This is a genomic window from Priestia sp. 10L35 (assembly GCF_056395685.1).
Genome location: NZ_JBFTKA010000001.1, coordinates 748251 through 805921 on the forward strand (window position 1 = coordinate 748251; position 57671 = coordinate 805921).

Annotated in this window: 52 protein-coding genes and 1 riboswitch (2 of these 53 cut by a window edge); of the genes, 46 read left to right on the forward strand and 6 right to left on the reverse strand. The window is 38.6% G+C overall.

From position 1 onward, the window contains the following. The 34 genes from AC1DEF_RS03845 to spoVK form a co-directional block, all read left to right on the forward strand. Window positions 1-1493, forward strand: the 3' portion of a protein-coding gene (locus tag AC1DEF_RS03845) for a ribonuclease J (protein ID WP_025750285.1). The gene continues 175 nt to the left of window position 1, outside the view; 1493 of the gene's 1668 nt are visible here — the last part of the coding sequence; its start codon lies off the left edge, out of view; it ends in the stop codon at window positions 1491-1493. Window positions 1494-1598: 105 nt separating this feature from the next. Beyond that, window positions 1599-2351 carry a ClpP family protease gene (locus AC1DEF_RS03850; RefSeq protein ID WP_013058820.1) on the forward strand — a complete coding sequence of 251 codons (753 nt, stop codon included), beginning with the start codon at window positions 1599-1601 and terminating at the stop codon, window positions 2349-2351. Continuing rightward, window positions 2348-2557, forward strand: coding sequence for a YlzJ-like family protein (locus AC1DEF_RS03855; protein WP_043976531.1), 210 nt, complete (start codon window positions 2348-2350; stop codon window positions 2555-2557). The genes AC1DEF_RS03850 and AC1DEF_RS03855 overlap by 4 nt, the downstream gene beginning before the upstream one ends. 138 nt (window positions 2558-2695) lie before the next feature. Continuing rightward, window positions 2696-5053 (forward strand): FtsK/SpoIIIE family DNA translocase, encoded by a 2358-nt coding sequence (locus tag AC1DEF_RS03860; protein WP_043976532.1) that lies wholly within the window; start codon window positions 2696-2698, stop codon window positions 5051-5053. A 357-nt stretch (window positions 5054-5410) separates the two neighbouring features. Continuing rightward, window positions 5411-6136: a GntR family transcriptional regulator gene (locus tag AC1DEF_RS03865; protein ID WP_013058817.1), complete on the forward strand. Its 726-nt coding sequence runs from the start codon at window positions 5411-5413 to the stop codon at window positions 6134-6136. Between the two features lie 133 nt (window positions 6137-6269). After that, window positions 6270-7358 carry a BMP family lipoprotein gene (locus AC1DEF_RS03870; protein WP_013058816.1) on the forward strand — a complete coding sequence of 363 codons (1089 nt, stop codon included), beginning with the start codon at window positions 6270-6272 and terminating at the stop codon, window positions 7356-7358. Window positions 7359-7477: 119 nt separating this feature from the next. Next, entirely contained in the window at window positions 7478-9007 is a 1530-nt protein-coding gene (locus AC1DEF_RS03875; RefSeq protein WP_043976534.1) for an ABC transporter ATP-binding protein, read from the forward strand. Continuing rightward, on the forward strand, window positions 9004-10065 hold the full coding sequence (locus AC1DEF_RS03880) for an ABC transporter permease (RefSeq protein ID WP_014458483.1): 1062 nt from the start codon (window positions 9004-9006) through the stop codon (window positions 10063-10065). The genes AC1DEF_RS03875 and AC1DEF_RS03880 overlap by 4 nt, the downstream gene beginning before the upstream one ends. Further along, window positions 10062-11021 carry an ABC transporter permease gene (locus AC1DEF_RS03885; protein ID WP_013084750.1) on the forward strand — a complete coding sequence of 320 codons (960 nt, stop codon included), beginning with the start codon at window positions 10062-10064 and terminating at the stop codon, window positions 11019-11021. Before AC1DEF_RS03880 ends, AC1DEF_RS03885 begins: the two co-directional genes overlap by 4 nt. 258 nt (window positions 11022-11279) lie before the next feature. Next, window positions 11280-12575 (forward strand): EF-P 5-aminopentanol modification-associated protein YfmF, encoded by a 1296-nt coding sequence (gene yfmF, locus AC1DEF_RS03890; RefSeq protein ID WP_013058812.1) that lies wholly within the window; start codon window positions 11280-11282, stop codon window positions 12573-12575. After that, complete coding sequence (yfmH, locus tag AC1DEF_RS03895; RefSeq protein WP_176521308.1) at window positions 12562-13845, forward strand: EF-P 5-aminopentanol modification-associated protein YfmH; 1284 nt, start codon at window positions 12562-12564, stop codon at window positions 13843-13845. The genes yfmF and yfmH overlap by 14 nt, the downstream gene beginning before the upstream one ends. 63 nt (window positions 13846-13908) lie before the next feature. Next, window positions 13909-14634: an elongation factor P 5-aminopentanone reductase gene (gene ymfI, locus AC1DEF_RS03900; protein ID WP_097824489.1), complete on the forward strand. Its 726-nt coding sequence runs from the start codon at window positions 13909-13911 to the stop codon at window positions 14632-14634. 65 nt (window positions 14635-14699) lie between these two features. Next, on the forward strand, window positions 14700-14960 hold the full coding sequence (locus tag AC1DEF_RS03905) for a DUF3243 domain-containing protein (protein ID WP_013058809.1): 261 nt from the start codon (window positions 14700-14702) through the stop codon (window positions 14958-14960). 213 nt (window positions 14961-15173) lie between these two features. Continuing rightward, entirely contained in the window at window positions 15174-15965 is a 792-nt protein-coding gene (locus AC1DEF_RS03910) for a DUF3388 domain-containing protein (RefSeq protein WP_013058808.1), read from the forward strand. Window positions 15966-15977: 12 nt separating this feature from the next. Then, window positions 15978-16961: a helix-turn-helix domain-containing protein gene (locus AC1DEF_RS03915; RefSeq protein WP_230183194.1), complete on the forward strand. Its 984-nt coding sequence runs from the start codon at window positions 15978-15980 to the stop codon at window positions 16959-16961. Window positions 16962-17105: 144 nt separating this feature from the next. Then, window positions 17106-17690, forward strand: coding sequence for a CDP-diacylglycerol--glycerol-3-phosphate 3-phosphatidyltransferase (gene pgsA, locus AC1DEF_RS03920; RefSeq protein WP_013058806.1), 585 nt, complete (start codon window positions 17106-17108; stop codon window positions 17688-17690). A 16-nt stretch (window positions 17691-17706) separates the two neighbouring features. Next, window positions 17707-18948 carry a competence/damage-inducible protein A gene (locus AC1DEF_RS03925; protein ID WP_097824487.1) on the forward strand — a complete coding sequence of 414 codons (1242 nt, stop codon included), beginning with the start codon at window positions 17707-17709 and terminating at the stop codon, window positions 18946-18948. Between the two features lie 199 nt (window positions 18949-19147). Then, window positions 19148-20185 carry a recombinase RecA gene (gene recA / locus AC1DEF_RS03930; protein WP_013058804.1) on the forward strand — a complete coding sequence of 346 codons (1038 nt, stop codon included), beginning with the start codon at window positions 19148-19150 and terminating at the stop codon, window positions 20183-20185. 277 nt (window positions 20186-20462) lie between these two features. Further along, window positions 20463-22025 carry a ribonuclease Y gene (rny, locus tag AC1DEF_RS03935; protein ID WP_176521306.1) on the forward strand — a complete coding sequence of 521 codons (1563 nt, stop codon included), beginning with the start codon at window positions 20463-20465 and terminating at the stop codon, window positions 22023-22025. 81 nt (window positions 22026-22106) lie between these two features. Further along, window positions 22107-22904, forward strand: coding sequence for a TIGR00282 family metallophosphoesterase (locus AC1DEF_RS03940; protein WP_043976551.1), 798 nt, complete (start codon window positions 22107-22109; stop codon window positions 22902-22904). 223 nt (window positions 22905-23127) lie between these two features. Then, the gene (spoVS, locus tag AC1DEF_RS03945) at window positions 23128-23388 is read left to right on the forward strand and encodes a stage V sporulation protein SpoVS (RefSeq protein WP_003181955.1); all 261 of its coding nucleotides are present in this window, start codon (window positions 23128-23130) and stop codon (window positions 23386-23388) included. 75 nt (window positions 23389-23463) lie between these two features. Continuing rightward, the gene (locus tag AC1DEF_RS03950; RefSeq protein WP_097824486.1) at window positions 23464-24381 is read left to right on the forward strand and encodes a dipeptidase; all 918 of its coding nucleotides are present in this window, start codon (window positions 23464-23466) and stop codon (window positions 24379-24381) included. A gap of 186 nt (window positions 24382-24567) precedes the next feature. Then, window positions 24568-24744, forward strand: coding sequence for a hypothetical protein (locus AC1DEF_RS03955; RefSeq protein WP_157842229.1), 177 nt, complete (start codon window positions 24568-24570; stop codon window positions 24742-24744). Window positions 24745-24761: 17 nt separating this feature from the next. After that, on the forward strand, window positions 24762-26519 hold the full coding sequence (locus AC1DEF_RS03960; protein ID WP_097824485.1) for a 2-oxoacid:acceptor oxidoreductase subunit alpha: 1758 nt from the start codon (window positions 24762-24764) through the stop codon (window positions 26517-26519). After that, a complete protein-coding gene (locus tag AC1DEF_RS03965) occupies window positions 26506-27372 on the forward strand; it encodes a 2-oxoacid:ferredoxin oxidoreductase subunit beta (protein WP_013058799.1) in 867 nt (288 codons plus the stop codon). Before AC1DEF_RS03960 ends, AC1DEF_RS03965 begins: the two co-directional genes overlap by 14 nt. Window positions 27373-27870: 498 nt before the next feature. Next, entirely contained in the window at window positions 27871-29400 is a 1530-nt protein-coding gene (gene miaB / locus AC1DEF_RS03970; protein ID WP_013084741.1) for a tRNA (N6-isopentenyl adenosine(37)-C2)-methylthiotransferase MiaB, read from the forward strand. A 1-nt stretch (window position 29401) separates the two neighbouring features. Beyond that, the gene (locus AC1DEF_RS03975; RefSeq protein WP_013058797.1) at window positions 29402-29833 is read left to right on the forward strand and encodes a YlbF/YmcA family competence regulator; all 432 of its coding nucleotides are present in this window, start codon (window positions 29402-29404) and stop codon (window positions 29831-29833) included. A gap of 223 nt (window positions 29834-30056) precedes the next feature. Continuing rightward, window positions 30057-30602, forward strand: a complete 546-nt coding sequence (locus AC1DEF_RS03980; protein ID WP_013058796.1) for an outer spore coat protein CotE — start codon at window positions 30057-30059, stop codon at window positions 30600-30602. A 177-nt stretch (window positions 30603-30779) separates the two neighbouring features. Continuing rightward, window positions 30780-32177, forward strand: coding sequence for an amino acid permease (locus AC1DEF_RS03985; RefSeq protein ID WP_013084740.1), 1398 nt, complete (start codon window positions 30780-30782; stop codon window positions 32175-32177). Window positions 32178-32341: 164 nt separating this feature from the next. Beyond that, the gene (gene mutS, locus AC1DEF_RS03990; protein ID WP_097824484.1) at window positions 32342-34999 is read left to right on the forward strand and encodes a DNA mismatch repair protein MutS; all 2658 of its coding nucleotides are present in this window, start codon (window positions 32342-32344) and stop codon (window positions 34997-34999) included. An 18-nt stretch (window positions 35000-35017) separates the two neighbouring features. Next, window positions 35018-36895 carry a DNA mismatch repair endonuclease MutL gene (gene mutL / locus AC1DEF_RS03995; protein WP_097824483.1) on the forward strand — a complete coding sequence of 626 codons (1878 nt, stop codon included), beginning with the start codon at window positions 35018-35020 and terminating at the stop codon, window positions 36893-36895. A 103-nt stretch (window positions 36896-36998) separates the two neighbouring features. Continuing rightward, window positions 36999-37946 carry a tRNA (adenosine(37)-N6)-dimethylallyltransferase MiaA gene (miaA, locus tag AC1DEF_RS04000; RefSeq protein ID WP_097824725.1) on the forward strand — a complete coding sequence of 316 codons (948 nt, stop codon included), beginning with the start codon at window positions 36999-37001 and terminating at the stop codon, window positions 37944-37946. A gap of 32 nt (window positions 37947-37978) precedes the next feature. Further along, window positions 37979-38203 (forward strand): RNA chaperone Hfq, encoded by a 225-nt coding sequence (gene hfq, locus AC1DEF_RS04005; RefSeq protein WP_013058791.1) that lies wholly within the window; start codon window positions 37979-37981, stop codon window positions 38201-38203. A 187-nt stretch (window positions 38204-38390) separates the two neighbouring features. After that, window positions 38391-39347, forward strand: a complete 957-nt coding sequence (gene spoVK, locus AC1DEF_RS04010; protein WP_016765353.1) for a stage V sporulation protein K — start codon at window positions 38391-38393, stop codon at window positions 39345-39347. A 32-nt stretch (window positions 39348-39379) separates the two neighbouring features. Here spoVK and AC1DEF_RS04015 read toward each other — a convergent pair whose 3' ends face one another. Further along, complete coding sequence (locus tag AC1DEF_RS04015; protein ID WP_097824482.1) at window positions 39380-39991, reverse strand: trimeric intracellular cation channel family protein; 612 nt, start codon at window positions 39989-39991, stop codon at window positions 39380-39382. 277 nt (window positions 39992-40268) lie between these two features. On the opposite strand from AC1DEF_RS04015, the gene hflX reads away from it, so the two are divergent. The 7 genes from hflX to AC1DEF_RS04050 all read left to right on the forward strand — a co-directional run bounded on the left by hflX (window position 40269) and on the right by AC1DEF_RS04050 (window position 50008). Next, window positions 40269-41531: a GTPase HflX gene (gene hflX, locus AC1DEF_RS04020; RefSeq protein ID WP_016765352.1), complete on the forward strand. Its 1263-nt coding sequence runs from the start codon at window positions 40269-40271 to the stop codon at window positions 41529-41531. Window positions 41532-41545: 14 nt separating this feature from the next. Then, window positions 41546-42808 carry a methionine gamma-lyase family protein gene (locus AC1DEF_RS04025; RefSeq protein WP_025750257.1) on the forward strand — a complete coding sequence of 421 codons (1263 nt, stop codon included), beginning with the start codon at window positions 41546-41548 and terminating at the stop codon, window positions 42806-42808. Window positions 42809-42998: 190 nt separating this feature from the next. Further along, window positions 42999-43406 carry a MerR family transcriptional regulator gene (locus AC1DEF_RS04030; protein ID WP_013058786.1) on the forward strand — a complete coding sequence of 136 codons (408 nt, stop codon included), beginning with the start codon at window positions 42999-43001 and terminating at the stop codon, window positions 43404-43406. An 83-nt stretch (window positions 43407-43489) separates the two neighbouring features. Beyond that, window positions 43490-44824 (forward strand): type I glutamate--ammonia ligase, encoded by a 1335-nt coding sequence (glnA, locus tag AC1DEF_RS04035; protein ID WP_013058785.1) that lies wholly within the window; start codon window positions 43490-43492, stop codon window positions 44822-44824. A 729-nt stretch (window positions 44825-45553) separates the two neighbouring features. Then, window positions 45554-46600 (forward strand): N-acetylmuramoyl-L-alanine amidase, encoded by a 1047-nt coding sequence (locus tag AC1DEF_RS04040; RefSeq protein WP_043976565.1) that lies wholly within the window; start codon window positions 45554-45556, stop codon window positions 46598-46600. A 191-nt stretch (window positions 46601-46791) separates the two neighbouring features. Then, window positions 46792-46932: riboswitch (cyclic di-AMP (ydaO/yuaA leader) on the forward strand. 162 nt (window positions 46933-47094) lie between these two features. Then, window positions 47095-48921, forward strand: a complete 1827-nt coding sequence (locus tag AC1DEF_RS04045; RefSeq protein ID WP_013084729.1) for an APC family permease — start codon at window positions 47095-47097, stop codon at window positions 48919-48921. A gap of 109 nt (window positions 48922-49030) precedes the next feature. After that, on the forward strand, window positions 49031-50008 hold the full coding sequence (locus AC1DEF_RS04050) for a cation diffusion facilitator family transporter (protein WP_043976567.1): 978 nt from the start codon (window positions 49031-49033) through the stop codon (window positions 50006-50008). Window positions 50009-50046: 38 nt separating this feature from the next. Here the strand turns inward: AC1DEF_RS04050 and AC1DEF_RS04055 are convergent, their stop codons facing one another. The 3 genes from AC1DEF_RS04055 to AC1DEF_RS04065 are packed head-to-tail and all read right to left on the reverse strand — an operon-like array spanning window position 50047 to window position 52939. Next, window positions 50047-51024 carry a glycosyltransferase family 2 protein gene (locus tag AC1DEF_RS04055; protein ID WP_013084727.1) on the reverse strand — a complete coding sequence of 326 codons (978 nt, stop codon included), beginning with the start codon at window positions 51022-51024 and terminating at the stop codon, window positions 50047-50049. Further along, the gene (locus AC1DEF_RS04060) at window positions 51021-51413 is read right to left on the reverse strand and encodes a GtrA family protein (protein ID WP_097824481.1); all 393 of its coding nucleotides are present in this window, start codon (window positions 51411-51413) and stop codon (window positions 51021-51023) included. Before AC1DEF_RS04060 ends, AC1DEF_RS04055 begins: the two co-directional genes overlap by 4 nt. Window positions 51414-51433: 20 nt before the next feature. After that, the gene (locus AC1DEF_RS04065; protein ID WP_097824480.1) at window positions 51434-52939 is read right to left on the reverse strand and encodes an ArnT family glycosyltransferase; all 1506 of its coding nucleotides are present in this window, start codon (window positions 52937-52939) and stop codon (window positions 51434-51436) included. Between the two features lie 304 nt (window positions 52940-53243). Here AC1DEF_RS04065 and AC1DEF_RS04070 point away from each other — a divergent pair, with 304 nt between their 5' ends. Continuing rightward, window positions 53244-53378: a hypothetical protein gene (locus AC1DEF_RS04070; protein ID WP_477727301.1), complete on the forward strand. Its 135-nt coding sequence runs from the start codon at window positions 53244-53246 to the stop codon at window positions 53376-53378. A 112-nt stretch (window positions 53379-53490) separates the two neighbouring features. Here AC1DEF_RS04070 and AC1DEF_RS04075 read toward each other — a convergent pair whose 3' ends face one another. After that, window positions 53491-54936, reverse strand: a complete 1446-nt coding sequence (locus AC1DEF_RS04075) for a magnesium transporter CorA family protein (protein ID WP_097824479.1) — start codon at window positions 54934-54936, stop codon at window positions 53491-53493. Window positions 54937-55147: 211 nt separating this feature from the next. After that, window positions 55148-55765, reverse strand: a complete 618-nt coding sequence (lexA, locus tag AC1DEF_RS04080; RefSeq protein WP_013058778.1) for a transcriptional repressor LexA — start codon at window positions 55763-55765, stop codon at window positions 55148-55150. Window positions 55766-55911: 146 nt separating this feature from the next. Here lexA and yneA point away from each other — a divergent pair, with 146 nt between their 5' ends. The 4 genes from yneA to tkt form a co-directional block, all read left to right on the forward strand. Continuing rightward, window positions 55912-56241, forward strand: a complete 330-nt coding sequence (gene yneA / locus AC1DEF_RS04085; protein WP_013084723.1) for a cell division suppressor protein YneA — start codon at window positions 55912-55914, stop codon at window positions 56239-56241. 53 nt (window positions 56242-56294) lie between these two features. Then, a complete protein-coding gene (locus AC1DEF_RS04090) occupies window positions 56295-56963 on the forward strand; it encodes a YneB family resolvase-like protein (protein ID WP_043976570.1) in 669 nt (222 codons plus the stop codon). A gap of 69 nt (window positions 56964-57032) precedes the next feature. Further along, the gene (locus tag AC1DEF_RS04095) at window positions 57033-57263 is read left to right on the forward strand and encodes a DUF896 domain-containing protein (protein WP_013058775.1); all 231 of its coding nucleotides are present in this window, start codon (window positions 57033-57035) and stop codon (window positions 57261-57263) included. Window positions 57264-57430: 167 nt separating this feature from the next. Continuing rightward, a protein-coding gene (tkt, locus tag AC1DEF_RS04100) for a transketolase (RefSeq protein ID WP_013058774.1) crosses the window boundary here: on the forward strand, window positions 57431-57671 show its beginning. Its footprint extends 1766 nt past the window's final position; only the first 241 of its 2007 coding nucleotides appear in the window; it begins with the start codon at window positions 57431-57433; the stop codon falls past the right edge of the window.

A 57671-nucleotide genomic window follows, 5' to 3' on the forward strand; every position in this document is an offset into this window, starting at 1 on the left:
ATTTAGTAGAAAATCAGCAGAACGTAAAAGGCATATTTGTTACTCATGGACACGAAGAACAAATTGGCGCTATTCCCTTTATACTTCAAAAATTGGATGTGCCTGTATATGGTACAGAATTAACGCTAGCACTTATCAAAGAAAAGTTAAAAGAATATGGAATTAAAAAATATGAAGCTTTACATCCTATCACTTCGTCAACGGTTTTATCGTTTGAAGGAGTAGATATTTCATTTTTCAGAACGCAGCACAGCATCCAAGATTCAGTCGGTATTTGTTTACAAACAAATCAAGGTGCGATTGTATATACAGGTGATTTTAAATTTGATCAAAATTCAGTCAGCATTCAAAGCGCTGATATTGGAAAAATGGCTGCCATTGGGGAACAAGGCGTCCTGTGTTTGCTTTCAGACAGTACAAATGCGGATAAGCCAGGCTATACAGTTTCCGAAGCCGTCATTGGACAAAATATTACCGACGCTTTTTATAAAAGCAAAGGTCGAATCATTGTTGCTGCATACAGTTCCAATCTGCACCGTATTCAGCAAATCATTCATGCCGCATATCAGCACGGCCGCAATCTGATCGTTATGGAAAAAAATATGCTGAAAATCATTGATATTGCAGCAAAACTTGGACATTTGCAGCTGCCTGAGGATTTAATTGTTCCTGTGCAAAAGCTAAAAGATCTTCCAGAACATGAAACGGTTATTTTAACAACAGGTCATCACGGAGAGCCGATTTTAGGTCTTACTCGAATGGCTAAACAGTCCCATAAATTTATTCAAATCAAACAAGATGACACGGTCCTGCTGGCTGCTACACCTGTGGCGGGGCACGAAACGACCTTTTCAAAAACAATTGACGTCATCTTTCGTTTAGGAGCAAGCGTAGTGTTTGCTCAGAAGAAAGTGCAGGCTTCCGGACACGGCAGTCAAGAAGAATTAAAATTTATGATTAACTTAACAAAGCCGAAATATGTCATGCCTGTGAATGGAGAGTATCGAAAACAAAAAGCTTATGCAAAGCTGGCCGGTCAATTAGGAATATCAGAAGATCATATTTGTTTGCTTGAAAAAGGTGAGCGAGTTGAGTTTAAAGATGCTCGCATGTACCCTAGCGGTTCTATTCAAGCAGGAAATACGCTCATTGATGGACTAGGCGTCGGTGATATTGGAAATATCGTTCTGAGAGACCGCAGGCTGCTGTCACAGGACGGAATCTTAACGGTAGTAGTTACGATTAATAAACGCCAAAAAACGGTAGTAGCGGGGCCAGAAATCATCTCGCGCGGATTCGTCTATGTAAGAGAATCAGAAAAGCTTTTAGAAGAAGCAACGAAGATTGTTCAGCAAATTTTAGAAAAGTGTATGGAAGACAAAGTGATCGAGTGGTCTTCATTAAAATTAAAAATGAGAGAAAGTTTAAATCAATTTTTATATGAAAAAACCCGTCGTAAACCGATGATTTTACCGATTATCATGGAAATCTAATGTGAAGCCTTCCCGCTGGGAAGGCTTTTTATTTGCAGCTGATGCGGATGTAATAACTATGAGAAGTTCATACTACTACTATCAATAAGTGAAAGGAGCTAGAATATGTTTGAAAATAACGAAAGATTACATTCTGATGAAGCGCCTCAGCAGCCTAATAAAAATGAAGAAAGCAAGGGCGGAATATTAGATAAAATTCAACAACTAGGACAGACCAACGTGGCTCAGCTTCCTCAGGATTCTAATATTCACTGTTTAACGATTGTAGGACAAATCGAAGGGCACATGCAGCTGCCTCCTCAAAACAAAACGACAAAATATGAGCATGTCATCCCGCAAATTGTGGCGATCGAACAAAATCCAAAAATTGAAGGATTGCTTATTATTTTGAATACAGTAGGTGGAGATGTAGAAGCGGGGCTTGCAATTGCTGAAATGATTGCTTCGTTATCCAAGCCTTCTGTGTCGATTGTGTTAGGAGGCGGACATTCAATCGGTGTTCCAATTGCGGTTTCAACTGATTATTCGTATATTGCCGGTACAGCGACCATGACCATTCACCCTATTCGCTTAACAGGTCTTGTTATTGGTGTACCGCAAACATTTGAATACTTAGATAAAATGCAAGAGCGCGTGATTAACTTTGTGAGAGAACACTCTCATATTTCAGAAGAAAAGTTTAAAGAACTTATGTTTTCAAAAGGGAATTTAACGCGTGATATCGGGACAAATGTAGTTGGCGGAGATGCTGTTTCATACGGGTTAATTAACGAAGTAGGCGGAGTTGCTCAAGCGATCAAAAAGTTGAATGAACTGATTGAGCAAGGACGTCAGAATGAGGAGCAGCTGCTGCAATGATTTTGTATACAATGATGCCGCAAGAACTAATCTTTCAGCAGTCTTATCAACAAGAACAATCTCAGCCAAAGCTTATTAACCATAATGGAATCCCGGTTATTGTTGAAGAAAATGAACAAAAGCAACAGCAAATTGTGAGGATTTTAAGCACGAATCCTCAAGATTATTTGAATGAAAATTATTATCCTGGTCAAATTTTGTCGTAAGGATTTCAGTATAATTATGGTGAATATGGTATAATGAATATGACGAAGAAGGCAGCCGCTGTATTGGCTGCTTTTTTATTCAACTGATAAAAGAAACAAAATCAACATAGAGTGTTGGACGTTGATTGGAGTGGAAAAATGGCAAAGAAAAAACGAAGAGGTCAAATAAAAAAGGATGAATGGAAACGCATATTGCGCTTTGAGCTTATTGGCTTACTTTTATTAGCATTAACGTTAATTGCCATGGCAGGACTTGGTGCTGTAGGACAGGCCCTTGTACTAGTGGTCCGCTTATTTATTGGCGAATGGTATATGCTGTGTTTAATCGGAATGGCTATTCTATCTGTTTATATTATTTGGAAAAGGGAAATGCCTCCTTTAGTGACGCGGCAGCTTATCGGTACATATCTCATTATTTTATCTATTTTACTGTTTAGTCATGTTACGTTATTTGAAAATTTATCAAAAAATGGAACGTTTACAGATCCGTCTGTCATTATGAACACGTGGGATTTGTATATGCTCGAAGCAACGGGTCAATCAAATCACAGCGATTTAGGCGGAGGGATGATAGGAGCTATTATGTTTGCCATGTTCTACTATCTATTTGATAGCTTAGGAACAGAACTTATCGCTGCCTTGCTTATTGTGATTGGGGTACTGCTTATTACCGGACGTTCGCTTCACGAAACGGTATTAAAACTTTTGTCACCTCTAGTGAATTTTTTAACAACGGAGTTAAAAGAAGGCTGGCAAGATATTCAGACGTGGAAACATAAAAAGAAAAAAGCCCCTAAAACAACAAAAAAGAGACGCCAAGAAAAAGCTGTTCAAGAACCTGAAGAAAGCATGGACATAGAAGTAGAAGCACCTTCGCCTCCAATTATTGAACACTTTGACTACGGAGAGGAAGAGTCTAGTCAACCTCCTGCTGCTCCTATAGCTCCGGTGCCGCCGGTTATGGAATCGAAGCCTGTAGCTGCTGCACCGCAACAGCCAAGGCCACAAAAGGAAAAGGAAGAAGAAAAAGCTCCTATGATTACATTTACTGAAACGGAAAATAAAGAGTATGAGCTTCCTCCTATCAAGCTATTAACGATGCCAAAGAAAAGCAACCAGGCAAAAGAGCATAAAAACATTTATAAAAATGCCGAAAAACTTGAAAAAACGTTTCAAAGTTTCGGCGTAAAAGCAAAAGTGGCAAAAGTTCACCTTGGACCAGCTGTTACAAAATATGAAGTATATCCTGATGTAGGAGTAAAAGTAAGTAAGATTGTCAATTTAAGTGATGATCTAGCACTTGCATTAGCTGCCAAAGATATTCGGATTGAAGCTCCAATTCCCGGGAAATCAGCGGTAGGAATTGAAGTGCCGAACGAAGAAGTAGCGATGGTTTCACTTAGAGAAGTACTTGAAGCAACTGAAAATAACCGACCGGATAAAAAGCTATTAGTTGGTTTAGGAAGAGATATTTCAGGCGAAGCTGTGCTAGCAGAGCTTAATAAAATGCCTCATATGCTTGTAGCAGGGGCAACAGGAAGCGGAAAAAGTGTGTGTATCAACGGTATTATTATTAGTATTTTAATGAGGACAAAGCCTCATGAAGTAAAATTAATGATGATTGACCCTAAAATGGTTGAGCTCAATATGTACAATGGTATTCCACATTTATTGGCTCCTGTTGTAACGGATCCGAAAAAAGCTTCTCAAGCCTTAAAGAAAGTGGTAAATGAAATGGAGCGACGTTATGAGCTGTTTTCACACAGCGGAACGAGAAACATTGAAGGATATAACGATTTAGTAAAACGTATGAATGACGATGGAGACGCCGATGCAAAACAGCCGACTCTTCCTTATATTGTGGTGATTGTCGATGAGTTGGCTGACTTGATGATGGTTGCTTCGTCTGACGTCGAAGATTCGATCACACGTCTTGCTCAAATGGCTCGTGCTGCCGGCATTCATTTAATTATTGCTACACAGCGACCATCAGTAGATGTTATTACGGGAGTTATTAAAGCTAACATTCCTTCCCGAATCGCTTTTAGTGTATCTTCACAAACTGACTCTCGTACGATCTTAGATATGGGAGGAGCTGAAAAGCTTCTAGGAAGAGGAGATATGCTGTTCATGCCTGTTGGAGCTTCAAAACCTGTGCGTGTGCAAGGTGCCTTTTTATCAGATGAAGAAGTAGAAGAAATTGTTGATTTTGTAATTGCACAGCAAAAAGCGCAGTATCAAGAAGAAATGATTCCAACCGATGCTCCTGAACAAGTTGATGATTTTGCAGATGAGTTATATGATGAAGCGGTACAGCTTGTAGCAGAAATGCAAACAGCTTCTGTTTCTATGCTGCAGCGACGCTTTCGAATTGGCTATAACCGGGCTGCACGCTTGATCGATGCAATGGAAGAGCGTGGAGTGGTGGGGCCTTATGAAGGAAGTAAGCCGCGTTCCGTGCTGATTTCTCAGCAAAATGAGGATGTTGGATCTTAATAAGTTTCATAAAAAAGATGACTTGCATATGTGCAAGTCATCTTTTTTATGAAACGAAAGAGAGGAAGAATAGTATCATACAAAAATGTGTCATGCTAAATAAATGAAATAAAAACGAATATTAAAAAATTTAATGACTAAATTGTTTGGTTTTTATCTAATATTAGAAGAAAAGCAGGTTGTTAGGTATGCTGACATTAAAAAATAACAAAAATTCATTTTTTTAAAAAAATAATAAAAATTTTAATAAAAAATTAATATAACCTATTTATTTATCTGTCGAAAAATGATATATTATTTTCGATTAAGTAGTCGAACATCAGAGGTCTGATGACTTTTTAATATGGAGGAAGAGTGATGTCTATACGTGCGGATAATCGGCACTTGTATTTACAAGTGATTGATAAAATTAAACAAAATATAGAAAAAGGAATTTTTAAAGAAAAGGAAAGACTCCCTTCAGAGTTTGATTTATCAAAGCAGCTAGGGGTTAGCCGCGCAACGCTACGTGAGGCACTTCGCATATTAGAAGAAGAGAATATTATTGTTCGCAGACACGGCGTGGGAACATTTGTCAACACGAAGCCTACTTTTTTGTCAGGGATTGAGCAATTAAATAGTATAACACATATGATTGAACAAGCCGGTATGAAGGCTGGAACAATCTTCTTATCTTCTCAAATACAAGAGTTGTCTGAAAATGATTTAACACGTTTTGCTTGCGGGGAAGATGAACAGATTTTATTTGTTGAACGGGTGAGAACGGCAAACGGAGAGCCGGTGGTATATTGCATGGACAAGGTTCCTCAAAAAATATTGCCTGAAAATTTTGAATATAAACAAGAGTCATTGCTAGAAATTCTTGAAAAACAAGCAGGAAAACACATTTCATACGCCGTGGCAAACATTGAGCCTCTAGGCTATCATGAAAAAGTTTCTCCTATTTTACAATGCGAACCAGAAACCGCTTTGCTTGTACTGAAACAAATGCATTATGACCAGCATGATGAACCCATTTTATATTCCATCAATTATTTTAAAGCAGATCAATTCAGTTTCCAAGTACTGCGTAAACGCGTCTAGTTTTTTTGTGTTTAAATGTCAGAAAATTTACAACTGTTTAACATTGTCCTTTTAAGGAGGTGTCAAATGTAGGTCACAAGGACGAAATAGAAAATTGGCTTTATACTTTTAAAACTATTCAGGGGGTTAAAACATGTTAAAACGTAAAACGGGCCTTGCATTATCACTAGTATTAGCGGCAGGAACACTTTTAAGCGCGTGTGGCTCAGACGACGCAGGTAAAAGCGGCGGAGATAAAAAAGCGGCGGATTTTAAAGTGGGAATGGTAACAGATACGGGCGGGGTAGATGATAAATCGTTTAACCAATCTGCTTGGGAAGGTCTGACAAAGTTCGGGAAAGATAACGGACTTGATGAAGGAACTGGATATAAGTATTTGCAGTCTACAAAAGCATCTGAATACGAGAGCAATCTTTCTAAATTTGCTGAGAGTGGCTATAACTTGACGTATGGAATTGGCTTTTTATTAAAAGAAGATATTAAAAAAGCAGCAAAGCAGTATCCTGATGCTAACTTTGCATTAGTAGACGATACGCTAAAGTCAGAGAACTTAGATAACGTGGCAAGCATTCTATTTAAAGAAGAGCAAGGCTCCTTCTTAGTAGGGGTAGTGGCAGCTAAACAAACAAAAACGAACAAAATCGGCTTTATCGGAGGCGTTGAATCTCCATTAATCAAGAAGTTTGAAAACGGATTTAAAGCAGGTGTTAAATCTGTAAACCCAGATGCTGAAGTTATCTCTCAATACGCAGAAAGTTTTAACTCTCCAGAAAAAGGTTCGGCTATTGCTTCTACGATTTACAGCAAAGGCGCTGATATTATTTATCAAGCGGCTGGCGGTACTGGAAACGGCGTATTTACAGAAGCTAAAAACCGTTCAAAAGGCGGGAAAGACAAAAAAGTTTGGGTAATTGGAGTTGACCGCGATCAGCATGAAGAAGGTATGCCTGAAAACGTAACGTTAACTTCGATGGTTAAACGCGTTGACTTGGCTGTAGAAGATGTTGCTAAAAAAGCAATGGACGACAAATTCCCAGGTGGTAAAGAAGTTGTGTTTGGCTTAAAAGAAGACGGAGTAGGAATCGCTCCATCACAAGATAATGTAAGCAAAGATGCGTTAAAAGCAGTTGATGAGTATAAGCAAAAAATTCTAGACGGTGACATTACAGTGCCTCAAACGGATAAAGAATTTAAAGAGTTTGAAAAAACGCTTAAAAAATAAGCTGACGTCTGTTAAGCAATGATTATATGAGTATAAAAGGCTAGTGAAAACTAGCCTTTTTTATAGCCAAAAAACGGAAGACAGAATCCTGTAGCAGGCAGGAATAGGGAGTGAAAGCAGTGGAATATGTTATTGAAATGCTAGATATTCGCAAAGAGTTTCCTGGTATTGTCGCTAATGACAATATTACACTCCAAGTGAAAAAGGGAGAAATTCATGCTCTGTTAGGAGAAAATGGTGCGGGTAAGTCAACGCTGATGAACGTTTTATTTGGACTTTATCAGCCTGAAAAAGGGCAGATTCGTGTAAACGGCCAAGAAGTCAAAATCACGGATCCTAACGTAGCGAATGACTTAGGAATTGGGATGGTTCATCAGCATTTTATGCTCGTTCAAAACTTTACAGTAACAGAAAATATTATTCTTGGAAACGAACCGACGCGAACGGGCAAAATTAATATTAAAAAAGCAGCTCAAGATATTCAAGAGCTTTCAAATCAATATGGATTATCGGTAGATCCATATGCGAAGATTCAAGATATCTCAGTTGGCATGCAGCAGCGAGTGGAAATTTTAAAGACGCTTTACAGAGGAGCTGACATTCTTATTTTTGATGAACCTACTGCCGCCTTAACACCTCAGGAAATTACGGAATTAATTCAAATTATGAAAAAGTTAATTCAAGAAGGAAAGTCGATTATTTTAATTACGCATAAATTAAAAGAAATTATGTCAGTGTGTGACCGCTGTACAATTATCCGAAAAGGCGTCGGGGTTGGCACGGTAAATGTGCAAGAGACCAACCCTGATGAACTTGCTGCTTTAATGGTAGGAAGAGAAGTGCATTTTAAAACTGAAAAGAAAACAGCGACTCCAAAAGAAGCTGTGTTAACAATAAAAGAATTAGTAGTAGAAGACAGCCGAGGAGTAGAGGCTGTAAGTTCACTTAATCTAAGCGTTCGGGCAGGCGAAATTGTAGGCATCGCGGGTGTAGATGGTAATGGTCAAACAGAGCTGATTGAGGCAATTACGGGTCTGAGAAAAATAAAGTCGGGCTCGATCACATTAAAAAATCAAGAATTGTCTACGTTATCCACTCGTAAAATTACGGAGTCAGGAATAGGACATATTCCGCAGGATCGTCATAAGCACGGACTGGTATTAGATTATACAATAGGTGAAAATATTGGTCTTCAAACGTATTATCAAAAGCCGATGTCTAAATCAGGTATTTTAAATTATAAAGAGATGTATAAAAAGGCAAAAGAACTAATTGCAGAATATGATGTGCGAACGCCTAGTGAATATACACAAGCGCGATCGCTATCGGGGGGGAATCAGCAAAAAGCCATTATTGCCCGTGAAGTAGACCGCAGTCCGGAACTATTAATTGCAGCTCAGCCAACGAGGGGGCTCGACGTAGGAGCCATTGAATTTATTCATAAAAAGCTGATTGAAGAACGAGATAAAGGACGAGCAGTGTTGCTCGTTTCGCTAGAGCTCGATGAAGTAATAAATTTAAGCGATCGCATTGCGGTTATTTATGAAGGAAAAATAGTCGACATTGTAGATCCAAAAGAAACGAATGAACAAGAGTTAGGCTTATTAATGGCAGGCGGTACGCGTGAGAAAGCGGGTGGAACAGCATGAATAAACTTGTGAAAAATGAACGTGTAATGATGATTTTGATCCCTGTTGTATCGGCCATATTAGGACTCATTGCCGGAGCGGTTATTATGTTGCTAGGCGGCTATGATCCAATGCTTGGCTATCAATCTCTTTTTGACGGGATGTTTGGAACGCCAAAAGCCATTGGAGAAACGATTCGTGCTATGACTCCTCTTGCTCTGGCTGGTATCGCGGTTGCGTTTGCTTATAAAACCGGTCTCTTTAACATTGGAGTAGAAGGACAGCTTTTAGTTGGCTGGTTGGCTTCAGTATGGGTTGGGTATGCGTTTGATTTACCAGCGGTTATTCATATTCCTTTAGCTGTATTAGCAGCAGCTGCAGCTGGAGCAGTTTGGGCGTTTATTCCAGGATTTTTAAAGGCAAAATTTCATGTTCATGAAGTAATTGTTTCCATAATGATGAATTATATTGCCCTTTATACAACGAGCAGCTTAATCCGTACGTATTTATATGCGGGTAATGAAAAATCGTATGATATTAAAGAATCGGCATCTTTAGCATCAAGCTTTTTAGCGCAGTTAACCAATAACTCCCGCCTTCATTACGGCATTCTTATTACCATCGCTGCAGCCGTCGTAATGTGGTTTATTTTGAATAAAACAGCTAAGGGCTTCGAGCTAAGAGCTGTTGGTTTTAATCAACATGCTTCACAGTATGCAGGAATGAATGTAGGCCGAAACATTGTGTTATCCATGGCGATTTCAGGGGCTTTTGCCGGGCTTGCCGGGGCAATGGAAGGGCTTGGAACATTTCAGTATATGGGCACATTCACTGCATTTACGGGTACGGGGTTTGACGGTATCGCCGTAGCCCTGTTAGGAGCTAACAGCGCAATTGGAATTTTATTAGCTTCATTCTTTTTCGGAGGATTGCAAACCGCGGCTCCTCAAATGAACTTTATGACAGGGGTACCGTCTGAATTAATTCAAATTGTCATTGCGCTTATTATCTTTTTTGTTGCATCTAGTTATTTAATTCGCTGGGTGCTTGGCCGTGCAGGCAAGGGGGGAGCAAAATGAACTTCTTAGAGGTGTTAGCCATTATTATTCCAGCGGCGCTTTATTCAGCTGCACCGCTTATCTTTACCGCGCTCGGAGGGATATTTAGTGAACGTTCCGGGGTCGTGAACATCGGGTTAGAAGGGCTGATGATGTTTGGCGCGTTCACAGGTATTGTTTCAACCCTTTTACTTCAGGATTCATTAGGTGCTTGGGCCCCGTGGGTAGCGATAGTAATTGCGGCTGTTGTTTGCGCTGTGTTTTCGCTGATTCATGCTGTTGCAAGTATTACATTAAAAGCAGATCAAACTGTAAGTGGGGTAGCGCTGAATTTTCTAGCTGCGGGTCTTTCAATCTTTTTAATCAAAAAGATTTTTGGGAAAGGACAAACAGATTTTATCCAATTCCGTATCGATAAAGTAAGTATTCCAGGTCTATCAGACATTCCAGTAATCGGCAAAATTCTGTTTTCGAATGTTCCTATTACGTCTTATATTGCAATTGCGCTAGCTTTTGCTGTATGGTACATCATTTATAAAACGCCGTTTGGTCTTCGTCTTCGTTCAGTTGGTGAACATCCAATGGCAGCAGACACGATGGGGATCAAAGTTGTGAGAATGCGTTACGTTGGCGTTATGATTTCCGGCATGTTCGCTGGAATCGGCGGAGCGGTGTATGCTACGTCTATCGCTACAAACTTTGCAGCGGGAACGATTGCTGGACAAGGGTTCCTTGCTATTGCAGCTATGATTTTTGGAAAATGGCATCCTATTGGTGCTTTAGGTGCAGCCATGTTTTTCGGGTTAGCACAGTCCTTGAGTATCACGGGAGCTCAGATTCCGGTTATTCAAGATATTCCATCCGTCCTTTTAACCATTGCACCGTACGTATTAACAATTTTAGCACTCACTGGTTTTGTAGGACGTGCTGAGGCTCCTAAAGCGCTAGGCGTTCCTTATGAAAAAGGCCGCCGCTAATAAATCCTCTATACGAGGTCTAACAATGACTAAAGTTGGATAAATATAGAAGGTGGAGACAAAGAAATCATATTCTTTTCTCCGCCTTTTTTTCATTGAGAGAAAGAATATGAAAAGAAATGAGGAAGCGCGCGGCAAGTTACTTGAAAATGTTTCCTTGAATTCGATATAGTGGTTATAAGACTAAAATTAGCGTTAAAGATTCAAAATAGAAGTATTGTCTAGTTAATACATCAAAATTTAAAAGGAGGTTTATATATGAAATTATTGACTGAACAAAAACATGAACTAGAAGGATTGACTGTTCATACCATTCAAACAGCTAAGTACAAAACAAACACGTTCATTTTAAAACTAAATGCCCCTTTAGATAAGAAAACGGTGACAATGCGTGCCCTTTTACCTTATGTGCTTCAAAGCGCTACCGAGTCGCTGCCGTCTACGACAAAGCTTCGTACATATTTAGATGAGCTTTATGGTGCTACTTTACAAGTAGACTTAACAAAAAAAGGTGATAACCACGATATTACGATTCGCATTGATATAGCGAATGAAAAATATTTGAAAGATTCAACTCCGCTTTTGCAAAAAGCGTTAGCGCTTCTTGGCGATATTTTATTAAAGCCAGCAGTTGAAGGGGACTCTTTTTTAAAGGATATTATGACAAAAGAAAAGCGTTCGCTTCGTCAGAGAATTCAAGCCGTATTTGATGATAAAATGCGCTATGCTAATTTAAGACTAGTCGAAGAAATGTGTAAAGAAGAACCTTACTCTTTACATGTAAACGGTCAAATTGACGACGTGGAAGAAATTACAGGTGAAAGTTTGTACGCCTATTATCAGCAGGTGTTAAAAGAAGATGCCATTCACCTTTATGCTATTGGAGATTTGCAAGTCGAAGAGGTTTTACAAACAGTAAAAGAAACATTTACGTTACCAAAGCGCGAGCAAAAAGACATTGAAGATTCTATTACGTCTAAAGATATCTCAAAAGTAAATGAAGTAGTGGAAAAACAAGAAGTAAAACAAGGGAAATTAAATATTGGCTACCGTACAAATGTTGTATACGGAGATAGACAGTATTTTGCTCTGCAAGTATTTAACGGTATATTCGGAGGTTTCTCACATTCTAAGCTATTTATCAATGTGCGTGAAAAAGCAAGCTTGGCCTATTATGCCGCTTCAAGGGTAGAAAGTCATAAGGGGTTACTGATGGTCATGTCGGGTATTGATGCTAAAAATTACGACCAAGCCGTGACCATTATTAAAGAACAAATGCAGGAGATGAAGCAAGGGTCGTTCACAGACGGCGAAATCGCTCAAACAAAAGCCGTCATTCACAATCAGCTGCTTGAAACGGTGGATACTCCACGAGGACTAGTAGAGGTTATGTATCATAATGAATTAACAGGCAAAGACATTTCAATTGACGAATATTTAAAGCATATTGATGCGGTATCTAAGCAGGAAATTATTAAAGTGGCTGAGAAAATTGAAATGGATACAATTTATTTCTTAACAGGAACGGGCGGTGAAGAAAATGGAGAAAATTGAATTTTCGCAGCTTCAGGAACAGCTGTATCATGAAAAAATGGATAACGGGCTACAGGTATATATTTTGCCAAAGCCGGAGTTTAACAAAACGTTTGCTACCTTTACAACGAACTACGGATCGATTGACAATCAATTCGTACCGCTAAATGAAAATGAAATGACAAAAGTTCCGGACGGAATCGCACACTTTTTAGAGCATAAATTATTTGAAAAAGAAGACGGGGATGTCTTTCAGCAGTTTAGTAAACAAGGCGCTTCGGCCAATGCATTTACTTCTTTTACCCGCACAGCTTACTTATTCAGCTGTACGTCAAATTTTGAAGAAAACCTTGAAACATTAGTGGACTTTGTACAAGAGCCGTACTTCTCAGAAAAAACGGTCGAAAAAGAAAAAGGCATTATCGGTCAAGAAATTACAATGTATGACGACAATCCGGACTGGCGCTTGTATTTTGGCACCATTCAAAATATGTACAAAAACCACCCTGTTAAAATTGATATTGCCGGCACGATCGAATCGATTTCACATATTAATAAAGATTTGCTGTATACATGCTATGAAACGTTCTACCATCCAAGCAACATGCTGTTGTTCATTGTAGGTCCTGTTGATGCGGAAAAAGTAATGAAGCAAGTCCGAGACAATCAGCAGAAAAAAGATTATAAAGAAATCTCTGACATACAGCGTCATTTTGACGAAGAGCCTGAAACGGTGGATCAAGAAAAACAAGTACTAAAAATGCCGGTGCAGTCTTCTAAATGTATGGTGGGCCTAAAAGCGAAAAATCCGCAGCGTTCAGGTGGAGAAATGCTTAAATATGAGTTAGCAATGAATATTATTTTAGATTACGCATTTGGAAAAAGCTCTTCGTACTATGAGGAATTATATGCAGACGGGCTCATTGATGAAACATTTGCTTATGATTATACGGAGGAAAGAGGATTTGGTTTTGCTCTTATCGGAGGAGATACGGACCAACCGGAGCAGCTGTATGATCGAGTTAAACAAATTTTACTTGAAATGAAAACAAAATCACTAACAGAAGAGGAGCTTGAGCATATCCGTAAAAAGAAAATTGGCGGATTTTTACGTTCATTAAACTCACCTGAGTTTATCGCTAATCAGTTTACACGCTATGCATTTAATGATATGAATTTATTTGATATTGTTGAAACGCTGGAAAAACTGAAGGTGAACGAAATAAAAGATGTGCTAAACGAGATTATTGATGAAAAGAACTTTACGGTTTGTGAAGTAGTACCTAAATAAAGATGATTGTTGCCAAAAAAGCTGATGTTCATCAGCTTTTTTGCATGTAAAGGAGAGAAGGTTATGGAGAAATTTGCCCTTGTGACAGGTGCAAGCGGAGGAATTGGCACAGCGATTGCTAAGCAATTGGCTGAGGATGGATATTCCCTTATTTTGCATTACCATCACCGAAGAGACAGAATAGAGGCGCTTGCACATGAGCTTGCTGAAAAGGTAAAAACCGTGTTTACGGTACAAGCGGATTTATCATGTAAAGAGGGAGTGGAGAAGTTTTTAGAGGAAATTATTGTTCCGGTAGAAGTTATTATTCATAACAGCGGACGAAGCGTTAGCGGGTTAATGACAGATACTCCGGCAAAAGAAACTGAAGAAATGATCTATCTTCACATCACGGCTCCCTTTGTTATTACCAAAGCTTTATTACCTAAAATGATTAGTGCTAAAAGCGGACAAATCATCATGATTTCTTCCATTTGGGGACTTACAGGAGCTTCATTTGAAGTCCTTTATTCAATGGTAAAAGGTGCACAAAATACATTTGTAAAAGCTTTGGCGAAAGAGGTTGCACTAAGTGGGGTTCGAGTAAATGGAGTTGCGCCCGGAGCGATTGAAACGGATATGATGGCCAGCTATTCAAAAGAAGAGGTCAAAGAGCTGGCTGAAGAGATCCCTTTAGGAAGAATAGGATATCCAAAAGAAGTGGCAGAGGCGGTTTCATATTTAATATCTTCACGAGCTTCCTACATAACGGGACAAATATTATCGGTTAATGGCGGTTGGTACATATAAAGTGTGCATAAAATCAAAAACAAGGTACAAACTATGATATGAATAAACCTTAAGGAGGGCTACTCATGTCAGTATTAGAAAACTGGGATAGCTGGAAAGATTTTTTAGGCGACCGTTTACATCATGCGCAAAACGAAGGAATGCAAGAAGAAGTTATTCATGATCTTGCTTATCAAATTGGTGGATATTTAGCAAACCAAGTTGATGCAAAAAATGATCAAGAGCGAATTTTAGCAGACCTTTGGAGCGTTGCTTCTAAAGAAGAGCAGCATGCGATTGCGAGCAGCATGGTGAAATTAGTTCAAAATAACGGATCAGTAAAATAAGTTATCGTTTCTAAAAAGGAGCTAATTCACCGCGTGTGAGAGCTCCTTTTTTCTTAGAAATAAATAGTACAAATAAATAAGCGCTTACATACATAACAAATGTAGAACTACTTGTCTTTAGGGTTTATAATATAATGGAAATCATTTATAGTTAAACTAGGTGAAAAAAAGGGGGCACCTCTCGAAGGCCAGCCAAGAAATGGGAGGGGTTTGATGGAGAAAATTGAGTGGTATTTAGAATATCAAATACAAAAAAATCGTCCGGGTCTTTTAGGTGATATTTCATCGCTTCTTGGAATGTTGTCAATTAATATTGTCACAATTAATGGAGTGGATGATATTCGCCGCGGATTATTGCTGCGCTGTGATTCACATGAGCAAATAGACAGGCTTGAATCTATTTTGAAAACAATGGATAATATCATTGTGACAAAAATGAGACCGCCTAAATTGCGTGATAAGTTAGCAGTGCGTCACGGCCGCTATATTCAGCGGGACGCAGATGATAAAAAGACGTTCCGTTTCGTAAGAGATGAATTAGGTTTGCTCGTAGATTTTATGGCGGAACTGTTTAAACAAGACGGTCATAAGCTTATCGGCATTCGAGGTATGCCGCGAGTAGGCAAAACCGAATCCATTGTAGCAGCTAGCGTATGTGCGAACAAAAGGTGGCTTTTTGTGTCTTCTACACTCTTAAAACAAACGATTCGCAGTCAGCTTATTGCTGACGAATACAACGCCGATAATATTTTTATTATTGACGGGATTGTATCGACAAAACGAGCGAATGAAAAGCACTGGCAGCTTGTACGAGAAGTAATGAATGTACCCGCGACAAAAATTGTGGAGCATCCGGATGTATTTGTACAAAATACCGAGTATTCGTTAGATGATTTTGCCTACATTATTGAAATAAGAAACGACCCCAATGAGAAAATTACATATGAAATAATGGAAGGTCCTCAAATGTTTCAAGACGGTGGATTATCGATGTTTGATTTTTAGCATAATTGGTAGGTGTTAGCATTGACAGAGTTAGGACAAAGGTTAAGACAAGAACGAGAAAGCAAAGGATTGTCGTTAGAAGATTTACAAAAACTAACGAAAATTCAAAAACGCTATTTACTTGGCATTGAAGAAGGCAATTATGAGGTTATGCCTGGGAAATTTTACGTACGAGCGTTTATTAAGCAATACTGCGAAGCAATTGGGTTGGACACAGATGCTATTTTTGAAGAATACAAATCAGACATTCCTTCAACTCAAACAGAAGACATGCCGCAGCAGCTTTCGCGCGTTCGCAGCCGCAAAGAAATTCCTCAGCATACAAAAGGAGTTTCAAAAGCATATGACTACCTTCCAACTGTTCTAGTGGTGGCGGGAGTTGTAGTTGTTGGGATTATTATTTGGGTAATCGCTCAAAATATCGTCTCGGATAAAAACAAGGAGCAGGCTAACCAAGAAGCTCCAAACAGCGAAGTTCAGCAGTCTAACACGCAGGAAGAAACGAATGAAACTACTGCAAAAAATGACAATAGCAACTCAGAAGATGAACAAAGTGCTGCTGATAAGAAAGAACAAGAAAAAGAAAAAGCTGAAAAAGAAAAAGCCGCAAAAGAAAAAGCTGAGAAAGAAAAAGCGGAAAAAGAAAAGAAAGACAGCGGTAAACAAGAATACAAGGAAGTTCAAAAAACAGGCAGAAGTGCTACGTATGCTCTTTCCGGTGCAGATGCATTTAATCTAGAAGTAACATCCACTCAAGCAGATACTTGGTTAGATGTGAAAAATGGAAAAGGAAATGCTTTCTTTAGCTCCATTCTAAAAAAAGGTGAAACAAAAGAATTTGATTTGACGAAAGAAACTGAAGCTCGTGTCAACATCGGTTATTCACCTGGGGTAGAGTTAAAAGTAAATGGAAAAGCGGTTGACTTGCCGTTTGATTCATCCAAGCAAGTTCGACAAGTTGTAACGATTCAATATCAGCCGGCAGAAGCACAGTAAATACCCTGTTTTAAAAAGTGATCAGGGTGTAAATAAAGATAATATGTGAATTAATCACTCATTCACGCTATAATAAAACCAAAGCCGTGCAAACAACTTCGTTTGCACGCTTTCAGTTTGTAACAGTAATTGGAGGCAGAAGAAGTGAATTTACCAAACAAGATTACCATTTCGCGGATTTTTCTAATTCCCGTATTCCTCATTTTTATGATGGTGCCGCTACCATTTGGCACAGTAGAGGCGGCAGGAAAAGAGATTCCGATCGCTCACCTATTAGGGGCAGCATTATTTATTATTGCATCTACAACAGACTGGATAGACGGATACTATGCTCGAAAGTACGATTTAGTCACGAACTTGGGCAAATTTTTAGATCCACTAGCAGACAAGCTATTGGTTTCAGCTGCGCTTGTAGCTATTGTTGACTTAGATTTAATTGCAGGTGCAGGATGGGCTGCTATCATCATTATTAGCCGGGAATTTGCTATCACTGGTTTAAGACTTGTACTAGCAGGGGAAGGGGAAGTTGTAGCAGCAAATATGTTAGGTAAAATTAAAACATGGACTCAAATTTTAGCTATTTCAGCTATTCTGTTGTATAACTTGCCTTTTGAATGGGTTTCCATTCCATTTGCTAGCGTAATGCTTTGGATCTCAGTGATTTTTACGGTTATTTCAGGCTGGGACTACTTTGCTAAAAACAAACAGGCTTTTGTTAACTCAAAATAAGTAAGATGGAGATGATATGATGAACGCTGAAATTATTGGAGTCGGCTCTGAGCTGCTGCTTGGACAAATTGCCAATACAAACGCTCAGTATTTATCGAAAAAATTAGCCGAACTTGGAATTAATGTTTACTATCATACGGTAGTAGGAGATAATGCACAGCGCTTAAAAGAAGTGATTGCTACAGCTCAAAGGCGTGCGGAGTTAATTATTTTCACAGGCGGGCTTGGTCCTACAAAAGATGATTTAACAAAAGAAACAATTGCCAGTGTGCTAGGAGTAGAGCTGACAACAAATGCAGAAGCACTTGAAAGCATTGAAGCCTATTTCAAACAGTCAAATCGTATCATGACACCTAACAATAAAAAACAGGCAATTGTGCTAGAAGGTTCGGCAGTGCTTCCTAACGATTACGGAATGGCTCCAGGTATGGGGCTTACGGTAGAGGGAAAACACTATATGCTATTCCCCGGGCCTCCAAAAGAGCTTTATCCAATGTATGAATCGTATGGTCAAGAATTTTTAGCTCAAAAGCTTGAATTAAAAGAAAGTATTGAATCACGCGTTCTTCGCTTTTTCGGAATAGGAGAATCACAGCTTGAGACGGAAATTGAAGATTTGCTTGATGCGCAAACCAACCCGACGATTGCGCCGCTAGCAGGAGATGGAGAAGTGACTCTTCGCTTAACTGCTAAGCACGCTGATGCCGCTGAAGCACAGCGCATGTTAGACGAAGTGGAAAAAACCATTTCAGAGCGCGTAGGCGAGTATTTATATGGATACGAAGCAACTTCTTTACATAATGAATTGGTAAAAGAATTAACGGCGCAAGGATTAACGATTGCTTCAGCCGAAAGTTTAACCGGCGGTTTATTCAGCGAACGTTTAACAACTGTTTCAGGTGCTGGAGAAGCTGTAAAAGGCAGCCTGGTCGCCTATCATTATGAAATCAAGCAAAATATCCTCGGAGTGAGCGAACACACGCTGAATCAGTACGGAGCCGTTAGCGAGCAGTGCGCGGCTGAAATGGCTCAGCGTATTCAACAGTTATGCAAAACGGATATTGGCATCGGGTTTACAGGTGTAGCTGGACCTTCCAAACAAGAAGGAAATCCTGTAGGAACAGTATATATAGGGGTAGCCTATAAAGATCAAGCTCCTCAAGTTTACAGCCTGCAGCTATCTGGAAGCCGCCAGGGGATTCGTTCACGAACGGTTAATTATGGCTGTCATTACGTATTAAAGATGATAAAGAAATAAAGAAAAAAGGCTGTTTGGTTTTTCCAAAACAGCCTTTTTTTTATAAAATAATAAACGAACATTTATTCGCTTTTTGCTTGTCAAACGACTCAAAAACTAGTATAGTAAGTTATAGAAAGTTGTTAATTCGACATTGCTACTACATCGTAGTAAGTTTGCAGTTTATAGATGATTTCAAAGAGATAGAGGAGGAAATTGAGTGAACGATCGTCAAGCAGCCCTTGATATGGCTTTAAAACAAATTGAAAAGCAATTTGGTAAAGGTTCAATTATGAAATTAGGTGAACAAACGGAAAAAAGAATTTCTACAATTCCAAGTGGTTCATTAGCGTTAGATATAGCTTTAGGTGTAGGTGGATATCCACGTGGACGTGTAGTTGAAGTATATGGTCCAGAAAGCTCAGGTAAAACAACAGTTGCTCTTCATGCGATTGCAGAAGTTCAACAGCAGGGCGGACAGGCTGCATTTATCGATGCGGAGCACGCGTTAGATCCTGTATATGCTCAAAAATTAGGTGTGAATATTGATGAGCTATTATTATCTCAGCCTGATACGGGAGAACAAGCTTTAGAAATCGCTGAAGCTTTAGTTCGAAGCGGTGCAGTAGATATTATCGTTGTTGACTCAGTAGCAGCATTAGTGCCAAAAGCGGAAATTGAAGGAGAAATGGGAGACTCTCACGTGGGTCTACAAGCTCGTTTAATGTCTCAAGCATTGCGTAAACTATCTGGAGCTATCAACAAGTCTAAAACAATCGCTATCTTTATTAACCAAATTCGTGAAAAAGTCGGCGTTATGTTTGGTAATCCTGAAACAACTCCTGGTGGACGTGCGCTTAAATTTTATTCTTCAGTGCGTCTAGAAGTGCGTCGTGCAGAGCAGTTAAAGCAAGGAAACGATATTGTAGGTAACAAAACAAGAATTAAAGTTGTGAAAAACAAAGTAGCTCCGCCTTTCCGTGCTGCTGAAGTAGATATTATGTACGGAGAAGGTATTTCAAAAGAGGGTGAAATTTTGGATATCGCTTCTGAACTAGATATTGTTCAAAAAAGTGGATCTTGGTATTCATATAATGACGAGCGTCTAGGTCAAGGTCGTGAAAATGCAAAACAATTCTTAAAAGAAAATACTGATATTCGTCAGGAAATTGCGGGACAAGTGCGTGAACATCATGGTTTAGACCAAGATGGAGAGCCAGCTCCTGAGGATGACGATCAAGGCGATTTAAATATTTAATTTGCTGCGAGATAAAAAAAGACTCCTCTATTTCAAAGAAGGGGTCTTTTTTTTGTAAAAATTGTTAATGATAGAAAAGTAACATACGAAATTTCAATATATACTGTAGAGGCAGGCTTGACAATAAAAATGCACAGATTTACAATTAAGATGTATATTTTCCCTTTTTAAAACATTTTAGCGTTTAAAAGCCTTTGTGTGTATATTGAAAGGTGAATACGATGTACATGCCGACATGAAATTTAAAACTTACAAGTTTATAGCAAGGGGAGGTGAAATGATGGATACTAATACAATCATCTTCGCTTTGCTTGGCCTAATCGTCGGTGCAGTTGTTGGCTTTTTTGTTTGTAAATCGATTGCTGAAGCTAAAATTGCGGGAGCAAAGTCTAGTGCAGAACAAATTATCGATGAAGGAACCCGCGAGGCGGAAGCTTTGAAAAAAGAAGCTTTACTAGAAGCGAAGGATGAAATCCATCAGCTTCGTACAGAGGCAGAACAAGATATTCGTGATCGTCGAGCAGAACTTCAAAAACAAGAAAATCGATTAATGCAAAAAGAGGAAAATCTTGATCGTAAAGACGAATCACTTGATAAACGTGAAGCGTTACTTGAAAAGAAAGATGATTCTCTTACTGTTAAACAACAGCATATTGAAGAGATGGAAAGCAAAGTTGAAGAAGTAGTACGTGCACAGCAAACAGAGCTAGAGCGCATTTCAAGCTTAACAAGAGAAGATGCAAGAGCGATTATTTTAGATCGTGTTGAAAATGAACTTTCCCACGATATTGCAATAATGGTAAAAGAAACAGAAAACCGTGCAAAAGAAGACGCCGATAAAAAGGCGAAAGAAATTCTTTCACTTGCTATTCAGCGTTGCGCAGCAGATCATGTTGCTGAAACGACTGTCTCAGTTGTTAACTTGCCAAATGACGAAATGAAAGGCCGAATTATCGGTCGAGAAGGTCGAAACATCCGTACGCTTGAAACTTTGACAGGAATTGATCTTATTATTGATGATACGCCAGAAGCAGTTATTTTATCAGGATTTGACCCAATTCGTCGTGAGACAGCAAGAATTGCACTTGATAAACTCGTTCAAGATGGTCGTATCCATCCCGCGCGTATTGAAGAAATGGTTGAAAAATCTCGCCGTGAAGTGGACGAATATATTCGTGAAGTTGGTGAACAAACGACGTTTGAAGTCGGTGTTCACGGGTTGCACCCAGACTTGATGAAAATTCTTGGTCGCTTAAAATTCAGAACAAGCTATGGTCAAAATGTGCTGAAACATTCAATGGAAGTAGCGTATTTATCAGGACTTATGGCTGCTGAATTAGGTGAAGATGAAACGTTAGCCAAACGAGCAGGATTGTTACATGATATTGGTAAAGCAATTGACCATGAGGTAGAAGGAAGTCACGTAGAAATCGGTGTTGAATTAGCTACAAAGTATAAAGAACATCCGGTTGTTATTAACGCGATTGCTTCTCACCATGGAGATACAGAACCAACATCAATCATTGCTGTACTAGTTGCAGCAGCGGATGCATTATCTGCTGCAAGACCAGGTGCTCGCAGTGAGACGTTAGAAAACTATATTCGTCGTCTTGAAAAGTTAGAAGAAATTTCAGAGTCTTATGAAGGCGTTGAAAAATCATTTGCGATTCAAGCAGGGCGTGAAGTTCGTATTATGGTGAAACCAGATACGATTGGTGATCTAGAAGCGCATCGACTTGCTCGAGATATCCGAAAACGAATTGAAGATGAGCTGGATTATCCTGGCCACATCAAAGTAACCGTTATTCGTGAAACAAGAGCAGTAGAGTATGCAAAATAAAAATGAAGTGGCGTTTCGCCACTTTATTTTTTTTCGTAGAGATGAAGATGCAGATTAAGAATGAAGTATAGGAGCTTTTACATGAGAATTTTATTTATTGGAGACGTAGTTGGTTCTCCAGGCCGTGAAATGGTTGAAGAATATTTACCAAGATTAAAAAGAAAATACTCTCCGGGACTTACAATTGTGAATGGAGAAAATGCAGCTTCAGGAAAAGGCATTACTGAAAAGATTTATCGTCAGTTCTTGCAAGCAGGGGCTAATATTATTACCCTTGGTAACCACGCGTGGGACAAACGTGAAATTTTTGATTTTATTGACGATGCAAAAAATCTTGTTCGTCCAGCTAATTTTCCTGAAGGTACACCTGGCAAGGGAATTACGTATTTTACGTACAATCAGCTTGAGGTAGCCGTGATTAATTTACAAGGGCGCACGTTTATGGCTCCGCTTGATTGTCCATTTCAAAAAGCAGATGACCTGATTGAAGAAGCACGTCAGCGCACTCCGCTCATTTTTATTGATTTTCATGCTGAAACAACAAGTGAAAAGCAAGCGATTAGCTGGTATGTGGACGGTCGTGTCAGCGCTGTTGTCGGCACTCATACGCATGTTCAAACAGCTGACAATCGTATATTGCCAAAAGGAACAGCCTACATCTCTGACGTAGGAATGACGGGACCATATGACGGTATTTTAGGGATGGAGCGCGAAGCTGTTATTAAGCGTTTTTTAACGTCTCTTCCTGTTCGATTTGAAGTGCCAAAAGAAGGAAGAACGCAGCTTAGTGGAATCGTTATTGATATTGATCAAAAGACGGGGAAAGCAACAAAAACAGAGCGAATTTTAATTAACGAAGACCATCCGTTTTTTGAATAAAGGGAAAAAGTCAATGTGTCGAAAGACGATACGTTGGCTTTTTTATTTTGTCAAAAACGTAAAAAGAAAAAAGAAAGGTGTAGAAATATAAGTTTTTGAATATTTAGGAAAAACAAGCAGGAATACGTTTGACATATCGTGAATATAGTAACATTGAAATCAATTAAGTCATTGGTCTAATGATCTCTCATCATACATTGTAAAGAATAAGGAGGAGCTAGATATGGAAATATTAAAAGTTTCAGCAAAGTCTAATCCAAATTCAGTTGCTGGTGCCTTAGCAGGCGTGCTGCGCGAACGCGGCGCAGCAGAAATTCAAGCCATTGGGGCCGGGGCGCTTAATCAAGCAGTAAAAGCTGTAGCAATCGCAAGAGGGTTCGTTGCACCAAGTGGGGTTGATTTAATCTGCATCCCAGCTTTTACAGATATTCAAATTGATGGAGAAGAGCGAACAGCCATTAAATTAATTGTAGAGCCGCGATAATTATAAAAACCACGGACCTGTAAAGCATAGAAGCCAAACAGGTCCTTTTTGTATAGAATTAAAGGGGTGTGGGTTGTGATATTTGATGCTCATTGTGATGTATTGATGAAGCTCTGGTTAAATAAACGTTTATCTTTTACATATGATTCAGCGCTGCATGTGACGTTAGAAGGAATAAAAAAAGCAAACGGGAAAGTTCAGCTATTCGCTATTTATATTCCAGAAGCGGTTCCGGCAGCTCAGCGCTTTGATGTTGCGTTAGAAATGATCCAGCTGTTTCAAAGTCATATTTTATCGCTTCCCGGTGTGAAATGGATTCGTTCAAAACGCGATATAGATAGCTTGAAAAAAGGTGAAATAGGAGCAATGCTGACGCTTGAAGGCTGCGATGCCATTGATACCAGTTTAGTTCGCTTAAAGACACTGTTTTCACTGGGTGTACGCTCAGTAGGTTTGACATGGAATTATAGCAATACCGTGTGTGACGGTATTTTAGAACCTCGAGGCGCGGGGTTATCTTCTTTTGGAAGAGAAGTTGTTGAATTGAATAATGAACATAAAGTGTGGACGGATGTATCTCATTTATCGGTAAGAGGTTTTTGGGATGTGATTGAGCTAGCACAATATGTAGTGGCTACTCATTCCAATTCACACGTATTGTGTTCTCATCCGCGGAATTTAAGAGACGATCAAATTCATGCTTTAATAAAGCGAAACGGCGTGATTGGCATTACGTTTGTGCCTGAATTTTTAACGAGTTCTGCCAAAACGCAAATAGCGGATGTGATCCGTCATCTTGATTACATGTGTGAAAGAGGAGGCGAATACTCCGTTGGTTTTGGCTCTGACTTTGACGGCATTGACAAAACGGTTCATCGTCTCGGAAGATATGAACAGTATACGAATTTAATCGAAGAACTCCTTAAGCATTACACTGAGGAGCAGGTAAAACGTTTTCTGTTTCAAAACTTTGCTGATCGTGTATGCAGCTAATAAAAAAAAAGAGCTTTTTCTTCTTGGAAAAGCTCTTTTTTATAGAAGTTATTTATATACTAATGCCTCATGTAAAGACAGAAAAGATCATTAAAAAACTTCATCTTATTCATTAAATATAAATATAATTAAAACGATTGAGAATTCAATGGAAAGGGTTGCATTTTTCTGGCAATCGGAATAAAATTGAAAACGGATTATGGAGCTGCTCAAGCAGAAACGTATCCTGCACAGCCACAAGGTGCTGTGGGAGTTTTGCAGATGATTTTGGTTGGTGAAATGCAGAAGCAAATGAAATCGTTTGCTAATTTACTTTTTTCAGTTTTTATCAATAAAATAGATTTCTATATTATAAGCAATTAAAGGAGTGGCGTTGATTTATGGTACAGCAACTTTCATGGAAAGTTGGCGGACAGCAGGGTGAGGGAATCGAAAGTACGGGAGAAATTTTTTCAACCGCTTTAAATCGATTAGGTTATTACTTATACGGCTATCGTCATTTTTCTTCTCGTATCAAAGGTGGACATACAAATAATAAGATTCGAGTGAGTACAACTCAAGTTCGATCTGTGTCAGATGATTTGGATATTTTAGTTGCGTTCGATCAGGAAACAATCGATGTAAACGTCCATGAGCTGCGCGCAGGAGGCGTTGTAATTGCAGATGCGAAATTTAACCCAAGTCTGCCCGAAACATGTACAACTGCTACGCTATATGCTGTTCCGTTTACGGAAATTGCAACGGAATTAGGAACGTCGCTAATGAAGAACATGGTTGCTGTAGGCGCTTCAAGTGCTGTGCTTCATATTGACACAGAAGTATTTGAAGAAGTAGTACTTGAAATCTTCGGTAAAAAGGGCCAAAAAGTTGTACAAAAAAACATGGAAGCTATTAAAAAAGGTGCAGATTACATTCGTGAACAGCTAGGCGAACAATTAGAAACAATGAAACTAGATCCAGCGGATGGTAAAAAACGTATGTTTATGATTGGAAACGATGCGATTGCGCTGGGTGCTTTAGCCGGTGGGGCTCGTTTTATGCCAGCATATCCAATTACTCCTGCTTCAGAAATCATGGAATACTTAATTAAAAAGCTTCCTCAATTTGGTGGAACCGTTATTCAAACAGAAGATGAAATCGCAGCATGTACGATGGCTATCGGAGCTAACTATGCAGGCGTACGTGCGCTGACAGCATCAGCTGGACCAGGTTTATCCTTAATGATGGAGTCGATTGGATTAGCAGGAATCACTGAGCAGCCTGTTGTGATTATAGATACTCAGCGCGGCGGGCCAAGTACAGGTCTTCCAACTAAGCAAGAACAGTCTGATTTAATGGCCATGATTTACGGTACGCACGGTGAAATTCCGAAGATCGTCATGGCGCCAAGTACGGTTGAAGAAGCATTCTACGATACGATTGAAGCGTTTAACTTAGCAGAAGAATATCAGTGCCCAGTTATTATGCTAACGGATTTACAGCTTTCACTTGGGAAGCAATCAGTAGAACCGCTTGACTATAATCGCGTTGAAATCCGCCGCGGTAAGCTTCAGCAAGGAGAGCTAGAAGAGCTGGAAGAAAAACAATACTACAAGCGCTACCGCGTAACAGAAGACGGCGTATCACCACGCGTCATTCCAGGAATGAAGCATGGCATTCATCACGTGACGGGAGTAGAACATGATGAGACAGGAAAGCCATCTGAATCTCCGGTGAACCGCGATGATCAAATGAATAAGCGTCTTCGTAAAACAAAAGGAATTCGTTTTAATACGCCAATTCATGTTCACTCTCATGAAAAAGAGTCTGATATTTTATTTGTTGGATTTAATTCGACGCGTGGAGTTATTGAAGAGGCAATGGGACGTTTGGAACAGGACGGTATAAAAGTAAATCACGCTCACATTCGTTTGATTCATCCGTTCCCAGCTGACGAACTGCTTCCTTACGTGCAAGGAGCTAAAAAAGTAGTCGTCGTTGAAAACAATGCTACTGGACAGCTTGCTAATATTTTAAAAATGAATATTGCAAGTCATGATAAAATTCAAAGCGTATTGAAGTATGATGGAAATCCATTTCTTCCGCAAGAAGTATACGCAAAAAGTAAGGAGATGTTTGTGTTAAATGGCAACGTTTAAAGATTTTCGTAACAGTGTAAAACCTAACTGGTGTCCGGGGTGTGGAGATTTCTCCGTACAGGCAGCCATTCAACGCGCATCTGCTAACGTAGGTTTAGAACCTCATGAGCTTGCTGTTATTTCAGGTATTGGATGTTCTGGACGTATCTCTGGTTATATTAATTCATATGGTTTTCATGGTATTCACGGACGTGCGCTTCCAATCGCTCAAGGTGTAAAAATGGCTAATCGTGACTTAACCGTTATCGCATCTGGCGGTGATGGAGATGGGTTTGCTATAGGTATGGGACACACGGTACATGCGATTCGCCGAAACATCGATGTAACGTATATCGTAATGGATAACCAAATCTATGGTTTAACAAAAGGACAAACATCTCCTCGCAGTGAAGTAGGATTCAAGACAAAAAGTACGCCTGAAGGATCAATCGAGTCGTCTTTATCTGTCATGGAGCTTGCGTTAACTTCTGGAGCAACGTTTGTGGCGCAAAGCTTTTCAACGAATTTAAAAGAGTTAACAAGCTTAATTGAACAAGGCATCCAGCATAAAGGTTTTTCCTTAATTAACGTATTTAGCCCGTGCGTAACGTATAACAAAGTGAACACGTATGATTGGTTTAAAGAAAACCTAACTAGTCTTAGCACAATTGAAGGTTATGATGCAAACAATCGTATGCAAGCTATGCAGACGTTAATGGAGCATAACGGCTTAGTAACAGGGCTTATTTATCAAAATGCGCATCAGCCGTCGTATCAGCAGCTTGTTCATGGTTATAGTGAAGAGCCGCTGTCAAAAGCAGACTTAGGTATGACTGAGGAAAAATTTGATGAGCTAGTAGCTGAATTTATGTAAAAGAGGCTGCAATAAAAGCAGTTTAGTAGAGGGAAAATCCGAACGGTGAACTGAGATTCTTGATGGAGAATCCAACTCGTTCGGATTTTTTCATAGTGATAGCGAACGTATGTTTCATGTAGGGAGTGGCTTCTAGCTGTTAATTGGAGAGCTAGGAGAAGGCTCATCGGCCGCTCGCCGAAAGAGAAGTTTTGCACAGAAATCAACAGCGGTGTAATAAGCGAGTTTCTATGAGCTCTTTTATCCCATTTGTTCGTCTCTAAAATAGATTAATTTAGTTATGTATCAATCTCTTTTTGTTATTTAATAAATGTTTCGAAAGTCGAAAGAAATTTTAACGAAACAGGTATAGAAAATAGGTATATGATTGTGTTCGCTACTTGAAAGTTATATACTATGTTAATGTGATGAGTTTTATGCATAAGCATAAGGCTGTCACATTTTTTTGCGATTTACAGGTGCAACGTGACAATTGTCATGGCGAAAGGAGATTTTTTTATGAACGAAAAACAACGTTTAGAAAGCAACCAAGTTAATCCAGCGGACAAAAAATCCGAAAAGGATTACAGTAAATATTTTCAAACAGTATACATGCCACCTTCTTTAAAAGATGCGAAAAAACGAGGGAAAGAAGAAGTTTCCTATCACAATGATTTTGCAATCGATGAACAGTTTCATGGAATGGGACAGGGACGTAAATTTTATATCCGTACGTACGGCTGTCAAATGAATGAGCACGATACAGAAGTAATGGCTGGTATTTTTCTAGGCCTTGGCTACGAGCCAACTGACTCTGTTGAAGATGCTCATGTTATTTTATTGAATACGTGTGCGATCCGTGAAAATGCGGAAAATAAAGTGTTTGGTGAATTAGGACACTTGAAGGCCTTAAAGCGCGAGCGCCCTGAGCTATTAATCGGCGTCTGCGGATGTATGTCTCAAGAAGAGTCAGTTGTAAATAAAATTTTACAAAAACATCAGCACGTGGATATGATTTTTGGTACACACAACATTCACCGTTTGCCTCACATTTTAAACGAAGCATACTTAGCAAAAGAAATGGTGATTGAAGTATGGTCTAAAGAAGGGGACGTTATTGAAAACCTTCCAAGAGCACGTAAAGGCAGCGTCAAAGCATGGGTTAACATCATGTACGGCTGTGACAAGTTCTGTACGTACTGTATCGTTCCGTATACGCGAGGAAAAGAACGAAGCCGCCGTCCAGAAGACATTATCCAAGAAGTACGTCACTTAGCTGCTCAAGGCTACAAAGAAATTACGCTTTTAGGTCAAAATGTTAATGCATATGGAAAAGATTTTGAAGACATAACGTACGGCCTAGGCGACTTAATGGACGAAATCCGTAAAATTGACGTTGCTCGTATCCGTTTTACAACAAGTCATCCTCGCGACTTTGATGACCGTTTAATTGAAGTTCTTGCTAAAGGCGGAAATCTTGTCGACCACATTCATTTGCCTGTTCAATCAGGAAGCAGTGATATCTTAAAAATTATGGCACGAAAATATTCTCGTGAACATTATTTAGAGCTTGTTCGTAAAATTAAAGAAGCCATTCCAACAGCATCATTAACAACTGATATTATTGTTGGTTTCCCAAATGAAACGGATGAGCAGTTTGAAGAAACAATGTCGCTATACCGTGAGGTTGAATTCGATAGTGCTTATACATTTATTTATTCACCTCGTGAAGGTACGCCAGCTGCTAAGATGCAAGACAACGTACCAATGGAAGTGAAAAAAGAGCGTCTTCAACGCTTAAATGCTCTTGTAAATGAAATTTCTGCAAAGAAATTGAAGGAATATGAAGGTAAAGTTGTCGAAGTATTAGTAGAAGGTGAAAGTAAAAATAATCCGGAAGTATTAGCAGGCTACACGGAAAAAAGTAAGCTTGTAAACTTCAAAGCACCTAAGTCAGTAATTGGGCAACTTGTAAAAGTAAAAGTTACAAAAGCCAAAACATGGACATTAAACGGGGAAATGGTAGAAGAAACAGCAGAGGTGAAGTAATATGGCGCAGTATAACAAGAGTGACGTAATTAAACGTGCTCAAGAGCTGGCAAAAATGATTGCTGAAACAGAAGAAGTAGATTTCTTCAAGCGTGCCGAAGCTCAGCTTAACGAAAATCAAAAAGTGCGTGAAACCATTGCAAGTATTAAAAGTTTGCAAAAACAAGCTGTTAATTTCCAACATTATGGTAAAACAGAAGCGTTAAAACAAGTGGAGGCAAAAATCGATCGTTTACAGGAAGAGCTGGATGAACTGCCGATTATTCAGCAGTTTCAAGAGTCTCAAATAAACGTGAATGATTTGCTTCAACTTGTTGCTAACACTATTTCAAACACAGTAACGGATGAAATTATTGTGTCAACAGATGGTGATTTACTGCGCGGTGAAACAGGTTCACAGGTGCGAAACAGCCCTGGATCTAGCTGCTCATAAAAAAAATGCCTCAGCAATTTGCTGAGGCATTTTTTTGTGCATCCCGTGGCATGAAAATTGGGCAGATTTTCTCTCTAATAATTGTCACGTTTTTCTATATCCTTGCATACAATGGAACATAGGTTTTTTATGCCTTAAACCTAGTTTCTTAAAAATAATGTGCAAACAAGTGAATGAGCCTGCATAGGATGAAATGAAGATAGTTTGAGGAGGGTATGCTCACATGTCACAACACTATAGAGAAATTATTACAAAAGCAGTCGTAGGTAAAGGTCGCAAGTTTACACAATCGTCTCATACGCTTGCACCGAAAAATCGACCAACAAGCATCTTAGGGTGCTGGGTGATTAACCATGAGTACAAAGCAAAGAAAAGCGGCAGCAATGTAGAAGTTGACGGCAGATATGATATTAACATCTGGTATTCGTACAATAATAATACAAAAACCGAAGTTTGGACGGAAACCGTATCATACAAAGATAATATTAAGCTGCGCTATAAAGACGAAGATTCGATTGGAGACGATTACGAAGTAATTGTTCGCGTGCTGCAGCAGCCAAATTGCCTAGAGTGCACAATTTCACCAAATGGCAATAAAACGATTGTTCAAGTAGAGAGAGAATTGTTGGCGGAAGTGATTGGCGAAACCAAGGTTTGTGTTGCAGTAAATCCGAAAGGCTGCGATGATGAAGACGAATTTGATTTAGACGTAGATGACGATGAATTTGAAGATTTGGATCCTGATTTTATATTAGGGGACGATGAGTAACTAGGAAGAAGTTCTTCCTAGTTTTTTTATTTTTACTATTTTAAGAAAATTCTTATAAAAATAAAAAAATATATTGCTTTTTGTCGAATCCGCAGTGTATAGTAAATCTAAAGAAAATAATGCATTAATTTTCAGAAAATTTAGTTATATCAGATAAGTATTTCTTGGGGGTTTACTATGAGCTTATTTCGTAAAAAATCAATTCAAACGTTAATTAGTGAAACCAACTCTAAAGGTGTTAAATTAAAAAAGGATTTAGGCGCTTTCGATTTAACAATGTTAGGAATTGGAGCTATTATCGGAACCGGAATTTTTGTATTAACGGGCGTAGCCGCCGCTGAACATGCCGGTCCAGCTTTAGTTATATCTTTCATTATGTCAGGACTTGCGTGTGTGTTTGCAGCTCTTTGTTATGCAGAGTTTGCCTCAACAGTTCCCGTTTCAGGAAGTGCATACACTTACAGTTATGCAACATTTGGTGAATTAATCGCTTGGATTTTAGGGTGGGATCTTATCTTGGAATACGGTCTTGCTTCTTCTGCTGTAGCTAGCGGATGGTCCGGGTATTTCCAAGGATTATTAGCAGGGTTTGGCATACATTTTCCAAAAGCTTTAACGAGTGCATATAATCCTGCAAACGGCACGTATATTGATATTCCAGCAATTATGATCGTATTTTTAATCACATTACTTTTAACGCAAGGAGTAAAAAAATCTTCACGTTTTAATGCTATCATGGTTATTATTAAACTGGCTGTTGTACTTCTGTTTATCGGGGTAGGAGTTAGCTATGTTAAACCAGAAAACTGGACGCCGTTTATGCCGTTTGGTTTCTCGGGAGTAGCGACAGGAGCAGCAACTGTATTCTTCGCCTACATTGGGTTTGATGCTGTAGCAACAGCGGCCGAGGAAGTACGCAAGCCTCAGCGGGATATGCCAATTGGAATTATCGCATCTCTTGCGATTTGTACAGTCCTTTATATCGTCGTATCGCTTATCTTAACAGGAATCGTACCTTATACAGAATTAAATGTTAAAAACCCTGTAGCATTTGCTTTAAGCTACATTAACCAAGACTGGGTAGCAGGATTTATTTCATTAGGCGCAATTGTTGGTATTACAACAGTACTACTCGTTATGATGTATGGACAAACTCGTTTATTTTATGCGATCAGTCGAGATGGTCTATTGCCAAAGCCTTTTTCAAAAATCAGTGAGAAAAAACAAACGCCAGTAGTAAATACGTGGATTACATGTTTACTAGTATCCATCTTCTCTGGTTTAGTACCATTAGGAAGATTAGCAGAATTAACAAACATCGGTACTCTTTTTGCTTTCATGACCGTATCAATTGGAATTTTATATTTGCGTAAATCAAAACAAACTTCAGAATCGACTGGTTTCCGCGTACCGTTCGTGCCGGTGATTCCAATTTTAGCTTTTGTGTTCTGTTTATACTTAGCACTTCAGCTTCCAAAGTTAACATGGATTAGTTTCGTAATTTGGCTTGTACTAGGGCTAGTGGTTTACTTCTTATACGGACGTAAGCATAGTCATTTGAACAGCAGTAAATAATAAAAAAGCTTCGGACAAGCTTCTTCCTTCGTCCGAAGCTTTTTTATTTGTTTTATAAAAAGAAATTGAAGATTGTTCTATTTGAATAAATTAAGTTTAAGAAAGACTTATGTTATAATACGTGTAGCAAAAACGCACAACTAGATGTGGTATGGAGGAATAGTATGGCAGCGTATACGCCAATGATACAGCAATATTTGAGAATTAAGGCAGAGTATCAAGATGCCTTTTTATTTTTTAGATTAGGTGATTTTTATGAAATGTTCTTTGAAGATGCTACGACAGCTTCTCAAGAACTTGAAATAACATTAACAAGCCGAGACGGAGGAGGACAAGAGAGAATTCCGATGTGCGGGGTTCCGTATCACTCTGCTCCTACGTATATCGAGCGTTTAATTGAAAAGGGATTTAAAGTAGCTATTTGTGAGCAAGTAGAAGACCCTAAGCATGCAAAAGGTGTTGTAAAGCGGGAAGTGGTGCAGGTGATTTCACCCGGAACACTGATGAACGAACGCGGACTGCATGAAAAGGAAAATAACTATATTTGTTCTGTTACTGCGTTCGAGGATCAAACGTTTGGTCTTGCTCTTTCTGATTTGTCTACAGGAGAAAACAGCGTAACGCTTGTTAGTTCGTTTCACGATATAGTCTCAGAGATTTATGCAAAAGAAGCAAAAGAAGTCGTTGTAAGCTCTGAGTTTCCTGCTGACTTATTACAAACACTAAAAGAGCGCATGACGATTACCATTTCTTATGAGAATAGTACAGAGCAAGTAGAAGGACTAGATTATTTAGTCGAGTCGCTTCAGCAGCAAAAGCTTATTACAACATTTGCGCGTATTCTTCAGTATTTAACTCGCACGCAGAAGCGTTCGCTTGAACACTTACAGCCCGTGCAGTTTTATCAAATCAATGAATATATGAAAATTGATTTGTTCTCTAAGCGAAACTTAGAGTTAACCGAAACGATTCGTTCAAAAGGAAAGAAAGGCTCGCTTCTATGGTTATTAGACCAGACCGTTACGGCAATGGGCGGCCGTTTATTAAAAAATTGGATTGATCGTCCGCTTTTAAAACAAGCGGATATTGATAATCGTTTGAATATGGTAGATGTCTTAATGAAACAGTTTTTTGAACGAGAAGAACTGCGTGAGTTGCTAAAAGACGTATATGATTTAGAACGCTTAGCTGGTCGAGTCGCTTTTGGTAATGTAAATGCTCGTGATTTAATTCAATTAAAAAAATCATTGCAAAATGTGCCTCATATCCAAGAGGTTGTGAATCGTTTGAATCATCCTTATGCGACAAAGCTTGTTGAAGACATTGATCCTTGTGAGCGATTAGCTAATCTTCTTGAAAGAGGATTAAAAGAGCACCCTCCTTTGTCAATTAAAGAAGGAGACATTATTAATGACGGCTATCATGCACAGCTTGATCAATACCGAGATGCAAGCCGAAACGGAAAAACGTGGATTGCGTCACTTGAACAGCAAGAGCGTGAGAAAACAGGGATTCGCTCACTGAAAATTGGTTATAATCGCGTGTTCGGCTATTATATAGAAGTAACTCGGGCAAATTTGCATCTTTTGCCTGAAGGAATGTATGAACGAAAACAGACGTTAACCAATGCAGAACGTTTTATTACGCCTGAGCTGAAAGAAAAAGAAGCGCTGATCTTAGAAGCGGAAGAGAAAATTGTAGAGCTGGAATATGAATTGTTTTTACAAATCCGTGAAGAAGTAAAAGCATATATTCCAAGGCTGCAAGAACTCGCTAAAAAAGTAAGTGAGCTTGACGTACTGCAGTGCTTTGCAAAAATCAGTGAAGAACGCCATTACACGAAGCCTATTTTTTCAAGTGAAGATATTTCGATTCAAAATGGACGCCATCCAGTGGTAGAAAAAGTAATGAATTCGCAGGAATATGTGCCAAACGACTGTCAAATGACGGATGATAGTTCAATTTTACTGATTACAGGACCCAATATGTCTGGTAAAAGTACGTACATGCGCCAGGTCGCTTTAACGGCGATACTAGCTCAAATTGGCTGTTTTGTGCCAGCAGACGAAGCGGTTCTGCCGATTTTTGATCAAGTATTTACACGTATCGGAGCAGCCGATGACTTAATTTCAGGTCAAAGTACGTTTATGGTCGAGATGCTAGAAACGAAAAATGCAGTGACAAATGCCACTCAGTCGAGTCTAATTCTATTAGATGAAATTGGACGCGGCACGTCTACGTATGACGGAATGGCTCTTGCTCAAGCAATTATTGAATACGTTCATGAACATATTGGCTGTAAGACCCTATTTTCTACTCATTATCATGAATTAACCGTACTCGATGAGTCGCTTCCTGCGCTTAAAAATGTTCATGTAAGCGCGGTTGAAAAAAATGGGAAAGTCGTCTTTTTACACAAAATCAAAGATGGTGCTGCAGACAAAAGTTATGGTATTCACGTAGCGGAACTAGCAGAACTTCCAGATCCGCTTCTAGAGCGAGCTCGCGTCATCTTACAAGATTTAGAACAATCTTCTGAGCGTGAGCCTGTACGTCAGGCTCTAAAAAGAGAAGAGATGACACAACAAGTTTCACAAGAAGGTGCTTCTTTGGTTCAAGAAGAACGTGCAGATAGTAAAAAAGCAGATGAAGCCAATCAGCTTTCGTTCTTTGAAATAGAAGAAAAAAAAGAAAAGCCTGCGCTTTCGAAACGGGAAAAAGCAATTATAGATCGTTTAAAAGAGCTGGATATTTTAGAAATGACGCCTTTAGACGCAATGAATGCGATGTATGAACTACAAAAATCATTAAAGAAGAAATAGAGTGAGAGGAGTGAGTCTGTGGGTAAAATTGTGCAGCTTTCAGACGAACTTTCAAATAAAATTGCTGCCGGAGAGGTTGTTGAACGACCTGCTTCGGTGGTGAAAGAACTAGTCGAAAATGCTATTGATGCAAACAGTACAGTTATTGAAATAGAGCTAGAAGAAGCTGGGCTTTCAAAAATTCGTATATTGGATAATGGAGACGGCATTGCTTCTGAAGACTGCTTGACCGCTTTTAAAAGACATGCGACAAGTAAAATCAAAACAGAACAAGATTTATTTCGAATTCGAACGTTAGGATTTCGCGGTGAAGCTTTGCCAAGTATTGCTTCAGTTTCAATGCTTGAACTCAAAACGAGTACGGGAGAAGAAGCCGGCACTCACCTTAAACTTAGAGGCGGGGAAATCGTTCATCACGAATTAACGTCAAGCCGAAAAGGTACCGAACTTGTTATTGAAAACTTATTTTTCAACACACCTGCACGTTTGAAATATATGAAGACGGTAAACACGGAGCTTGGTAACGTAACGGATGTCGTCAATCGCCTTGCGATGTCTCATCCTGAAGTTTCAATTCGGCTGATGCATCAAGGAAGACAGCTTCTGTATACGAACGGAAGCGGAGATGTGCGCCAAGTGCTTGCCGCTATTTATGGAATGGCAGTAGCCAAAAAGATGATTCCGATTAACGTTCAGTCACTTGATTATGAAGTGAATGGTTACGTCGCTCTTCCTGAAATTACAAGAGCTTCTCGCAACTATATGTCCACCATTATTAACGGTCGGTTTGTTAAAAACTACGGGCTGTTAAAAGCGGTACAGCAGGGCTATCATACCCTTTTACCTATCGGCCGTTTTCCAATCGTGTTTTTAACCATTACAATGGACCCTTTGTTAGTGGACGTGAATGTTCATCCAGCGAAACTAGAAGTGCGCTTAAGTAAAGAAGCGGAGCTGTTTGAGCTTATTGAACAAGGAGTGAAAGCTGCTTTTAAAAAGCAGCAGTTAATTCCGGATGCTGTAGTACCAACTAAGTCAAAATCTGCTGTTCAGCCAACTGAGCAGCAGACCTTTACATTTGATCATCAGTCTAAAACGTCTGGCTATCAGCCCTCTAATACGGTTCGCGAGCCTAGTTTTAAGGAGGCTCCTGCTCGTGTAGACGAGATTATGCCGCCTGTTAAAACAGAGGTCATACGTCAAGATGAAGAACTTGAACCAACGTTTCGAGAAATAGAACACTATGAAGAATCGGTGGAAGAAAACGCTCCTATTCCAGAACCGAACCATTCAGCCAAAGAGCAGCCAGAACCGCGTGTTCCTGCGATGTACCCAATTGGTCAAATGCACGGAACGTATATTTTGGCACAAAATGAAAAAGGATTATTTATTATTGATCAGCACGCGGCGCAGGAGAGAATTAAGTACGAATATTTTAAGCGAAAGCTTGGAGAAGTAGATTCAGAAGTTCAAGAACTGCTTATGCCGCTTACGCTAGAGTTCTCGGGAAATGAAGCCTTGATTTTAGAAGAATACAAAGACATGCTTGCTGAAGTAGGAGTCTTCTTAGAACCGTTTGGACAAAACTCCTATATAGTTCGTTCGCATCCGCAGTGGTTTCCAAAAGGAGAGGAACAGGAAACTATTGAAGAAATGATTCAGCAAATCTTTACGATGAAACGAGTCAATATCGAAAAGTTACGAGAAGAAGCGGCTATTATGATGAGCTGCAAAGGATCGATTAAAGCGAATCATCATTTGCGAAACGATGAGATTTTTGCTTTACTTGAAACATTGAGAAAAACTACGGATCCATTTACGTGTCCGCACGGACGACCAATTATTATTCATCATTCGACGTATGAAATGGAAAAAATGTTTAAGCGAGTGATGTAGGCAATGCGGCTAGCTGCAGCTAGCCGTTTTGTTGAATAAATCATGGCCATTTGGATAAAATGGAATGATGTGAATGCCTATAGATGAAAGTAGTGTTGTTATGATGGGAGAGAAACCAAAACTTATTGTCATTATTGGACCAACTGCGGTTGGTAAAACAAAATTGAGCATTGAACTTGCTAAACAGTTAGACGGAGAGATTATTTCAGGTGATTCCATGCAAATTTATAAAGGGATGGATATCGGAACTGCCAAAGTGTCAGAAGAAGAGATGCAGGGTATTCCCCATTACCTGATCGATATTAAGGAGCCAGATGAATCGTTTTCTGTGGCAGAATTTCAAGAGATTGTAAGAAAACAAATCGATGATATTCACGCTAGAGGAAAAATGCCGATGATTGTTGGAGGGACGGGTCTTTATATTCAATCCGTTATTTATGATTATCAGTTCACAGAAACTCCTAGTGATGAAAGAGTTCGTGAACGAATGGAAGTATTTATTAAAGCTCATGGCATTGATCCCCTGTATGAAAAGCTAAAAGAGATTGATCCAGACAGTGCAGCTGCTATCCATAAAAACAACCATCGCCGTGTAATCAGAGCGCTTGAAGTTTATGAAGTAACCGGCAAAAAATTCAGTGACTATACAAAAGAACAGTCGCAAGAGTTATTATATGACGTAAGCATTATTGGACTTACAATGGATAGAGACGTATTATATGAGAGAATTAATCAACGAGTCGATATAATGATGCAGGCTGGACTGCTTGATGAAGTCAAATCATTGTACGAAAGTGGTCTGCATGATGTACAATCAATTCAAGCTATCGGCTACAAAGAGCTGTATGCTTATTTTGAAGGACGCTGCACGCTCGAAGAGGCCGTTGAACAGTTGAAACAAAATTCACGCAGATATGCAAAGCGTCAGTTAACGTGGTTTCGGAATAAAATGCCTGTAAAATGGATAGAGATGGAAGTTGACAAATTTCCCGAAAAGTTTGCTGAAATTTTTACATATATTGCAGGAAAGCTGAAGAAAGAAGCGAATTAAGTAAACAGATAGAGAAACGAGGAGGCCGAATAATGAAACAATCAGTTAATATTCAAGACCAATTTTTAAATCAATTACGTAAAGAAAATATCTATGTGACGGTATTTCTTTTAAATGGTTTTCAATTAAGAGGACTAATTAAAGGATTTGATAACTTTACTGTGTTAATTGAATCTGAAGGAAAACAGCAGCTGATTTATAAACATGCGATTTCGACATTTGTACCAAATAAAAATATTACAGTAGAACTTGAATAGAGACTAAAGAGAAGCATCCGCATATTCGGATGCTTTTTTTATGCAAATGAAGGCTTAAAAAAGTTTCTTAACATTGTTTTTACTCATCGAACATAAACCTTATAATAGACGATTATTTCTTCGGTAATAAGAGATCATTGTCTTCGTATCGTTCATCGCATGCAGCTATGCGATACAGAGAAGTGGGATGAAACGAGAGGTGAACATGGTGGAGCAGCCGATAACTCTTAAAAATAATGGGCAAATTAATATCATTTTAAATAATGAAACAAAAAAGGAAAAATCGTATACGACATCAATTCCGCGTCCTGCCAAAAAAGCTGTCATAAATCATGAGCCGCTTCGGGAAATTGAACGAGAAATGAGCGGACTGGTTGGAATGGAAGAATTGAAAAAAATGATAAAAGAAATATATGCGTGGTTATATATTAACAAAAAAAGAGAGGAACAGGGCTTAAAAGCGGGAAAGCAGGCGCTGCATATGATGTTTAAAGGAAATCCAGGAACAGGGAAAACGACGGTAGCCCGCCTGCTAGGTAAATTATTTTTGAATATGAACATCTTGTCTAAAGGACATTTAATTGAAGCAGAGCGGGCAGATTTAGTGGGAGAATACATTGGTCATACCGCTCAGAAAACGAGAGATCTTGTAAAAAAAGCGCTTGGAGGTATTTTATTTATTGATGAGGCTTATTCTCTTGCAAGAGGGGGAGAAAAAGATTTTGGAAAAGAAGCAATTGATACATTGGTCAAACATATGGAAGATTCAAATGATAAGTTTGTATTGATTTTAGCTGGTTATCCAAGAGAAATGGAAAATTTCTTAAGTCTTAATCCAGGGCTACGCTCTAGGTTTCCGTTTATTTTTGATTTTCCAGATTATGATGTAAATGAACTGATGGACATTGCCGGTCACATGATGAATGACAGGCAGTATCAGTTTAGTACAGAGGCCTATAAAAAGCTAAAAGATCATTTTATGGACGTGAAGTACAATCAGACGCCTAGGGATTTTAGTAACGGTCGATATGTGCGAAACATTATCGAACGTTCCATACGTACTCAATCCATGAGGCTTTTAGAAGAAGAAAGCTTTGAGCGCAACGAGCTTCTAACTTTAACGTCAAGCGATATTCAGCTGTGAAAAAAAGCCTTTCGTTACGAAAGGCTTTTTTTCTACATGTTTGGTTGTCGAATCGTTTTGATCGGCAGGCGCCATTTGTAAATATATGAACACATCCGAAGACCTACAAGTAAGATAAATAACGTATAAAGTTCTATAGGCGTATTTGTAATATGCAGCCCTACGCTAAATCCTGCGATAATCGCCCATACCGCATAAATTTCATCTTTAAGCACAGTAGGCTTTCGGCGTGCTAATAAATCTCGGATAATTCCCCCGCCGCTTCCTGTTAAGACCGCAGCTACAATAACCGCGCTAAGCGGATGGTTCATATGAGTAGCATAAAGCGCTCCTTGAATCGCGAATGCTGCAAGGCCAATGGCGTCCGAAAAGTTTCCCCATCGCTTCCAATGTTTTAAGATATTGTTTGGAAATAAAAAAGTGGCCGTGATAGATAATAAAGCAATCTGAAAAAAGAGTCCTTGTTCCCAAAGGGCAGACACCGGTATACCGATAAGCAGGTTTCGAATGGCTCCTCCGCCAAAAGCCGTTACGATTCCCAGTATGTAAACGCCTAAAATATCATACTCCTCTTCCATGGCAATGAAAGCCCCGCTGATTGCAAAGGCAATCGTTCCAATAATGCTAAGTACGTCCCAAGTCATGATGCTATCCCCTTTATTCTGTTTTCACCAAGTAGCGACTATTATTTTAAAATCAGGCAGCCTGATTCAAATTTCGATAAGTAAACCAACTCAAATTGTATACAGAATTTCGTGATATTTCAATGTTTTTTTAATCATCGTTTTATAGATTTTAAAAAGGGTGTTAAACTAGTAAAAGACAATGTATTCTGTCTCTTTTGCAAAGATGGAGAAATGGACATTTTTTTGATATGATATGAATGATTTGTCAATTTAATAGTAAGGGAAGGAAAAATCTTTGACAGCAGAAATGAATACTGAACTTGAACGCGTAATTTTAGTCGGATGTCAGCTTCATGACGATGACGAACGTTTTGAATATTCAATGGATGAGCTAGCATCTTTAACTGAGACTGCAAAAGGCGAAGTGCTGGTAAGGTTAACGCAAAAGCGCGATCGCATTCATCCAGCTACTTATATTGGAAAAGGGAAAGTAGAAGAACTTGTGGCTCTTGAAGAAGAGTTAGAGCCTGATTTAATTGTATTTAATGATGAATTGTCACCGAGTCAAATCCGCAATTTGTCAGCAGGGTTATCTGCGCGTGTTATTGACCGTACGCAGCTGATTTTGGATATCTTCGCACAGCGTGCTCAAACGCGAGAAGGAAAAATGCAGGTGGAACTTGCTCAATTAAATTATCTGCTACCTAGGTTAGTAGGACAAGGTACCGCTTTGTCGCGTCTTGGAGGCGGAATTGGAACAAGAGGTCCTGGTGAAACGAAACTTGAAAGTGACCGCAGACATATTCGCCGTAAAATTGATGAAATTAAGCGTCAGCTAAAGACAGTGGTAAGTCACCGCGAACGTTATCGAGAAAGGCGTAAGCGTAATCATGTCTATCAAATTGCAATTGTGGGCTATACGAACGCTGGTAAATCGACGATCTTTAACCGTTTAACAGAGGCGGGTATTTTTGAAGAAAATCAGCTGTTTGCAACTCTTGATCCAACGACAAGACAGTATACACTTCCGTCAGGACTAACGGCTCTGTTAACGGATACGGTTGGATTTATTCAAGATCTTCCAACAACGTTAGTAGCCGCGTTCCGTTCAACACTTGAAGAAGTAACCGAAGCTGACCTTGTTCTGCACGTGGTAGATTCATCTAATCCAGATTACAACAACCACGAAAAAACAGTGCATCGCTTACTAGAAGAGCTGAACGTAACGGACATTCCGATGCTGACAGTTTACAATAAAGAAGATATGCAGCATGAACTATTTGTCCCATCCGCTTCGACATCTTTATCAATGAGCGCTTTTAAAGCTACTGATTTAGTGAAGCTTGGAGAAAGAATTCAAGAAGAAATGAAAAAAGAAATGGCGTTTTTTCATGTGCTGCTGCCGGCTTATGAAGGAAAAATGCTCGCTGAACTCAAAACGGTCTCTATTCTTGAGTCGTTAAAATTCAATGAAGAAACTGAGAAGTATCAGTGCAAAGGGTATATTGCAAAAGAGCATCCCCTGTACAAAAAGCTACAAACGCTTGAAGAAAGTTGAGGAACAAAGAAATGATGTTTGATCAGTTAAAAAACGGGGCACGCATTCGGGAACTTGCTGCAAAAGTAGAAAAACAAATTAAGCCTGTACATGAGAAAATTGACGAGCGTATTGAAGCAAATCAATTTCGGGTGCTGCAAAGCTTTCAGCAAAATCGAGTGAGTGATTCACATTTTAATCCGACAACGGGGTATGGATATGACGATCTAGGCCGCGATACGTTGGAGAAAGTATACGCGGACGTTTTTGGAACAGAAGCTTGTCTGGTGCGTCCGCAAATTATTTCAGGTACGCACGCAATTGGCATATCGCTGTTTGGTGTACTGCGTCCTGGAGATGAACTATTATATATAACTGGAAAGCCTTATGACACCCTTGAAGAAATTGTTGGTATACGAGGAAGCGGCGTAGGCTCTTTAAAAGAATATAATATTAGCTATAAATCAGTAGATTTAACAGCGCAAGGTCAAGTGGATTTTGAAGAAGTGAAAGCGTCTATTCATGAGCACACAAAGATGATAGGCATTCAGCGCTCAAAAGGTTACGGCATTCGCCCTTCTTTTACAGTCGCGCAAATAAAAGAAATGATTTCTTTTGTAAAGAGTATTAAGCCTGATGTTATAGTATTTGTCGATAACTGCTACGGTGAATTTGTAGAAACAATCGAGCCAACGCATGTAGGAGCAGATTTGATGGCGGGGTCGCTCATTAAGAATCCTGGTGGAGGTCTTGCTAAAATCGGCGGCTATATTGCAGGACGAAAAGACCTAGTGGAAGCTTGTTCATATCGAATGACAACTCCTGGAATCGGTGCAGAAGCTGGAGCGACGCTGTATAGCTTGCAAGAAATGTATCAAGGTTTCTTTTTGGCTCCGCACGTAGTCGGTCAAGCATTAAAAGGAGCGGTTTTCTCATCCGCTATGTTCGAAGAGCTAGGGATGCAAAGTGAACCGAAGTGGAACAGTGAACGAACGGATTTAATTCAATCCGTGCAGTTCGATGACCGCGATAAAATGGTTTCTTTTTGTCAGGCTATTCAATTTGCTTCGCCAATTAATTCACACGTAACGGCCTATCCTGCTTATATGCCAGGGTATGAAGATGATGTGATTATGGCAGCTGGAACGTTTATACAAGGAGCAAGCCTTGAGCTGACGGCAGATGGACCTATCAGGCCTCCTTATGTCGCTTACGTGCAGGGCGGGTTAACGTATGCTCACGTAAAAGTAGCAATATGCATGGCAGTAGATCAAATGCTGACGAAAGAACTTTTATAAAATATAAGATAGAAAGACTATTTTCTCCCCGCTAAGAAAGAAAAGATAGGCTTATAAAAATAAACGAAATGCTATTTATTTGTATAGAAGAAATGTTCAGAAAAATTTATGTTAGAATTACTAACATTCGGTTGACAGGTGAACTAACATATCATACAATGTAAATAGTTAATCCAAAGGAGGAACTGAAATGAGTGACAACATTCGAAGAAATACGCCACTTTTCCCAATTGGAATTGTGATGCAGTTAACTGAGTTGTCGGCTCGCCAAATTCGCTACTATGAAGAACATGAATTAGTTGCACCAGTAAGAACAGAGGGAAATCGACGATTATTCTCATTTAACGATGTTGATAAGCTGCTTGAAATCCGTGATCTTATTGAACAAGGTGTAAACTTAGCAGGTGTAAAGCAGCTGTTTCATCTTCAAAAGGAGCAAAAAGGGCATAAGCAAGAAGAAAAAGTTGTGGCAGCAACAGCAAAGCCAGAATTAACGGACGATGAATTGCGAAAAATGCTTCGTGCAGAACTTATGCAAGCAGGCCGTTTTAATCGAGCAACTTTAAATCAAGGAGATATGTCCAGGTTCTTTCATTAATAAAGTTATCAATATTTATGCCGTTCGTATATGAGGGGTATAGATTATAAATATTATATAGAGATTTAGGGGAGGATCACACGATGGCAAAGTACACAAAAGAAGATATTTTCCGCAAAGTTCAAGAAGAGAATGTAAAGTATATTCGTCTTCAGTTCACTGACATTTTAGGAACAATTAAAAACGTTGAAATTCCAGTAAGTCAATTAGAAAAAGCGTTAGACAACAAAATGATGTTTGACGGTTCTTCTATTGAAGGGTTTGTACGTATTGAAGAATCAGATATGTACCTATTCCCGGATATTGATACATTTGTTATTTTCCCTTGGACATCTGAAAAAGGTAAAGTAGCACGTTTTATTTGTGACATCTACAATGCAGATAGAACTCCGTTTGATGGCGATCCACGTAATAACTTAAAACGTGTGTTAAAAGAGATGGAAGAGTTAGGATTTACTGATTTTAACCTTGGACCTGAGCCAGAGTTCTTCTTATTCAAATTAGACGAAAAAGGCGAACCTACATTAGAATTAAATGATAAAGGTGGCTACTTCGACTTAGCGCCAACTGACCTTGGTGAAAACTGCCGTCGTGACATCGTATTAGAGCTTGAAGAAATGGGCTTTGAAATTGAAGCATCTCACCATGAGGTAGCTCCTGGACAACACGAGATTGACTTCAAATATGCTGCTGCATTAAAAGCTTGTGATGATATCCAAACGTTCAAACTTGTTGTAAAAACAATTGCACGTAAACATGGCTTACATGCTACATTTATGCCAAAACCATTATTTGGTGTGAATGGTTCAGGTATGCACTGTAACGTTTCATTATTTAAAGATGGTCAAAACGCATTTTATGATGAAAACGGTAATCTAGAGCTAAGTGATACTGCTCGTCAATTTATCGCAGGTATCATCAAGCACGCACACAGCTTTACAGCAGTAACAAATCCTACTGTAAACTCTTATAAGCGTCTAGTGCCTGGATATGAGGCTCCTTGTTACGTTGCATGGTCTGCTCGCAACCGTAGCCCATTAATCCGTATCCCAGCTTCTCGCGGCGTAGGAACTCGTGTTGAGGTACGTAGCGTAGACCCAGCTGCTAACCCATATTTAGCAATGGCTGTTCTATTAAAAGCTGGTTTAGATGGAATCAAGAACAACCTTGAAGCTCCAAAACCTATCGATCGTAATATCTATGTAATGACAAAAGAAGAGCGTATTGAAGAAGGTATCGTAGATTTACCTGCAACATTAGCTCAAGCTTTAGATAGCTTCCAATCAAACGAAGTTATGGTTTCTGCATTAGGTGAACACTTAGCAGAGCACTTCGTTGAAGCGAAAGAAATCGAATGGGATATGTTCCGTACACAAGTTCATCCTTGGGAACGTGACCAATACATGAGCCAATATTAATTCCTAAAAGTCCGAGAGATCGTTTATACGTTCTCTCGGACTTTTTTTGTTTTTCAAAATGAATAACATTGCGCATATTAAATATCGAACTAAGCTGTTCATAAAACAAGTATAGCTGCCTGTCGTACAATTTACAGGAGGCTTTTTTATGGTTTTGTTAGATACAGGAAAGAATTTGGTTATAAGAATTAAAAAGGATAAGCTTTTTGTCTCATTGAATCTATATGTAAAAGTAGTGTATAACAGATAGAGAGATTGTTTATGTGTTCACTCTGCACTTCAGTATAACTTCAAAGAATTTTCAGCCAGTCGTAGTATCATTAGAAAATACTGTTGGAGAGGAATGGAATGAAAATGCAAGAAGGAAATTTTTTTAAAGGTTTAGTAATAGGCATATTAATAAGCATTCCAATTTGGATTATTCTCATTGTTATAGGCGTTCTGCTTTTTAAATAGGCCTGTTCTCATAATAGAATAGACAAAACTTTCCTTTTAGTGTATACTTCAAATGAAAATGATAATTATTATCATTTAATCAACGAATCAACACTCTGCATATAGCTGTCACTCCTTGAGAGCTATCCCTATTTAATATTCTGTCTACAACGCAGAATAAACCGCTGCCTTTGAGTAGCGGTTCTTTTTTTAGTAATTTTCTACTTAGTAGGCTAGTATACGTAGCACTTTTTGCCCCTATACATATGTTAACAATAAGGAGGGACAAGTAATATGAAAAAAATCTATCTAGATGCAGGACATGGTGGGGCAGATGCAGGAGCAGTTGGAGCGAACGGACTGTATGAAAAAAACTTAGTTTTAAAAATTCAACAATATTTAATAAGCTATTTAAATAGCACCTACAGTGACTTTACGATTAAAACCACTCGTACCACAGATACTTTTTTATCGTTATCTCAGCGCGCTTCTCAAGCTAATTCGTGGGGAGCAGATGTATTTATGTCTATTCACGTAAATGCCGGGGGAGGAACAGGATATGAAGATTATGTTTATAGAAGCGCTAGCAATGCCAGTAAAACGTTTCAATCAATTGTCCACGGCCAAGTACAGCCAACGCTGCTGTCGTATAATCATCCGAATCGCGGTCGAAAATCAGCCAATTATGCGGTGCTTCGCTTAACAAATATGCCCGCAGTACTAACTGAAATAGCCTTTATTGATAACCGCACCGATGCAGCACTTCTCCAAAACGAAGCTTTTTTAAAAAGCATGGGTGAATCGTATGCAAAAGGAATTGCCGTATATTTAAATTTACCTCGTCGTGCAGTTCCAAACCCCAATCCAACACCAACTCCGAATCCATCACCTTCTGAACCAGGTACAAAAACGTATACGATCAAGCAAGGAGATACGCTTTACAGTATTGCACAGAAGTACAACATAACAGTACAAGCGCTTCAAGAAGCGAATACAGGGCTTTCTGATCCTTTAACACTACAGGTTGGAAAAACAATTGTTATTCCTTCAGGGACTTCACCAAACCCATCTCCAACACCGTCACCAACTCCACCTTCGGAACAATATCCACTTCCAAATGGAATTTTAAAACAAGGTGATTCTGGAGAAGCCGTGAAACAGCTTCAAAAAGCATTAAACGCGGTGAATTTTAAAGTAGGTTCAGTAGACGGAATATATGGAGTTCAAACGAAAGATGCAGTCAGACGTTTTCAGCTTGTGTATCTTCCTTATGATGTGGATGGCATTTATGGTCCTCAAACGAAAAACAAGCTAGCAGCCGTTTTAAAAGCAAAAAGTTAAAGCAAAAAGGTCTTCTGTAAGCGGGCAGAAGACCTTTTGTTTTTCTGTTAAAAGCGCCTTAAGCACTATTTTATGGTTTGCGTAAAATAATGCTTTACAAACCATTTGTACGGGAGTATATTATCTAAGAACAAAGGATAGTTATGAAAGAAACATGTTATCGATCATACCCTTTAACCGAAAATTATATTGACCTGTTATCGCTTAATTCGTCAGAAGTGGGGGACCCAAATTTGTGCATTGTCACTTGGGGTGAATCCTTTTTTAAAGGTAGGGCTACTCTCATAGCCCGAATCCGACAGCTAACCCCATAAGCGTTTTGGAGAGGAGGTTTAAGCTGTGTAAAAACGCTGAGAACCCTTAGTGTTTTTTTTGTGCGCTTTTTTAACATAAAAAGGTATTTTTTGGGAGTAATATCACTTATTCGTGAACTTGTAACTGAGCTTAGCAATGAACAGTAAATAGTAGCTAAGCAATCATCGGAGGGAAATTACGTGAACTATTCAGTTCTCAAACGATTATTGATTGGAAAGCCGCTTAAAACAAAAGAGTTAGGCGATCAAAAGCTTAGTAAGCTTAAAGCACTGGCTATTTTATCATCAGATGCCTTATCTTCAGTGGCTTATGGAACAGAACAAATTTTGATTGTACTTGCAACAGTCGGCGTTCTTGCCTATTGGTATTCGATTCCAATTGCGCTTGGGGTATTGGTTCTGCTGACGGCTTTAATTCTTTCGTATCGTCAAATTATTTATGCGTATCCGCAAGGCGGAGGAGCTTATATTGTTTCGAAAACCAATTTAGGAGAAAATCCTGGGCTTATAGCTGGAGGATCACTGTTGGTGGATTACATTTTAACAGTTGCTGTGAGCGTTTCAGCAGGAACGGATGCCTTAACTTCGGCTTTTCCAACGCTGCATCATTACAATGTAGTAATTGCGTGTTTGCTGGTGATTTTTATTACCGTCTTAAATTTACGTGGTGTAACAGAATCCGCTTCTGTATTAGCTTATCCGGTTTATTTATTTGTTATTGCTCTTATTTTGTTAATAGCGGTAGGCTTGTTTAAAATAGCGACAGGTCAAGTTTCACCTGAGCTTCATCCCTCTCTCGGTACAGTGGTGCCAGGTATTAGTTTGTTTTTATTATTAAAAGCTTTTTCGTCAGGCTGTTCAGCATTAACAGGTGTAGAAGCTATTTCAAATGCAGTGCCTAACTTTAAAGAGCCAGGTGCAAAAAATGCTGTTCATACATTAATGCTGATGGGCGGTATTTTAGCCGTTTTATTTTCTGGCATCACGTTTTTAGCTTATTGGCTTGGCATTTCTCCAAAAGCAGATGAAACGGTTGTATCACAAATTGCATCGAGTGTGTTTGGACGAAATGGATTTTATTATTTTATTCAAGGCACAACAGCTCTAATTCTAGTGCTAGCGGCGAATACGGGCTTTTCAGCTTTCCCTTTGCTGGCTGTCAACTTATCGTCTGATAAATACATGCCAAGAATGTTTCAAATTCGTGGCGATCGACTAGGCTATTCAAATGGAATTGTGACCCTTGGAATTGCTTCTATTGTCTTAATTGTAGCTTTTAAAGGAGCGACTGAACAATTAATTCCTCTTTATGCAGTCGGGGTGTTTATTCCATTTACGCTTTCTCAAACAGGCATGATTGTCAAATGGCTTAGAGAAAAGCCGGCCGGCTGGCAAGGGAAGCTAACCATTAACTTAATTGGTGCCCTCATTACCTTAACTGTGCTAATTATTTTGTTTACAACGAAGTTTTCACAAGTATGGTCCGTGCTCATTTTCTTACCGGTTATTGTCTATATTTTTCATCGCATTCATACGCATTATGAAGCGGTAGGAGAGCAGCTTCGCATTAAGCAAGGAGAAAAGATTGGAAAGCTTGAAGGAAGTGTGGTTATTGTTCCTGTAGCAGGAATGACAAAGGTAGTAGAAAATTCATTAAATTATGCAAGAACGATTGGCGATACCGTTATTGCAGTACATGTAGCCTTTGATCGAGAAAGCGAAAAGAGAATGGAAGAGAAGTGGGAGAAGTGGCAGCCTGATATTCGTATTGTTACGTTTCATTCTCAATACCGCAGCTTAGTGCGGCCGCTGTTTCGATTCATCGATATGGCTGAGGAAAAAGCCCGGGAAAATAATATGGCTATTACGGTCGTTATTCCGCAATTCATTACGAAAAAAAGCTGGCAAAATATCCTTCACAATCAGTCCAGTCTGCTGTTAAAAGCACATTTGCTTTACCGTAAAAATGTAATTGTTACAACTGTACCGTACCGTTTTAAAAAATAATGAAACATGACTAAAAACCTCCAACTTGTATGTTGGAGGTTTTTAATTTTTAAATTCACATACACTAACCGTAATCGAATCTCATCAAAGGCGCAAACGGAGGGATTGTATGAGTGAATTAATTAAATTGTTGCGAAAGGGAAATAAATCGGCCATCATGGCCGCTGTAGTTAATACCATTATCTCTATCATTAAAGGAATTGCTTTCGCTTTAACAGGGAATGTAGCAATGTTTGCTGAAACGATGCACAGCTTAGGAGATGCAGCTAATCAGTTTTTTGTCTTTATAGGTTCGGCATTAAGTAAAAAAGCCCCGACCAAAAGATTTCCAAATGGTTTCGGCCGATTGGTTAATCTCGTTCTATTAGGAGCGGTTCTTGTAGTAGGGATTATGGCGTTTGAAACGATTAAAGAAGGATATCACCACATTCTTCATCCCACGAAGTCTTCAGGCTTTATTTTAAATATTGCAGTACTTGGCATCTCGGTGTTACTTGAGATGTTTGTCCTATTTAAGGCGATGAAAGAAATTTTGCACGATGTCGGAATGAATACCGCAGAGGTCAATGTTTTTACGCAAAGCTTTGTTCATTTAAAGAAAGCAAAGCCAGCAACCAAGCTGGTCTTTATGGAAGATCTGGTAGCTACTGGAGGAGGCGTATTGGCGTTAATAGCCGTTTTCATTTCACGGTTTACACCTTTTCACCAAGCTGAAGGAATTGCTTCTATTTTAATTGGGCTTATGATGTTTTTTGTAGTAGGACGAGTATTTTTAGATAATGCTGCTGGAGCGCTTGGTGAAGCAGATAAAGAAATGGAAATAAAAATTGGCGCGATTGTCATGCAAGATGTACAAGTGCGTGATATTCAAACATTAATGGTGATGAAAGAAGGAGAAGAGCTTCACGTTGAATTAAAAGTAGAAATTGATCCTTCTTTAACAGTGGCAGAAGCTGATGATATTAAAGATCGTCTGGAAAATCGTATTTTACAGGAAAAAGGAGTAACGGATGTCATTATTGAATTTGATGAAGATGATGGAATTCCGGACTGGGCGCCAAGTGATTTACAGCTTCAAAAAGAATAAGAACAAGGAAGAAAACAACTGTTTTCTTCCTTGTTTTTTTAGCTATATACTTTTTCACGTACGTTTGGAGAATCTGTTGAAGCTTTCGAGAAGTTAATGGTTTCACGTACAACGTAAATAGGTCTATTTTTACTTTCATCGTAAATTCTTGCGATGTATTGTCCGACTAGACCTAAACCAAGTAGCTGAATACCGCTAAAGAAGGTGATAGCTACCATAATAGAAGTCCAGCCAGGCTGAATGTTTTTACCTATCAGCCAAACAACAATCGAATAACTTAAAACTAAAAGTGATACAAAAACCGATAATAAGCCAATAACCATTACTAAACGCAAAGGCTTCGTTGAAAACCCAATAATTCCATCTGAAGCAAACTTGATCATCTTTTTTAAAGGATATTTTGTTTCACCAGCAAAACGTTCATCGCGCTCATATTCTACATATGTTTGCCTGAAGCCAATCCAAGACATCATTCCTCGTACAAAACGATTACGTTCAGTCATTTTTTTGAATACATCCGCTACTTTTCGGTCGATAATACGAAAATCTCCCGTGTCTTTAGGGATTTCGATATCGGACATATAATTTAAAAAGCGATAAAAATACTTAGCCGTGGCTAATTTAAAAAAGGTCTCTCCGCTTCGTTTCTTGCGCTTTGCATATACAATTTCATAGCCTTGCTGCCATTTAGCAATTAATTCGGGAATCATTTCTGGCGGATCTTGTAAGTCCGCATCAATAATAACGATAGCATCACCTTGAGCATAATCAATGCCTGCTGTTACGGCAGTTTGGTGCCCGAAATTACGAGCGAAATCAATAACTTTTACGTTAGAATCCATAGCCGCTACGTCCTTCAAGATTTCAATTGTTCGGTCGGTGCTGCCGTCATTGACGAAAATGAATTCATAGTTAATGTGGTTTTTATGCATGACGGAAAGCAAGCGATTGTAGCATTCATTAGCTACTTCTTCTTCAAAATACATAGGTACCACGATTGAAATTAGTTCTTTCATGCTTTACCTCCTATCGAGTGATTGTTTGTGTGCTTAAACGTCCATAATTTATTAAGGAAAAAATTGATAAACATTCCTATACAAGTAGACAACAGTTGTCCGATTATTGGATTAGCAGGTGTATAGTGTACAAGAAGGAATAAGCAGCTTGTATTAATTGCTAAAGTAATAAGGTTTACGATAAAAAATTGAGCTAACATCCATTTGTGTACGGTTGCTTGAAACACCCACGATTTGTTCCAATAGTAGCTGTTTATGACGCCAATAAAATAAGATAGTACGTTAGCCAATATATAGTTCATATCAAAATGAATGAGTGCTAAATAACTGATAATAGTGAGCAGGGTATTCATTATACCTACAAATCCGAATTTCAGGAATTTTATCACGGTTGCATAATCCCTTCCATTTAATTTATCTCTTTACATTTTGTCTTGGGCTCATTTTTAGTAAATCGTACTATTAAATAGGATAGAATCACTGAAATACCAAACCCTTCGAGCAGCATAAAGCTTGGAAAAATAAAGAATCGATAGCGAGTTTGAATTTCAATAAGCAAGTGAATAAGAACGTATCCTATGATTAGTAATAAAAACAGTGTATACGGATATTTATCCTGCTTCTTCAGGAATAAACATATAAGTCCAATAATGGAAAGAATAGTAGTTGAAACATAAATAATTCTTTCATAACTTTGAGCAGCACTAATTAATTTCTCTTTATTAAAAGGTACATCTTCTTGAGGAGTTAATGAAATGCTCCAAAATGTAGATGCATCCGTTCCTCCCCACATATTTAGGAATTTAATGTGAAAGAGATCTAAAAGCTGCTCTTTATCTGCTACCCGCTCTTTAATTACCTCTTTTTCTGCTTCAGCTCGTTTTTCTCCAATTGGCATACCCATAAAACGACTAGCATCCTCTGAAGAATAAGAACCGCTTGTTTCGTAATTAAAGCCAATGACGAATTTCCATAAAGGATCTCTGTTACTTAAAGGATATTTAGAAATACCGCTGGCTACAAAAGAATAGTTGATTAGCGCATTTGCAATAAAAAAAGTAGCCAGTATGCCTACGAGGTTTTTTCCTATTTTCTTTCGACGAGCTTTTAATTCAGCAGCATCCTTCGTTTTAATGTAAGGTTGAAGAATTTGCAAGATGAAATAAATGAAAACAGCAACGATAATAATAGGTCCTAGAGGGCGCATTAAATTTCCTAACGACAATAGAAGGCCAATATAAAGCCAGCTAAACTTGTTATGAGCAAATCTTTTTATAATAAGGTAAAAAGCTGCATAAAATAAAAAAGTAGCTAAATGCTGGTTAGTTAACACTGAGCTATAGAGAATGTTCGGAATGTAGAACGCATATAGAAAAGCTGCCATTCTCCCAGCAAGTTCGTTAAATACTTTTGCGCCAATTAAATAAATAAAAATAACGGTTCCAGTGGAATAAAAAATATTTAACAATTTTAATAAAAAAATATTATCTCCAAAACAGCGAATAATAACAGATTCATAGAATGAAAAGCCTAGCTGATATACCCATGTAGTAAAATAAACGCTTTGGTTAAATTCGTAATTTCCTTTTGCGATATTACGCGCGGCATCTAACATGACAAGAAAGTCAGATTTTACAGGCGTTTGAACAGAAAGCATCCATGCTAGTCGAATACCTAACGTCAAAACAATCAGTGAAATAAAAAAAACAGTTTTGTTCATGTATCTACTTGCAATTGCTATTAGAAAAATGACAAGGAAAGTGAAAAATATTCCTTCAATAATAAATGAATTACTTAAAGCCAAGCCTTTTAATTCCAATGAATTTGTCATCGCACTGTAACTGCCCAATAGAGACCATGTGAGAATAATGACACATAAAAAGATCAGGCTTTTGGATAAAAATGAGTTAAGCATATTACCTCCTGCAAATTATTTCAAAGATAAGGTACAAAATTCCTACCCTATGATACCATATTTTATTATTTTGTATATATTTTTCTTATAGAGTATAATATTAGATTGTTCTGAAATTACAACAGCAGCATAACATTTGATAAAAGGGTAAGCGGAGTAGGCAGTGATTTAGTAATAGATAAAAGAGGTTGGGAAAAAAGGATTTTAGTCGAAGTGAAAAACGAACCATTGATCATCATGTTTGATTAGTGGTTCGTTTTTTTATGGTGAACGTAGGTTTCATTTGTTTAGTTCCTTCCGGCAGTTGATTGGAGGGCAAGACGAAGACTCCTGCGGGAAAAGCGGAACAGGTGAGACCCCGCAGGAGCGTAAGCGACCAGGAGGCTCATCGGCCGCCCGCGGAAAGCGAAGTCTTGCACGGAAATCAACAGAGGTGTAACAAGCAATCCCTACTAGCTTATTTATTCCATTTGTTCCCCTATAGATTCGCTTGATTTAGTTATGTCTCAATCTCTTCTTTTTTATCATGTGTTTTCTGATGCGAACAGCTTTTATGTTTTAAACCGATCTTTTAATAAATTCCATAGGGAACTCACTCCGAGACTAATGCTGATCAGAATTCCTGATAGAGCTACTATTAAAGCGATATATTCAAAGATAGAAAACTGCTTCATACTATCCCAATTGATATTTCCCTTTAGTTTGCTAATAACTAAATTCATTCCGTAAATACCGGAAAGAACCGTGTAAATCGTTAAAATTAATAATAAGTAATTGTGACGCTTAGCTGCGATTTTCTCTTGATTTTGGTACAAAGTACCAAGAGTTTCTTTGACTTCTTGATAAAGAGAATTGATATGGAAGATTTTTTTAAAGAGCTCAGAAAACTCTTGACCTTCTGTGCGAGAGCTAATTTCTAAAAATAAATATTTACCTGAGAACACGGTAATAGAGCGGATTAGTCGTTCAATGCCCTCTGAATTTTTATGAAACGTGAGCTGAGAATACTCATAAGATAGTTTTAGCAACACGATTTTATAGAAAAAATGTAAAAATAAATTATAGTAATGCTGGCCAAATAGATGATTCATCAAAAGCTGATCCGTTTTAGAGTCTGTCGATTTAGAAATACATGAAAACACATGGTCTGTTATGACGTAATATGTTTCAGGAGCCCATCTGGAATACACGTGTTTAGTATTATACGTTTTAATATACTCATGATTGTGTGCAGAAATAAACGCTTTCCCGTCAGGCATATAGCTATTTAGCTGTCCAGTACGAAATAAAGTTGTGGAATTAATCTCTTGCTCTTGATTTACCGTTACATAACTTAACACAAACATCCGTTCATCGATAAAATAAGGAAGGCTCCCCACATGCTGTTCACGTGTGGCTTCTTTCTTGATGTGTTCGTTCAAAAATGGCGCGAGCTGTGAAAAAATATAATCTTGTACTTTGCTATAGCGATGGTGTTCATAGGTAATGGTGGATCCATGCTCTTCAGCAAGCTTCGGTTCTAATACACGAAAATGATTCATGAACTCTAAAATATCATCATAGGTGTAATGATTATGGCTCATCTCAGTGCGAATGGTCATGACACCAATTTCAAAAGGACATAAAAAAACATCCACAGACAGCACGTTGCTAGACACGGTGGTGGAGGAAGTGTGTAACGTAATGGCATGGTCTATTTTTTTTGAAAATCGAAGCAACCCTTCTTTTTCGCACGAGTCAGGGAATAGAATGCATTCAATGTAAGGAAGAAAATATTGATCCAGGCTATCATGAGATACGTAATATTGTTCTCCGTAGTATTCTTTTTCTAAATGTTTGTTTTGAATGGAGAAAAACTCGAACAAATTTGCTTTCAGCGCATGAACAAGCTGCTCTTTATTTTTTCGGTCAAAGGAAAAAGGAAAAAGAAACATGTTCATTGCTTTGGTAGGTACAATGGTTTGAAATGGTTCTGTTTTCCTTGGTGTATTGGTCATAAACTACATCCTTCTTATGGTCGGTTGTATTTCCTTGTAAGAGTCGAGGAAATGCAGGTAGAAAGTAAAAGGTAAAACAAGCTTTATAAAAACCGTTCTACCTGCCTGCAATGATTCAACGTATCATTTATAATATGCCAATTTTTTTAGAAAACAAACGTAAAAAAACCAACTAACATCATCATTAGTTGGTTTTACATACAGTGTCTGATTAGTGAATCGTGCGATATACACCAGTTACTTTTCCTAAAATCGTTACGTGGCGAAGAATAATAGGCGCCATCGTTGAATTTTCAGGCTGTAAACGAACGAAATTTTCTTCTTTAAAGAAACGTTTTACCGTTGCTTCGTTGTCTTCGGTCATAGCGACCACAATATCTCCATTATTAGCTGTTTGCTGCTGACGTACGATTACCATATCGCCATCTAGAATACCTGCTTCAATCATACTTTCTCCCATAATTTCAAGCATAAATACATGATCATCTGGAGAAACGAATTTATCTGGAAGAGGGAAATATTCTTCCACATTTTCAACGGCTGTTATAGGCAGACCCGCTGTTACTTTACCGATAACAGGAACATTAATGACATTGCTTTTAGGGATGTTTACTTCGTCTAGTTGAAGAACTTCGATTGCTCTTGGTTTTGTCGGATCTCTGCGAATTAACCCTTTGCTTTCTAAACGAGCTAAATGCCCGTGTACAGTGGAGCTAGAGGCTAATCCTACCGCTTCCCCAATCTCACGAACAGAAGGCGGATAACCTTTTAATTTTACTTCATGCTTAATAAAATCTAGTATGTCTTGTTGACGTTTTGATAGCTTCATATTTTTCACCTCGATTTTAGCTATTCTTTAGGTGAATTATACCACGTGATGTGTCAATATACAAACATAAGTTCGAAGAATTCCATTGACAGAAACAAATGTTCTCAATAAAATAAGAACATATATTCTGACAGGGGGATCATAATATGCAACAATTCTTACATTCTATGAAACATTACGCTATTTTTTTTGCAGTTATCGCTGCACTTACATATGTATTGACGCTGGTTTTAGGAGCGGATAAAGTAGATTTAGACAAATATTCAACGGTTACTATTACAAAAGGAGATACGCTTTGGGAATTGTCCAACAAGTATCATAATCACCATCATTTGACCACCAATGAATTTGTCAAATGGGTTGAAGACGTCAATGATTTAAACTCAGACACTGCCCAGTCTTTATCTCCTGGAGATAAATTATATATTCCTGTTTTAAAAAAAGAGTTACATAATCAAGTGGCAATTGAACAGTAGTGTGTAACGGCCGTTCCTGAATATTGTTAGAAGCCGAAAAGGTCGTGATAAAAGTGGATGCCATTATTTATTGCCGTGTCAGTACGGATAAAAAAACCCAAGAAACATCTTTACAGCGCCAGCAAGAAGAATTAAAAAAGCTTGCTGCTCTTCACCATCTAGACGTAAAAAAAGTCGTAATGGAAAAAGCAAGCGGATATGAAGTAGACAGAGAGGGTATTTTGGATGTTCTTCATACAATGAAAGAAGAAAAAATATCTGTGTTGCTTATTCAAGATGAAACACGATTAGGCAGAGGAAATGCTCGAATTGCGCTGCTTCATGCTTTTCATAAAGAAAATGCTACCATCTATACGATTAGTCATCAAGGCCAGCTTCAGCTTTCAGAATCTGATTCAATGGTGTTAGATATTATTAGCTTAGTGGAAGAGCATCAGCGGAAATTACATAATGCTAAAATTAAAAGAGGAATGAAAAGAGCTGTAGAAAACGGTTATCGTCCGCAGCAAAATTTAAAAAATCAAGGAGTTAACTCGGGAAGAGAAAAAAAAGAAGCGCCAATTGAAGAAATTGTCCGTCTTCGTCATAACGGCTTAACCTTTGCTGAAATTTCAGTTACGCTAAAAGGTTTTGGCTATAATATTTCAAAAGCGACGGTACATCGCCGCTATCAAGAATACCAAGAGAATGCTCAATCTCTTGATAAAACGAAAGAGATTTAGTAAGATGACTACATGTTGCCGGAACGGTTCGGTAATTTTAATTATTGATTATAAGGAGATAGGTTTTATATGCTATCAAAAGATAAACTTGCTCGTATTAATGCTCTTTCAAAAAAGGCAAAGGCTGAAGGTCTGACAGAATCTGAAGCGAAAGAACAGCAAGAGCTACGTCAGGAATATTTAAAAGTTTTCCGACAATCTATGACAAATCACCTTCATACGATTAAAGTTGTGGACGAAGAAGGTAAAGATGTTACGCCTAAGAAGTTAAAAGAGAGTAAAAAGAAGCGTCTTCACTAAGACGTTCTAGTAAAACTAGAGGGAGTGTTCCTTCTAGTTTTTTGTATATTTTTAATAAGGCACACAAAAACTGTAAAAGTGGAAAATTTTTTGGTTCAAGTATTGTACAAATAAGCAAATCATTAGTATGATAACATATGTACATAGTTTTGAAAGGAATGAAGAGTATGACACAACGTATTGAAGATCTTTCGATTGCAACAATTCGTACTTTATCAATCGATGCGATTGAAAAAGCAAATTCAGGTCACCCAGGTATGCCAATGGGAGCTGCTCCAATGGCATATACATTGTGGACAAAATTTATGAACATCAATCCAAAGAATCCAAACTGGTTCAACCGTGACCGCTTTGTATTATCAGCAGGACACGGATCGGCACTATTATACAGCTTGCTTCATTTAGCTG

Bases quoted from the DNA above. Each gene is read 5' to 3' on its own strand.
- AC1DEF_RS03940 (WP_043976551.1), top strand. From the start codon at position 22,107: ATGAGAATTTTATTTATTGGAGACGTAGTTGGTTCTCCAGGCCGTGAA.
- AC1DEF_RS04025 (WP_025750257.1), top strand. From the start codon at position 41,546: ATGTTTGATCAGTTAAAAAACGGGGCACGCATTCGGGAACTTGCTGCA.
- AC1DEF_RS03905 (WP_013058809.1), top strand. From the start codon at position 14,700: ATGTCAGTATTAGAAAACTGGGATAGCTGGAAAGATTTTTTAGGCGAC.
- AC1DEF_RS04030 (WP_013058786.1), top strand. From the start codon at position 42,999: ATGAGTGACAACATTCGAAGAAATACGCCACTTTTCCCAATTGGAATT.
- glnA (WP_013058785.1), top strand. From the start codon at position 43,490: ATGGCAAAGTACACAAAAGAAGATATTTTCCGCAAAGTTCAAGAAGAG.
- AC1DEF_RS03870 (WP_013058816.1), top strand. From the start codon at position 6,270: ATGTTAAAACGTAAAACGGGCCTTGCATTATCACTAGTATTAGCGGCA.
- AC1DEF_RS03985 (WP_013084740.1), top strand. From the start codon at position 30,780: ATGAGCTTATTTCGTAAAAAATCAATTCAAACGTTAATTAGTGAAACC.
- AC1DEF_RS03885 (WP_013084750.1), top strand. From the start codon at position 10,062: ATGAACTTCTTAGAGGTGTTAGCCATTATTATTCCAGCGGCGCTTTAT.
- AC1DEF_RS04075 (WP_097824479.1), bottom strand. From the start codon at position 54,936: ATGACCAATACACCAAGGAAAACAGAACCATTTCAAACCATTGTACCT.
- spoVK (WP_016765353.1), top strand. From the start codon at position 38,391: ATGAAACGAGAGGTGAACATGGTGGAGCAGCCGATAACTCTTAAAAAT.
- AC1DEF_RS03860 (WP_043976532.1), top strand. From the start codon at position 2,696: ATGGCAAAGAAAAAACGAAGAGGTCAAATAAAAAAGGATGAATGGAAA.
- AC1DEF_RS03850 (WP_013058820.1), top strand. From the start codon at position 1,599: ATGTTTGAAAATAACGAAAGATTACATTCTGATGAAGCGCCTCAGCAG.
- yfmF (WP_013058812.1), top strand. From the start codon at position 11,280: ATGAAATTATTGACTGAACAAAAACATGAACTAGAAGGATTGACTGTT.
- hfq (WP_013058791.1), top strand. From the start codon at position 37,979: ATGAAACAATCAGTTAATATTCAAGACCAATTTTTAAATCAATTACGT.
- spoVS (WP_003181955.1), top strand. From the start codon at position 23,128: ATGGAAATATTAAAAGTTTCAGCAAAGTCTAATCCAAATTCAGTTGCT.
- AC1DEF_RS03925 (WP_097824487.1), top strand. From the start codon at position 17,707: ATGATGAACGCTGAAATTATTGGAGTCGGCTCTGAGCTGCTGCTTGGA.
- miaA (WP_097824725.1), top strand. From the start codon at position 36,999: ATGGGAGAGAAACCAAAACTTATTGTCATTATTGGACCAACTGCGGTT.
- lexA (WP_013058778.1), bottom strand. From the start codon at position 55,765: ATGAAGCTATCAAAACGTCAACAAGACATACTAGATTTTATTAAGCAT.
- AC1DEF_RS03965 (WP_013058799.1), top strand. From the start codon at position 26,506: ATGGCAACGTTTAAAGATTTTCGTAACAGTGTAAAACCTAACTGGTGT.
- yneA (WP_013084723.1), top strand. From the start codon at position 55,912: ATGCAACAATTCTTACATTCTATGAAACATTACGCTATTTTTTTTGCA.
- AC1DEF_RS04065 (WP_097824480.1), bottom strand. From the start codon at position 52,939: ATGCTTAACTCATTTTTATCCAAAAGCCTGATCTTTTTATGTGTCATT.
- mutS (WP_097824484.1), top strand. From the start codon at position 32,342: ATGGCAGCGTATACGCCAATGATACAGCAATATTTGAGAATTAAGGCA.
- AC1DEF_RS03880 (WP_014458483.1), top strand. From the start codon at position 9,004: ATGAATAAACTTGTGAAAAATGAACGTGTAATGATGATTTTGATCCCT.
- yfmH (WP_176521308.1), top strand. From the start codon at position 12,562: ATGGAGAAAATTGAATTTTCGCAGCTTCAGGAACAGCTGTATCATGAA.
- AC1DEF_RS03975 (WP_013058797.1), top strand. From the start codon at position 29,402: ATGGCGCAGTATAACAAGAGTGACGTAATTAAACGTGCTCAAGAGCTG.
- miaB (WP_013084741.1), top strand. From the start codon at position 27,871: ATGAACGAAAAACAACGTTTAGAAAGCAACCAAGTTAATCCAGCGGAC.
- AC1DEF_RS03960 (WP_097824485.1), top strand. From the start codon at position 24,762: ATGGTACAGCAACTTTCATGGAAAGTTGGCGGACAGCAGGGTGAGGGA.
- AC1DEF_RS04015 (WP_097824482.1), bottom strand. From the start codon at position 39,991: ATGACTTGGGACGTACTTAGCATTATTGGAACGATTGCCTTTGCAATC.
- AC1DEF_RS03980 (WP_013058796.1), top strand. From the start codon at position 30,057: ATGTCACAACACTATAGAGAAATTATTACAAAAGCAGTCGTAGGTAAA.
- AC1DEF_RS04095 (WP_013058775.1), top strand. From the start codon at position 57,033: ATGCTATCAAAAGATAAACTTGCTCGTATTAATGCTCTTTCAAAAAAG.
- AC1DEF_RS03855 (WP_043976531.1), top strand. From the start codon at position 2,348: ATGATTTTGTATACAATGATGCCGCAAGAACTAATCTTTCAGCAGTCT.
- rny (WP_176521306.1), top strand. From the start codon at position 20,463: ATGATGGATACTAATACAATCATCTTCGCTTTGCTTGGCCTAATCGTC.
- AC1DEF_RS03910 (WP_013058808.1), top strand. From the start codon at position 15,174: ATGGAGAAAATTGAGTGGTATTTAGAATATCAAATACAAAAAAATCGT.
- AC1DEF_RS04055 (WP_013084727.1), bottom strand. From the start codon at position 51,024: ATGAAAGAACTAATTTCAATCGTGGTACCTATGTATTTTGAAGAAGAA.
- AC1DEF_RS03865 (WP_013058817.1), top strand. From the start codon at position 5,411: ATGTCTATACGTGCGGATAATCGGCACTTGTATTTACAAGTGATTGAT.
- ymfI (WP_097824489.1), top strand. From the start codon at position 13,909: ATGGAGAAATTTGCCCTTGTGACAGGTGCAAGCGGAGGAATTGGCACA.
- AC1DEF_RS04040 (WP_043976565.1), top strand. From the start codon at position 45,554: ATGAAAAAAATCTATCTAGATGCAGGACATGGTGGGGCAGATGCAGGA.
- AC1DEF_RS04050 (WP_043976567.1), top strand. From the start codon at position 49,031: ATGAGTGAATTAATTAAATTGTTGCGAAAGGGAAATAAATCGGCCATC.